This is a genomic window from Saccharomonospora sp. (genome assembly GCF_027317685.1).
Classification (GTDB): domain Bacteria; phylum Actinomycetota; class Actinomycetes; order Mycobacteriales; family Pseudonocardiaceae; genus Saccharomonospora.
The window spans coordinates 1-49,921 of sequence record NZ_DAHVQP010000033.1; the positions used below are offsets into that span (position 1 = coordinate 1).

A 49,921-nucleotide genomic window follows, 5' to 3' on the forward strand; every position below is an offset into this window, starting at 1 on the left:
GGAAGGAACCCCTGTGACGACGGTCTTGATCTGCGACGACCGACGCAGTGTTCGCGAAGGGCTTACCCGCGTGATGTCCGCTGTTCCCGGCGTCAGTCGCATCGACTGCGTAGCGCACGGTGACGAGTTGCTTGCCCGGTACTCCAGGCAGCCGGTCGATGTCGTGCTCGTGGGTACGCAGCGTGCCGTGCCGACCGGCGTGGAGGCCACTCGGCGTCTGGTGTCGGCCAACCCGCAGGCGAACGTGATCGTGTTCGGCGCCCCTGACGACGCGGGCAGCATCGCCGCGGCCATCGCCGGTGGAGCTCGGGGCTACTTGAGGTGGGACGCCTCTCGCCCGGAACTCGTCGCCGCGCTCGCACACACACTCGCCAGCACGTCCGTACCGGCGCCTAGGCAACCGTCCGATCCCGGAGTCCAGCTCACCGAGCGGGAACTCCAGGTGCTGCGTGGGATGAGCCAGGGCAAGAGCAACGGTCAGATCGGCCGTGAGCTGTATCTGTCCGAGGACACGGTGAAGACCCACGCCCGTCGACTGTTCCGCAAGCTCGGCGTGCGAGACCGTGCCCAGGCTGTCGCCCACGGTTTCCGACGCGGTCTCGTCGCCTGAATGAGCGGACCCGACTCGAACCCTCGCGTCCCCGGTCCCCGAACACGCCACGCCGGTTGTTCCGGTGTGGCGTGTTGCATTGTGTATCGACCGACCCGAAAGTCCGTTTCCGTTCAGCGCACTGCCGCCACGGAACCGGCGGTCACCGAGGTGATGATCATCGAAGGGGTGGCCGGTGCGGTAGGGTTTCTCGCCGCAGGCTGCGTGGCGGAAACGCCCGCAGGGCGACCAGCGACGAAATCAGGGGGTACCGGCAGGTACGGTAGGTGTCACCGGCGTGAGGGCGATCGTCTCGACAGTCGCGCGCCGTTGTTTTTGCACGCCTAGACGTAACACCGGGGCTGTTGTCTGCGATGACCAACGTGGGGGATGGGCTGGACGAGTCGGTCGCCGCCGCTGTCGAGGGTGATCCTCAGGCAGTCGAACGGCTGCTGGCCGCTATCCGTCCCCTTGTGGTGCGGTACTGCCGCGCCAGGGTTGGCAGGCAGGAACGTTCGTTCACGTCGGCGGACGACGTAGCCCAGGAGGTGTGTCTCGCGGTGCTCACGGCGTTGCCTTCGTACCGTGACCAGGGTCGCCCCTTCCTGGCTTTCGTCTACGGGATCGCCCAGCACAAGGTCGCCGACGCGCACCGGGCGGCATCCCGCAACCGCGCGGAGCCGGTCGCCGAGGTACCGGACGACATCGAAGGTGACATCGGCCCGGAGCAGCGTGCTCTGCGGGGCGAGTTGAACGAACGGATGTCGCAGTTGTTGCAGGTACTGCCGGAGAAACAACGCGAGATCGTGGTGTTGCGAGTGGTGGTCGGTCTATCCGCCGAGGAGACCGCGGAAGCTGTCGGATCGACGCCCGGGGCGGTGAGGGTCGCCCAGCATCGCGCCCTCGCGCGGCTGCGCAAGGCGCTGGCCGCTGAGGAGGTGGTCTGATGACGGAACGCGACGGTGTAAGCGGCGACAACCACGAAACCGAATTCGGCATCGACGGTCCGGGGGCCGACAAGGGGTCAGCCGAATCAGCCAAATCGGCTGAACCGACTGAATCGGCTGATTCGGCCGATACGAGCCACTGCGCTCAGTCCTCCTCCGCGGGGGAGGACGCCGAGATGATGGACCTGTCTGCGATCCAGGCGGACGACGCCCTGCTCGACGCGCTCGGTGCCGCCGACTCCAAGGTCGGCGACGAACTGGGGGATCAGGAACTCAGCGCGTTGTTGCTGGCGTGGCGTCGCGACGTGGACAGCGAGGCCATCCCCGAGCTCGTGGACACGCAGTCGGCCGTGACGACCGTGAAGACCGCGGTCATGGCACGCAACGCGAGGGGGCGTGGACGGCGTCGGCGCATGCTCGTGCCCGTCGCCGCCGCGGCCGCCGTGCTGGCCATCGGCTTCACCGGAACCGCTCTGGCCGCCCGCGGCGCCGAGCCCGGTGACACGTTGTGGGGCCTGAGCAAGGTCCTGTACTCCGACCACGCGCGGTCGGTGGAGGCAGCGGCGTCGGTGCGTACCGACCTCGACGCCGCGGACCTCGCTATAGCGCAGGAGCGCTACGGAGATGCCCGCCGCGCGCTGGAGGAAGCCGAGGCCGCGCTGGAGAAGGTGACGGGAGAGGACGAGCTGGCACGGCTGCGGGCCCGGCACATGGAGTTGCTGGCGCAGCTCGACCAGCCGGGCCAGGCGGAGCAGCCGGAGCACGCGCCGCCCGCCTCGTCGTCCGATACCTCGTCGAGCTCGCAGGAATCGCGGACGTCCACGACGACGGACACGCCGGAGGAGTCCTCGCAGGACGACGTGCCGCCGGAGCTGGACGAGACGTCGTCGATCCCCACCACGGAGCCCTCGACGCCGTCGACGGAACCAACGACGCCGACCACGACGCCCGAGGAGAGCCCGACCGAGGAGTCGGACAGCCGGTCCGACACGTCGAGCACCACGTCCGATTCGACCGGCTGAGGGATCGGTCGAGGAGAAATACGAAAACGCCCTCCTCGAGAGGAGGGCGTTTTCATGTATCGGAATGTCGGTGTGCTGGCTGGTGCTGGTTACCGAGCGTTCTCGTTCTCGGTGGCGGTGATGCCGTCCGCGAACCCTCGGCAGTACTCCCACGTGACGTAGAACGCGGGGTTGGGGTCGTAGGCCGGCTCGTGTGGACGCATTTGTCCGTCTGCCAACAGTTGTTCGAGGCTGGCGCGGAGCAGATGCCAATCGTGATAATGCGGCTGCTCACATTCCATACAGTCCACGACGATGCCTCGGATGCCACGTGGCTCCAGCAACGCCTGGTAGACGGTGAGGTCCGACAAGTCCGTGAGCAGTTCGGACCGCTCTTCCGGACTCAGCGGCTCCGCCGGGGGCTCGTCGAGGGCCGCGAACTCCTTCGCGGGGTCGTTCGGGTCGTCAGCGAACGGATCCGGGGGCAACACTTCGTGTGGCACGATCCAGCACGGTACCGGGCCATCCCCGGGGTGCGTCCAGATACCATCGCTAACAGGTCCGCATATCCGTCTGAACGGTTCAATCCCGCCGAGGAAGGTCAGCCCCACCTATGATGAGTGACACCGTGTACACAGGTCTGGCGCCCTCAGAACAGGGCGAGGCCGGCGGTGCCCCGGAAAAGTTCGCGATGCTGGGTCTGACGTTCGACGACGTGCTGCTGTTGCCCGCCGAGTCGGACGTGATCCCGAGTGGCGTGGACACGAGCACGAATCTGACGCGCAACGTCCGGTTGAACATTCCGCTGGTGTCCGCCGCGATGGACACCGTGACCGAGGCGCGTATGGCCATCGCCATGGCCCGGCAGGGTGGGCTCGGCGTGTTGCAACGGAACCTGCCGATCGAGACGCAGGCACAGGCTGTGGAGATCGTGAAGCGGTCGGAGTCGGGGATGGTGACCGATCCGGTCACGTGTTCCCCGGACGACACGCTGGCCGAGGTGGACGAGCTGTGCGCGCGGTTCCGTATCTCGGGTGTGCCGGTGACCGACGCCTCGGGAACGCTCGTGGGCATCATCACCAACCGTGACATGCGGTTCGAGGTCGACTACAGCAAGCCCGTGAGCGAGGTGATGACCAAGGCGCCGCTGGTGACGGCGCAGGTGGGCGTCACCGCCGACGCGGCGTTGGGTCTGCTGCGTCGCCACAAGGTCGAGAAGCTGCCGATCGTGGACGGTGACGGCAAGCTCCGCGGCCTCATCACGGTGAAGGACTTCGCCAAGACCGAGCAGTACCCCCTCGCGTCCAAGGACTCGGATGGCCGTCTCCTCGTCGGCGCGGCCGTGGGCGTGGGCGAGGACGGGCACCAGCGGGCGATGGCCCTGGTCGACGCGGGTGTCGACGTGCTCATGGTCGACACGGCGCACGGGCATTCGCGGGCGGTCGTGGAGACGGTCTCCAGGTTGAAGAAGGAACTCGGTGACACCGTCGACGTCGTGGGCGGCAACGTCGCCACGCGGGCGGGCGCGCAGGCGCTCGTGGACGCGGGTGCCGACGCGGTCAAGGTCGGTGTGGGGCCGGGCTCCATCTGCACCACGCGCGTGGTGGCGGGTGTCGGTGTTCCGCAGATCTCCGCCATCTACGAGGCGGACAAGGTGTGTCGCCCCGCCGGTGTGCCCGTGATCGGGGACGGCGGCATCCAGTACTCCGGTGACATCGCCAAGGCCATCGCGGCGGGTGCGTCGTCGGTGATGCTGGGCAGCCTGCTGGCCGGTACGGAAGAGGCGCCCGGTGAGCTGATCCTCGTCAACGGCAAACAGTACAAGACCTATCGCGGCATGGGTTCGCTCGGTGCGATGCAGTCGCGCGGTGGTAGGCGGTCGTACTCCAAGGACCGTTACGCCCAGGACGACGTGCTCTCCGAGGACAAGCTCGTGCCCGAGGGGATCGAGGGCCGGATCCCGTTCCGTGGCCCGTTGGCCGGGGTGGTGCACCAGCTCGTCGGCGGTCTGCGCTCGGGGATGGGGTACGCGGGTGCGTCCACCATCGCGGAGCTGCAGAAAGCCCAGCTCGTGCGGATCACCGCCGCGGGGCTGAAGGAGAGCCACCCTCACGACGTCACGATGACCGTGGAGTCCCCCAACTACACCACCAGGTAGCTCGGTGCGGACCGCTTCGCGCCGGCACGGTGTTTTGTGAGCGGTCGGTGACTCCCACCGCTTTCGTGACTCACATTTTTCGACGACCTCTTACGGCGACCTCGCTGGTCGGGAACAGAAGGGACTTCACGTGCGGGATCTGGTCGAGATCGGCATGGGCCGGACGGCACGACGGGCTTACGACTTCGACGACATCGACATCGTGCCGTCACGGCGTACGCGCTCGTCGAAGGTCGTGTCCACCTCTTGGCAGATCGATGCCTACCGGTTCGACCTGCCGCTGGTGACCCACCCGACCGATGCCGTGGTGTCGCCCGACACGGCGGTGTCGATCGGCAAGCTCGGCGGTCTCGGTGTGCTCAACGCCGAGGGCCTGTGGGCCCGGCACGCCGATGCGGAGCAGGCGCTGGCACGGGTGGTGGACCTGGCGCGTAAGGGTGCCGACTGGGCCGAGCTCGGCGCGTTGCTGCAGGAATTGCATTCGGCGCCGATTCAGCCGGAACTGTTGACCGAGGCCATCCGCACGGTGCGTGACTCGGGGGTGACGGTGGCGGCGCGGGTCAGTCCGCAGCACGCCGCCGAGTTGACGCCGACACTGTTGAGCGCGGGCGTCGAGGTGCTGATGGTGCAGGGCACGATTGTGTCCGCGGAGCACGTGGCCCGCGATGACGACCCGCTGAACCTCAAGGAGTTCATCTCCGAGCTGGACGTTCCCGTGATCGCCGGTGGGGTCAGCGACTACCGCACGGCCATGCACCTGATGCGCACCGGCGCGGCCGGGGTGATCGTCGGTCACGGACACGCGCCGGGGGTGACGAGCACGGATCGGGTGCTCGGAATCGGGGTGCCGATGGCGACCGCCGTCATCGACGCTGCCGCCGCGCGCCGTGACTACCTGGACGAGACGGGTGGGCGGTATGTGCACGTGCTCGCCGACGGTGGTGTGACGCGCAGTGGTGACATCGCCAAGGCCGTCGCGTGCGGAGCGGACGCCGTGATGTTGGGTGCCCCGCTCGCGGCGACGCGCGAGGCGCCGGGCAAGGGGCTGTACTGGACGGCGGCCGCCGCGCACCCGTCGTTGCCGCGTTCGCGCGTGGCACCGGGGCCGAACAGTGACGTGGATCTCAAGACTCTACTGCACGGTCCGTCGTCCGATCCGGAGGGCGTGGTGAACCTCTTCGGCGCTCTCCGTCGTGCGATGGCCAAGACGGGCTACTCCGATTTGAAGGAGTTCCAGCGGGTCGAGCTGACCGTGCGCGCCTGAGCACGCGACCCAGGGCAACCGGGCGATAACTTACTCTGGTCAGGAAGGTCCGCCCGGTCTACGCTCTTACCTGTGACTGGGCGTAACACCTACTCTGTGGACTACGACGTCGTAGTCGTCGGTTCGGGCTTCGGCGGCAGTGTCGCCGCTCTGCGATTGACCGAGAAGGGGTATCGCGTCGCCGTCGTCGAGGCCGGTCGCCGGTTCGCCGACGACGAATTCGCCAAGACCTCCTGGGATCTGCGCCGCTACCTGTGGGCGCCGAGTCTCGGCTGCTTCGGCATCCAGCGCGTCCACCTGCTCAAGGACGTCATGGTGCTGGCGGGAGCGGGCGTCGGCGGGGGCTCGCTCGTCTACGCGAACACGCTGTACCGGCCGCTGAAGCCGTTCTACACCGACCGGCAGTGGGCGCACATCACCGACTGGGAGGACGAGCTCGCCCCGCACTACGACCAGGCCTCCCGCATGCTCGGCGTGGTCACCAACCCCACGGTGACGCCGGCGGACAAGGTGATGCGCAAGGTCGCCGCCGACATGGGGGTGGAGGACAGCTACCACCCGACGCCGGTCGGTGTGTACTTCGGAAAGCCCGGTCGTACGGTGTCGGACCCCTACTTCGGGGGTGCCGGACCCGATCGGACGGGGTGCACCGAATGCGGCTCCTGCATGACCGGGTGCCGTGTCGGCGCGAAGAACACGCTGGTGAAGAACTATCTGTACCTCGCGGAGCGCAACGGTGCCAAGGTCATCCCGCTGACCACGGCGACGGCCGTGCGCCCCCGGGGAGACGGCACGTTCGAAGTGGACATCCGCAAGACCGGCACCTCCTCGCGACGGTTCCGGCACACACTCACCGCGGGGCACGTGGTGTTCGCCGCGGGCACGTGGGGCACGCAGCGACTGCTGCACGACATGCGCGACAAGGGGGCACTACCGCGTCTGTCCGCGCGGCTCGGGGAGCTGACGCGCACGAACTCCGAGGCCATCATCGGCGCGGGGCGTCCCACTGTCGACCCGGAGAACGACTACAGCCGCGGGGTGGCCATCACCTCGTCGATCCACCCCGACGAGAACACCCACATCGAGCCCGTGCGTTACGGCAAGGGCAGCAACGCCATGAGTCTGCTGCAGACGATCGCCACCGACGGCTCGTCGGAGGTGCCGCGTTGGAAGCAGGCACTGCGGTTCGTGTGCAAGCACCCGATCCAGACGCTCAAGTTACTGAACGGCTACCGCTGGAGCGAGCGCACAGTGATCCTGTTGGTGATGCAGAGTTTGGACAACTCCATCACCACCTACACCAAGCGCGGCTGGTTCGGGCGCCGCAAGTACACGTCGAAACAGGGCCACGGAAAGCCCAACCCGACTTTCATTCCCGCTGGTCACGAGGCGAACCAGCTCACGGCCGAACACATCGACGGGGTCGCGGGCGGAACCTGGGGCGAGATCTTCAACATTCCGCTGACGGCGCATTTCATCGGAGGGGCGCCCATCGGCACCGACCCCGACAACGGGGTCATCGACCCGTACCACCGGGTGTTCAACTACCCGAACCTGCACGTCGTGGACGGTGCCGCCATCACGGCCAACCTCGGGGTGAACCCGTCGTTGACCATCACGGCGCAGGCCGAGCGCGCGTTCTCGTTCTGGCCGAACAAGGGCGAGGCCGACCCGCGGCCCGAGCAGCACGAGGGCTATAAGCGGATCGCTCCCGTCGCCCCGAAGAATCCGGTGGTGCCCGCGGATGCGCCGGGCGCGCTGCGGTTACCGATCACGCCTACTTGGTGATGTCCTCACCCGGCCGCTGTCCGTAACCGGCGACCTGCGAACAACGCCGAGAAGCTCGCCTGCGACGATGAAGGGGCCAGTTTCTTACTGCCAGGAGGTCCGACAGTGGCAGACGGTCCCGTGCTCGTGGTGGACTACGGCGCACAGTACGCGCAGCTCATCGCCCGCAGGGTGCGTGAGGCGCAGGTGTACTCGGAGGTCGTGCCCCACACGACGCCCGTGAACGAGATCCTCGAGCGCGACCCGGCCGCCATCATCCTGTCGGGCGGTCCGGCGAGTGTGTACGCCGACGGCGCGCCCGGGGTGGACCCGGCGCTGTTCGAAGCCGGAGTACCGGTGTTCGGCATCTGCTACGGCTTCCAGGCGATGGCGAAGGCACTCGGCGGCACGGTGGAACACACGGGCACCCGTGAGTTCGGACGTACCGAGCTCGGCGTCACGGGAGGAGCTCTGCACGAGGGGCTGCCCGCGCGGCACCCGGTGTGGATGAGCCACGGCGACTGCGTGACGGAGGCACCCGAGGGGTTCGAGGTCACGGCGAGGAGTGACAGCGCGCCGGTGGCCGGGTTCGAGAACGTCGAACGCCGACTCGCCGGAGTGCAGTACCACCCGGAGGTGGCGCACTCGCCCCACGGGCAGGAGGTGCTGCGGCGGTTCCTGCACGACATCGCGGGTGTGCGGCCGAACTGGACCACGGCGTCGATCGTGGACGACCAGGTGGAGCGGATCCGCGCTCGGATCGGTGACGGGCACGCCATCTGCGGCCTGTCCGGTGGCGTGGACTCAGCGGTGGCCGCGGCGCTTGTGCAGCGCGCCATCGGCGATCGCCTCACCTGTGTGTTCGTGGATCACGGCCTGTTGCGGGCCGGGGAACGCGAGCAGGTGGAACGTGACTTCGTGGCCGCCACCGGGGTGAAGCTGGTCACGGTGGACGCGAGCCAACGGTTCCTTTCGGCGCTGTCCGGTGTCACCGACCCCGAACAGAAACGCAAGATCATCGGCCGGGAGTTCATCCGCGTCTTCGAACAGGCCGCACGTGATGTCAAGGCCAAGGGCGACGTCGAGTTCCTCGTGCAGGGCACGTTGTATCCCGACGTGGTGGAGTCCGGCGGCGGCGCGGGCACGTCCAACATCAAAAGCCACCACAACGTGGGCGGCCTGCCCGACGACCTCCAGTTCACGCTGGTGGAACCGCTGCGGAAGCTGTTCAAGGACCAGGTGCGCCGGGTGGGACTGGAACTCGGCCTGCCCGAGACGATCGTGCACCGGCAGCCGTTCCCCGGCCCGGGCCTGGCCATCCGTATCATCGGCGCGGTGACCGCCGAGCGGCTGGAGACCCTCCGCGCGGCGGATGCCATCGCGCGCGAGGAGATGAGCGCCGCCGAACTGGACTCGGACATCTGGCAGTGCCCCGTCGTGCTCCTCGCCGACGTTCGCAGCGTCGGCGTGCAGGGCGACAGCCGCACGTACGGGCACCCTGTGGTATTGCGCCCAGTTTCCAGCGAAGACGCCATGACCGCCGATTGGGCTCGGTTACCCTACGACGTGCTCGAACGGATCTCCACCCGGATCACCAACGAGGTGGCCGAGGTGAACCGGGTTGTGTTGGACGTGACCAGCAAGCCGCCCGGCACGATCGAGTGGGAGTGACCGTAACTCGTCCCGGGGGTGGATAGCGGTGTGGATCGTAGGCGCGGTGTTGCTTGTCGTCGCGGTGGCCGCCTTCTTCTACATGAAGCACACACGCAGCGAACTCCACGCCATGATCGGCACGGAAACGCTGTCGATTCCGCAGCTGGAGGAGTATCGGCGGGCGTCCGACGAGGTGGGCGGCAAGGGCTCCTTCCGGAAGACGGCGGAGGTCGTGGGTGCCGCGCACCCCAGCCCCCAGGGACCGTTGACGGCGGAGCTGTCCAAGACCGAGTGTGTGTGGTACCGCTACCGAATCGATAGACAGTACGAGGTCATCGAATACCGCGACGGCAAGCGTTACCGCCGCAAGCGCACCGAGCGGGTCGCCGAGCACACCTCCAGCCAGGGCTATGCGGTGATCGACGAAGCGGGCCGCACCATCGGTGTCGACCCGAACGGCACCAACCCCGACGGTGTCGAGCAGACGGTGAGTCGGTTCGAACCCCACCGCGGTAACTCCGGCGGCGTCGAGTTGTTCGGCTTCAAGCTGCCCGCGATGCTCGGCCGAGGCGACAGCACGATCGGATACGACTACAAGGAGTGGGTCATCCGGCCGGGCCAGCGCCTCTACATCCTCGGCGAGGTGCACGACCGCATCGGTCCGCTCGTGATCGGTAAACCGTCGCAGGACGGACACTTCATCATCTCCACGCGGACCGAGGAGGAACTGCGGGAAAGCCGGGTGAAGCGGCACAAGCTGCTGGCCATCACGGTGATCGCAAGCTTCGGGCTCGGACTGGTGTTCCTCGTGGCGGGCCTGTTCAGCTGACGAACCCGGATCGGCCGGTGGTTCTCGGCGGTTCTCGGTTCGAGGTCAGCTTCCGTCCTTGCGCGGTCGCATCGACACCACCAGCATCAGCAGCCCGACGGCGACCGCGGCGCCTGCCAGCACCCACCGCAGGTCGACGTGCGAAAGCCACACGTCGGCGTCGGTGAGGAGGTAGGTCGACACGAGTAGCGTGGCGATCCCGGCCAGCAGCGTGACCACGTCGGTGGTGCGCTGCGGCTTCCGGCTCTGGGGGTCGTTGTGGTCACTCACGAAGTACCTCCACGTTCCCCGCGCCCGTTTCCGCGGTCACCGTGACCTTGGGGCCACCCACACCGTCGGCACCGTTGTGGACGCCGGTGATCTCGGGAGTGTCGATGCCGGAATGCTCGTGGTCGAAGCAGGACATGCTGCCGAGCGTGGTCTCGCAGCGGTACGTGACGTCGGCGTTCTCCGGAACGAGCACGATGACGCTGCCCACGCCGGTGCGCACGGTCGTCTCCACCGGATCGGAGTCGGCGGTAAGCCCGGTCAGATCGAGGTTGATCTGACCCATCGTGCGTTCGTAGACAGGTTCCACCTGCTCCGCCGACGTCGGTTTGGCGGTCAGCTCACCGATTCCACCGCCGACGTACTCGACCGGGACGGCGCCCGCCGCGAGACCCGCCAGCGACAGCGGAACGGCCAGCCACAGCAGCCCCCGTCCTCCCCCGAGGAACGAGCCGACCACCATTCCGGCGGCGAGCACCGCGAGCACCAGACCGATCACGTGCACCGGAGTGAACCAGGGCACGTCCGCGACGGCGAGCGCCGTTCCCGCCCCGCCGACGGCCAGCGCCACCCCGACCGTCGCAAGACCGACCTTGGAATTGCGGCGAGGCGATGTGGGTGACGTGGACGGCTGCGACGGCGGAGCGGGTGTCACGGGGGCGGGCAACCGCCAACCCAGTGGGTCCGCCCCGAGCGCGTCCCACGTGGGCGGTGCCTGCGACACGGGTGGTCCCCACGCGCCCGTATCGCCGCTGGTTCCTGCGGTCGCGCTGTACGCGGTCGAGGGCCCGGTGGGAACCGGGCGGCGGAACTGCCCCCTGTTGCGGTGCAGCAGGTACAGGCCCGCCACGACGAGTGCCCCCCCGACGAAGGCACCCCCGTCGATCCAACTTCCCGCGAACGCCCACCCTGACAGTGGAACCAGAGCCACGCACAGAACCAGCGCGAGCCCCTTGGACATCGAGCTGTGGCCCTTCCCGAAAAGGCTTTCCACCCCCGACACTTCGTCGCCCTCCTCGGCGAAGACCAGCCAGCCCAGCAGGTAGAGCGGAAGCCCGATGCCGCTGAACACCGTCAAAACGACGAACAACACCCGGATGACGGCCGGGTCGATGCCGTACCGGTTGCCGACACCGGCTGCCACGCCCGCCAGTTTGCGGCCGTGACCAGGGCGTCTGGGACGTGAGGCCCAGAAGTCCTTCACCGTGTCCTCGAAGCCCTCCAGCTGCCTCGAGGCGCTCGTTGTGGTGTTCATGCCGAACAGCATGCGTCACGACCAGCAGACCACACATCGGGGAGGAACCCTGAACCTCGATGTCGGCGGAGAACCGCGGTGTCCGGGTCGGCTCAGGGGTTTCCCCGATGAAGTGACGACCGAGGTCATGTGACGATGGCGGATGTGGAGGAGCGGATGACGGGCGAGCACGAGCCTCGGACGAAGACCGTGTCACCCGAGTCCGCCGACGCGTTCCCCGACTCGGACTCCCGGGAAGCGGGGGCCGGGGTCGGCTCGGGGGCGGACCTTGCCTCGGAGTCGTCGCGGCCCTCGGATTCCGAGGTGGGGGAGGCCGACGGCCCACCGAAGATGTACCGCCGTCGCACGGGCCGCGCGCTCGCGGGTGTGGCCGGAGGGCTCGCCGACCACCTCGGCGTCAACGTGTTGTGGGTGCGGGCGACGTTCGCGGTGCTCGCGGCTTTCGGCGGGATGGGACTGGTCGCCTACGGGATGCTGTGGGTGTTCGTGCCCCAGCAGTCGGAGGACGAGGCGGCCGTTCCCGAGTCGGCGAAGGAACGGCAGCAGGCATACGGCCTGATCGCGCTCGGTATCGGGCTGACGTTCGCCGGGGGCGCGCTCACCGGTGTGCTCGGTGGTTGGGTGGGGATTCCGCTCGCCGCCGCGCTCGTCGGTGCGGCCGTCGTGTGGCGCGAGGCCGATGAGTCGCAGCGCAGCCGCTGGCGGGACGGCGCCCGGTCGGGCGTCGCGGGGCTCTTCGACGGCGGTGGGGTACGTGCCGTCGTGCGGGTGGTCGCCGGGGCGGCGCTCGTGATCACCGGCATCGGCGTGGTCGTGTTCCGGGGCGGCAGCTTCGACCAGGTCCAGTTCGCGCTGATAGCGGTGTTGGCCACGCTGATCGGGGTGGCCGTGCTGACCGTGCCGTTCTGGGTGCGGATGGTGCGGGACCTCGGCGAGGAGCGGCGCGCGAGGATCCGCACCGAGGAACGCGCCGAGATCGCCGCGCATCTGCACGACTCCGTGCTCCAGACGCTCGCGTTGATCCAGAAGCAGGCCGATATGCCACGTGAGGTGGCGAGACTGGCACGCAGTCAGGAGCGGCAGCTGCGACAGTGGCTGTACGGACCTTCGGGTTACGGAGCGCCGAGGGCCGGGTCGGGGGCCCCGGGGAAGCCGGGATCGTCGAGGGCGCAGAACCGGGGGAGCACCCTGTCCGAGGCGTTGGCCGAGGCGTGCGGCGAGGTGGAGGACACGTTCGCCATCTCGGTGCAGCACGTGGTCGTCGGCGGTGAGGTAGAGGTCGACGACCGATTGACGGCGTTGGTCCAGGCGGCGCGGGAAGCGATCGTGAACGCGGCCAAACACGCGGAAGTCGACGAGGTCAGCGTATACGCCGAGGTGGAACCGGAGTCGGTGACGGTGTTCGTGCGGGACCGGGGCAAAGGCTTCGACCCGGACGCCGTTCCCGCCGACCGGCATGGTCTCGCGGACTCGATCAGAGGCAGGATGGAGCGTAACGGCGGTCGGTGCCGGTTACGCACCGCCCCGGGAGAAGGCACCGAGGTGCAGTTGGAGGTACCGCGCAGGACCGCGGACCGGAGCGCTCAGGGGGCGACGTGACGACGGACGAACAGCAAGGTCGGAAACCGGTGACGGTCTTCCTCGTCGACGACCACGCGTTGTTCCGTGCGGGTGCGCGCACGGAACTGGAATCGGTGAGCGACGAGGTCCGCGTGGTGGGCGAAGCCGGGTCGGTCGCCGAGGCCGTGGCGGGAATCCGACGCACGCGCCCGCAGGTCGTGCTGCTCGACGTGCACATGCCGGATGGTGGCGGTGCCGAGGTGCTGCGGCGGGTACGGCCCGAGCTGCCGGACGTGGTGTTCCTGGCGCTGTCGGTGTCCGACGCCGCCGAGGACGTGATCGCGGTCATCCGGGCGGGCGCGCGAGGCTACGTCACCAAGACGATCTCCTCGCGGGAGCTGGTGCGCGCGGTCATCCGCGTGGCCGACGGTGATGCGGTGTTCTCGCCGAGACTCGCCGGGTTCGTGTTGGACGCGTTCGCCGATCGGCCGGGTTCGGAACCGATCAACGACCCGGACCTCGACCTGCTGACTCCGAGGGAACGTGATGTCCTGCGGCTGCTCGCGCGCGGCTACGCGTACAAGGAGATCGCCTCGGAGTTGTTCATCTCGGTCAAAACGGTGGAGACCCACGTGTCGAGCGTGCTCCGCAAGACCCAGCTGTCCAACCGGTACGAGTTGTCGCGGTGGGCGTCGGACCGGCGGCTCGTCTGACCCCCGCATAGGGTCTGACCCCGCATAGGGCGGCGAGACCGGCGCGTTCAGCCCGCTGAACGCACCTACAGCGCGACGACCACCACGACGATGACGACGAGCGCCACCACGAGCGCGGCGAGCACCCACGGAAGCAATCGGGTCGACGAGGACGTCTGTGAGGACGCCGCTGCGGGACCCATCGCCGCGGGGGCAGGTGCGACCCTCGGGGGCCGGGGCATGACGGGAACGGTGGGCATGGCCGGCGCCGTCGGCGGCACGAACCCCGTCTGCCTGCCTTTGCTCACGGCCCGCAGCGCGGTCACCGTGTCCGCCAACGTCGGACGCAGGTCCGGCTCGGCTCGCAGCAGCTTCTCCAGCGCCGCCGTCAACGGCCCGCTACGGGTAGGGACCACGGGATCGTCGTTGCCCTCCGGGCCGAACGGCGGAGCTCCCTCCACAGCCCTGAACAGCACTGCACCCAGCGCGTACGCGTCCGACTGTGTCGTGGGCGCGCCACCTCGCTTCACCTCCGGCGCCAGGTACGCCGAATCGGTCGCGCCACCGTGGACACCGATGTCGGTGAGCTTCACCCCACCGTCGTCGGCCAACAGGACGTTGCCGGGTTCCACGGCGCCGTGCACCACACCCGAACCGTGAGCCGAGGCGAGGGCCGCACCGAGCGCCGCTCCCAGATAACCGGCTTGCTCCGGAGTGAGAGTGCCGTACTCGTACAGGAACTCGGCCATGTTGCGGGACGGCACGTACTCCATGATCAGCCACACGTCGTCGCCCTCGCGCAACGCGTCGTACAGCGTGACCGCGCTCGGGTGCACCACCTTCATGGCGCGTTTGGCCGCGGCGAGTGCGGTTTCCCTGGCCTGCTCGGGGTCGAGATTCGGGTCGAGGTAGGCACGTTTGGCCGCGACCGTCCGATGCAGCATCGTGTCGAAGGCGAGCCACACGATACCGGCACGACCGCGGCCGATGGGTTGGTCGAGCCTGTACCGCTCACCGACGAGAGCGCCTTCGGTGTCCTTCACACGACCCCTTGTACTGCGATACCGGTCAAACGCGCATCAACGAACGGCATTCCTCACGAGGTCCCTCCGCCGGGCTCCGTGGTCGGCTTCTCGGTAGACGGTGGCGGGTCGTCCGGATCGGTCGTGTCCGTGGGTTCCTCGGTGGTGTCGGTGGTGGTGGTCGTGCTGTCCGTGGTGGTGTCCTCGGTGGTGGTCGAGTCCGAGCCCGGATCGGTGGTCAGTGGGTCGTCGACGACGGGGCCACCCGGGTTCGGGTTCGGTGGGACGAACTCGGTGGTCTCCACGACCTCCTCGGTGGTGGTCGTCGTGGGCGTCTCCGACGTGGTGGTGCTGCTCGTCTGCGACTCCGTGGTCTCCCCGGGCTGGTTGGCGGGGAACTCGGAGGTGTCGTCCTCGCCACCGGAACCGCCGAACACCCACATGACGAACGCCGCCATGCCCGCCACGACCACGGCGCCGATGATGGCGGGCACCTTCCAGTTGCTCTTCTCCTCGGGGTCCGGGGCGGCGGACACCGAGGGCGAGCGGTCGTCGCGGTTTTTGTGGTCCCGGTCCTCGTAGCCCGCCTCGTCGTACCGGTCGTCGTGGTCGTTGTAGGCGCGATCGTCGTAGCGGTCGTGCCCAGCGTCGCCCATGGGCATGGCCCGGGTGGGCGGGGGCGCGACGGTCGTCGGACCGGGACGCTGGTCGTACCGGTCGTAGGTGTCGTGCGCCCGTCCGGAAGCGGGGCCCTCGTCGTAGTACCCGTCGCCGGGGTAGCCGTCGTAGTCGTCGTAGTCGTCGTAGTCCTCGTAGTCGCCGTAGTCGCCGTAGCCGTCGTCGAGGCGGCCGGTGTGGCCTTCTGAGTCGTCGGCGACCGCCGCACCACCCAGCGCCCCGCCGGCGGCGGCACCCGCCGCGCCCAGCACGGTCGTGTCCGGTCCGTCGTCGGCGCCGTTGCTGGGGCCGCCGAGAGGTGTCTCACCACGTGCGACGGCGGCCAACAGCTCCTCGCACTGCTGTGCCGTCGGCCGGTGGTTCACGTCGGGGTGCAGCATCACCGCGAGCACGCTCGTCAGCGGGCCGGAACGGCGAGGAGGATTGATCTGTCCCGCCGCCACCGCGTGCAGCAGGCCCAGCGTGTTCTCGCTCAAACCGAACGGCGGCTGCCCCTCGGACGCGGCGTAGAGGGTGGAACCGAGCGAGAAGACGTCCGACTCGGGACCGGGATCGCCACCCACCGCCACCTCGGGAGCGAGATAGGCGGGAGTTCCCGCGATCATGCCGGTCTTGGTGACCGTGACGTCGTCCGTCGCCCGCGAGATACCGAAGTCGGTGATTTTCACGACGCCGTTGTCGGCGAGCAGGATGTTGCCGGGCTTGATGTCCCGGTGGACGATGCCGACCGCGTGCGCCTCCTTGAGCGCCGACGCGATCTGGGCGCCGATCCTGGCCACCTCGATGGGCGGAAGCGTCTTATGCTTCTGCAGCTCCTGGGCCAGGCTCGTGGACGGCAGGTACTCCATGATCAGGCACGGTTGACCGTTGTCGTCCGTCACCACGTCGAACACGGTGATCGCGTTCGGGTGGTGCAGACGAGCGGCGATCCGTCCCTCACGCATGGTCCGCTGCCGCGCGTCTTCCGCCTCATGCTCGTCGAGGCCGGGCTGGAGCAGGAGTTGCTTGATCGCGACAGTGCGATGCAACACCTCGTCGTGCGCCTGCCAGACGGCGCCCATGGCCCCGGTCCCGACCCGCCTGATGATGCGGTAACGGCCGGCGACCAGGCGACCCTCGTCGCTCACGCGACCTCCTTCGGGCTCGCACATACCGGAGTTCGTGTGCCGGCTTACCGAGACCGACCCGTGACAGACTAGGCTGATTACTCTGCGCATACACGGGTGGCACGCTCGGGGAAGTCGTACACACCCCGACCGAGGGCCACGGTAATGGGCTTACAAGGTCGGTGAGCTTACAGGGCTCGGATCGACAGCAGTGTCGCATGGTTGATGATCGGCTGCGGTCCGTCACTGAAACTCAGGATCTGCGTGATGCGCAGTGGTTTTCCGTGCACCGGCTGCAAGGTGGCGACCACGTGCACCGAACCGTCGGACACCTGGTGCACGTGTTCCACCGTGACGGTCATCGACCGCCACGCCGACAACAGGTGTTCGCGCTCGTCGGCGACGAGGTCGGCTGCCACGGATTCTAGCGCGGCCTCCGGTGACGAGCTCACCCGCGAGTAGAAGTCGCGGACCAGCTCGGCACGGTCCTCGGGGAGGGGAGTGGTCGCCTGCGACCGGGCTTCGACGACGTCCGGATTTGTCGTCGCGGACGGCGTGTCGCGATCGGTCGAGGTGCCGGGAGAGGCCGCCGAGGCCGGTTCCACCGCCGCGGCGGTGCGGCGTGTCGCGGGAGACGATTCCTCCGATGTGTCGGCTGCGTGAACTATGTCGCCCTCGGTTTCCCCTGGGCCATCCCGATCTGTCGAGGAAGACGGGGAAGGCGCGGCGAAACCACCGAGAGCCGCGACTCCCGTGATCCTGTGTTCGCGCACCGGTGGTGCGGCGTCACCGGAGTCGGTGGGTTCGTCGCTGTCACCCGCGATGGTGGCGGCCACCACGACCGACGCCACGAGCGCGGCCGTGGCCACCAACAGGGCGATCAGCTTCGCCCGCCGGGCGAACACGTTCTCGGGTTCGTCCGCGGGTGGTTCCTCGTCGAATTCGCCGGGGTCGGTCGCCTCGGGGGCGCATCCACAGGTTTCGACGTCGTTCAAAGGCACGTCGTCCGCGAGCTTCTCGATCGGAAGTCCGGCGTCGGACGGATCGTCGACGACGACGGTGGGCTCCTGGCCGGATTGGTGCCGGTCGTGCACTGTTGCCCTCGCCTGGTTCGTGTTACGGCCTGCGTCCTTACTGGTTGCAGTGCGGGAATCCACGACCAGACAACCCGCTCGATGGGGTGGCCACCAGCGCCTGTCGGTGGACAGTACGACGGACACGACGAACGGCGCACGACATCACCCAGGCAGAGTAATTTCAGGCCATTCACAGATCCGCACGTGCAAATGAATGTGCGGAAAGTCCGTGCATCCACGGGTGGACAGACCTTTCGGGCTAAGCCCGCCATCACACGATGTCGGCCTCGATCCGATCATCGCTTCCGAAGACGAGCTTGCGGGTCTGCTGCTCGGTGGTGCCGTCGGCGTAGGTCACATCGACCGTGTTGAGGGTGTGGCCCTTGCCGGCGTCGACGTACACCTCACGCACCTCGAAATAGGCGATGTCCTCGTACTTCGCGGCGATCCCCTCGGAGCCCGCGGCGGCGAGCTCACCCGTGGTCATGGCATGCGCGGCCTCGGGATCCTCGGTGACGGTGTTGAAGTAGTCCTGCGACCGTTGCGCGAGGGTCTCGGTGTCGTGCGGCGCCCACAGTGCGACGCGAGCCGCGTCCGTGGTGGCGGGTGTGACCGGTGGCTTCTCGGGCCTGGTCGACGACGGTGCGGCGGCCACGTCGTGCTCGTCCTCCGCGGTGCCGTCGATCGGCCGCCCCGCTTCGGACACCGAGACCGTTCCGGTCTCGCTCCTGGGGTGACTGGTCGCCGATCCGCTCGGTTCGGTGGTTCCGTCGCGCTCCGGTGTCCGACTGTCGACGTCACCTGTGCGCGGCGTGCCGTTGCCCCCGTCGTCATGCAGGACCGACGGCGGGGCACTGTGCTCGGGCCAGCGGTTCAACGCCTGGGCGTCTTCGTCGGAGTCGCTGACCAGCGCGGTGCCCGCCAGCAGCATCGCCACGACGGCGGCTCCCGACGCCGCACCGGAGAACCAGGCGGCTCTGCGCCAGGTACGAGGGGGTGTCACCGATGCGGGAACGGACCCCAGGTTGAACTTGCCGAGACCGCCGGGAGGCGCGACGTAGACACGGATGTCCTCCTCGGCCGGGGCGCGCGGTTCGTCCGGCGGTGCGGTCAGCGTGACCTTGGTGCGCTGGATGGCGGGTTCTTCCGGAACCTCGTCGCCCGGAACGGACAGGACACCCTGGGAGGTGGTGAACTCCACGTCGATCGAACCCGACACCTGTGACACCGGGGGTATCGGCTCGGTGCGGGCGTGGACGGCATGACCGCCACGGACGGACGGAGTCCACGTTCCCGGGGCAGGCCGGTGCTTCCTCACAGCCCGGCGGGGGACGACAGAGATGGGACGGGTATCCGATCCGGGGTCGCCGTGTTCGTCGGGTCGATGGGAAGCGTCGGATGTGCCGTTCATGCCGGGTGGGCGCCTCCTTCCGCTACAGCCGTTGCACCGGCCGGTGTCACCTGAGCGGTGTCCTCACGAAAAGAGACATGCGTACCCGTTTCCACGGGTCCGTGGACCTCGATGCTTGCGACACCCCTCACATTCATCTCAGGCAGCGTAGGAGTTTTCCGCCTCCACCGACGGTCGGAGAGCACCTACGGGCATGTGTTTCACTCTGTTGGGGGCAGCCGGGACCACCGGGGCAACCAGCGGCGACTCCGCCTCCGCCGGGTTGAGGGGCGGTACCCGGCGGAGAACCTGAGGCGGTAGCCGTCGGCTGCCGTCAGCTGCCGCTGCGGTAGCGGGCCTGGGTGGACTGCAGCGCCTTCACCCCCACCGCGCCGGATCCCGCGGCGATGAGGATCGCCAGGATGTCCATCACGGTGCCGCCCGTGGTGAACAGCAGAGCCAACACGGCGCCGGCTGTGCTGCCTCCGGCGATGGGCCATCGGCTACGCACGTAGTCCGCGATCGGACCGCCTCCGGCGCGCTTGTTCGCCGCGCTGTTCAACATGGCCAGGTAACCGACGTGCGCGAGTGTGGCGAGCAGGCCCGCTATCGCGATCACGACGGCGATGATGTTGATGATGTCCATGACACCAGTGTGCAGCCACCCTGCTGTCATCCGGTTCCGGGAGAACCCTGAAATCGGATAGCGCAGGCAGCCGCGGGGCATCGCGGTGTGGTGTGAAAGGTGTATGGTGCCGGCCGAGTGACGTCGGTGACCGACTGTCGGACCGTCGAGAGCCGGTCGAAGACCGAGGGCACCGAGGACTTCAGCGGCCCAGTCGTCCCCTACCGAGATTGAGCAGGGCCATCGCGAGCTGCCTGCCCTCGGGGCCCAGCTCCCGGTACCGCGCGAGGACGTCCATCTCGCGGTTGTAGACGATGCGGGGACCGCCCGCCGCCATCCGAGCCTGCCCGATCGTCTTCGACACCTCGGCGCGGCGTTTCACCAAACGCAGGATCTCGGCGTCGAGCCAGTCGATCTCCTTGCGGAGGTCGTCGATGCTCTTGGCCGTGGCGGGGCCGGAGGAGCCGGTGGGACCTGCGGGGTCGGTGCTGTGAGCCTGGGCGTTCATCCTGACCTCTTCTCACTCGTGGGTCCGGGTCGGCCCGAAGCGACGAAAACCCCGGGTCCGCCGGACTCCGGGGCTTTCGTGACGGTCGATGGCACTACGCGTTCACGGGAGCCGGAGTCCGGTTCCCGTAGAAAAATCGAAACGCGTCGCGCAGCACAGCATCGAGTATGCCACACGATCGGCCCGTCGGACCCCACAGGTAGCGTGGACTCATAATGAGCACCCTGTTCGATCTTCCCCCGGAATCCGCAGGCAGCAGCGCTACGCACGGGCCGCTGCTCGATGATCTGAACCCCGCTCAGCGCGCGGCGGTGGAGCACCAGGGACGCCCACTGCTCGTCGTCGCGGGCGCGGGTTCGGGCAAGACCCGCGTGCTCACCAGGCGGATCGCCTACCTGCTCGCCGCCAGAGACGTGCATCCCGGCCAGATCATGGCCATCACTTTCACCAACAAGGCCGCGGCCGAGATGCGTGACCGCGTGGCCGAGCTCGTCGGACGGCGAGCGGGTGCGATGTGGGTGTCGACGTTCCACTCGATGTGCGTTCGCCTGTTGCGGCGTGAGGCGAAGACTCTGGAGCTGTCCTCGAACTTCTCCATCTACGACGCCGACGACAGCAAGCGGTTGATGGCCCTGGTCGGCCGCGACCTGGAACTCGATCCGAAGCGGTACTCGGCGCGGGTGCTCACCAACCACGTGTCCAACCTGAAGAACGAACTCGTCGACCCCGACGCGGCGGCCGATGCCGCGGCGAGCGACTTCGAACGCAAGGCCGCCGAGGCGTATCGCGAGTACCAGAGCAAGCTGACTCAGGCCAACGCCCTGGACTTCGACGACCTCATCGCCAAGACGGTGGAACTGTTCCAGGTCTTCCCTGACGTGGCCGAGCACTACCGCCGCCGATTCCGGCACGTCCTCGTCGACGAGTACCAGGACACCAACCACGCGCAATACACCCTGGTCAGAGAGCTGGTCGGAACCGGGCCGACCGAATCCGGCCTGTCCCCGTCGGAGTTGTGTGTCGTCGGCGATGCCGACCAGTCGATCTACGCGTTCCGAGGCGCCACCATCCGCAACATCGAGGAGTTCGAGCGAGACTTCCCCGACGCGCGCACCATCCTGCTGGAGCAGAACTACCGGTCGACGCAGACAATCCTGTCGGCGGCCAACGCCGTCATCTCCCGCAACCCCGGGCGCAGGGACAAGCGTCTGTGGACCGACGCGGGCCAGGGCGAACGCATCGTCGGCTACGTGGCCGACAGCGAGCACGACGAGGCGGCGTTCGTGGCCGGGGAGATCGACGCGCTCGTCGACAGCGGCGAGGCGAAGTACTCCGACGTGGCCGTCTTCTACCGGACCAACAACCAGTCCCGGGTGTTCGAGGAGATCTTCATCCGGCTCGGCCTGCCGTACCGGGTCGTCGGCGGAGTTCGGTTCTACGAACGCAAGGAGGTCAGGGACGCGCTCGCATACCTGCGGGTGCTGGCCAATCCCGAGGACACCGTGAGTCTGCGCCGCATCCTCAACGTGCCGAAACGGGGCATCGGGGAGCGGGCCGAGGCCGTGGTGGTGACCCACGCCGAGCGGGAACGCATCTCGTTCGCGTCGGCGTTGCGGGATGCCGTCGACGGTCGGGTTCCGCTGCTGAACCCGCGTTCGCGCAAGGCCATCACCGCGTTCGTGGGGCTGATCGGCGGGCTGCGGGATCTCGTGGACGAGGGCACGGACGTCGCCGACGTCCTGGAAGCGGTGTTGGACCGCACCGGTTACCGCGCCGAGCTGGAGGGCTCGAACGACCCGCAGGACGCCTCGCGGTTGGAGAACCTGGACGAGCTCGTGACGGTGGCGCGGGAATTCACCGAGTTCGCGCAGGCGGTGAGGGCCGCGGAGGTGGGTGAGGACGGAAGCGCCGACGGCGCCGCCGATGTCGGTGATCTCGGTGGCCTCGACGGTGCCGGTGATGCCGGGGTACCCGAGCCGGGATCGCTACCGGCTTTCCTGGAACGCGTGTCGCTGGTGGCCGACGCCGACTCCGTCCCGTCACCCGACGGCGAGGGCGCCGACGAGGCCGACGAGGACGGCGTGGTCACGCTGATGACGGTGCACACGGCGAAGGGGCTCGAATACCCGGTCGTGTTCTGCACGGGCTGGGAGGACGGTGTGTTCCCGCACCTGCGGGCGCTCGGCGAGCCGAAGGAGCTCGCGGAGGAACGCAGGCTCGCCTACGTGGCGATCACGCGTGCCCGGCAGCGGCTGTACGTCTCGCGGGCGTTGGTACGCAGCGCCTGGGGGCAGCCCATGAGCAACCCGGCGTCGCGGTTCCTCGACGAGATCCCTGCCGACCTCGTCGACTGGCGTAGGCGGGCCCCGTCGGCGTCGTCGCGGGAGGCGGGGTCTCCTCGTGCGGCCACGACCTGGGGACGTGGTTCCGGTATCGGCTCGGCGGCCGGTCCGCGCACCACGTCGCCCTCGGGCCTTCGCCGCGCCCGGCCGAGCGACGGTTGGAAGAACACCGTGGCGCTCAAGCTCGACGTGGGCGATCGGGTCAGCCACGACAAGTACGGGCTGGGCACGGTGGTCGCCACGGAGGGCTCGGGGCCGAGGGCCACGGCCACCATCGACTTCGGCAGTGTGGGAACCGTGCGGCTCATGCTGATCGGCAACGTGCCGATGGTGAAACTCTAGGGCCCCGAAGTCTCCGTTTCCGCCGGTTTTTGTCGGACCCCCTCACTACTGTTCGAATCGAACGCAAGTTCGACGGGAGTGAGGTGTGGTGGGGCGAGTGGGAGCCGGAACGGCGCCGGTGCGGGAGGTGGCCGCCGGGAGGTCTGGAAACACCTTCACACGACACACCGCCCGGACGTTGTGGCACGTCCGGGCGGTGTGGGTGGTTGTCGATGTGGCGCGGCTTCGCGCGCGGCCGGAGGTATCGGGGGCGGCTACCTCAGAGGTAGACGCCGCGTGCGGACAGCCAGGCCTGCGGGTCGACCTTCTGGCCGTTCTCGTGCACTTCGAAGTGCAGGTGCGGTCCGGTGGACTGGCCCCGGTTGCCGATGACGGCGATCTGCTCGCCCGCCTTGACCTTCTGGCCGACGTACACCGAGTAGCTGTCCATGTGTCCGTAGACGTGGATGGTGCCGTCGTCGAGCTGGACGCGCACCCACAGGCCGAACCCGCTGGCCGGGCCCGCTTCGATCACCGTGCCGTCGGCGGCGGCCACGATCGGTGTGCCGATGCTGTTGGCGATGTCGATGCCGTAGTGGGTGCCGCCCCACCGGGCGCCGTAGCCGGACGTGAACACGCCGTTCGTCGGTGCCACGAACTTGGGGCGCGCGGCTTCCTCGGCGGCCTTCCGCCGCTCCTCGGCCTCGCGTTCGAGCCGCTCCTCGGTGATCTCGGCGCTTTCGGTGAGCTTCTGCGCCTCGGCGGAAGCGTCGGTGGAGTGCGAGACTTGGAGCAGCACGGGCGCGCCCGCCGGAGCGTTACCGCCGACCCCGGAGGCCCCTCCGGAGTCCAGGGACGCACTCGCGTCGCTGGCGTTGGCCAGCGGGGTGACGTCGGTGTGTCGCTGCGGCGAGGAGTTGCTGGTGTTGGTGTTCTGCAGTGTCTGACCTGCTGCGGCGGCGGCGAAAGCGCCCGCCGCGACCGCGGCCACCATCACACGGCCCCGCAGCGCCGACGAGGGCGCGGGAAGCCGGTGCGAGCCCCGGACACGAACGGTTGCACTGTTCAGTGCTTCCTCGAGTGCCGGGGAAGGATCTTGGCCGCCGGGGGAGCGGTGTCGAGCCAAGTCAGCGCCTTCCATTCCTCGGGGGAGTCAGACCGTGAACCGCCGGGCGGGGGACCCGGGTGAACGGTGTCGGGGTACCGCTCACGTGATTCGTGATCTGACCGTAATGGGGACTGCGGGACAGTAACGAAATGGTGGCGTTGCGGGCAAGGCGCCGTTCGCGATTGCTATGCCGCGAGGGGGTGTTCGGGCGGTGTGGTGACCGCATGACTCAAGGTAGAAGGGGGTCCATCGATGTAATGTGACATCAGTCACATTCAGGCAACCGAGGTTTAAAACGGCGGCCTCGGATCCGGGGTTCCACCGTCCGTCTCGCCACGCGGGCATGGCCTGAGCCCTGTCGCTACGCTCGTCGCCGGAAGCTGCGCGCACCGCGGGCCGCTCCGGCGGGTGCCTCGCGAATGCGCCGTGCGATCCACAAACCGGCTCGGGGGTGGACTATCGGACCACAACGCGCGGATGTGACCGCTGCTCCGACTCAGGCGCATCCGCCACGGACCAGGTCGGTTCTTCATCGGCGATCGGTGCTGCTTGCGATGGCCGTGGCGACCCTCGGCGCCGTGGTGAGCGCGGTGGGCGCTGTCCTGCCCTCCCTGGACGGTGCGCCGCGAGGATTTTCGAGCGCGCCGTTGTTGACGGTGCTGGCCGTGGCTCCCGTGACGTCGGCTTGGTTGCTGCTCCTACGGCCCCGGCTTGGCGCGGCCATGGGCGTGTTGATCGGAGCCGCGGTGCTCGCCCCCGCGGCCGTCGTCCTGGACCTGCAACTGGTGGTGGACCCCTCCACGGCATCCCGCCCCGAGCTGTACCTGCCGCGGGACCTCTCCCTGCCCTCGCCCTCGCTCGGGCTGTGGTTGTTGCTCGCCGGGCACGTGCTCACCCTGGCCGCCGGTGTGACGGCGCTCATGGTGGCCAGGGGGAAATCCGGCCTCGGTGCCGAGGAAGACGACGCCGACGTCGGTTTCCCCGACGTTCCCGGTGTCCCCGGTGTTTTCGGTGTTTTCGATGTTTTCGAGGACACCGGGGACTGGAGGCGACGGCAGGTGCTCGTCGTCTTCCTGGTCGCCGTGGTGGGGGCGTGCGGGCTGTTGATGGCGCCCTTCCACACGACCAGCGTCTACCTGCTGGCGCAGAACGCCTTCGAGGGGCCTGCGGTGGAGCTCGTCGGTCGCGTGTTGTCCGCCTTGGCGCTGTCCGCCGGTGCGGTGTTGCTGGTCGTGCTGCCTCGTAAGGTGTCCGTGGCCAGGGGCGGACTCGTCGGTCTCGCGCTCGCTCTGGCGGCGTTGGGGGCTCCTCCTCTGGTCGCCGCGTTGAGCATGCCGTCGCTCGACCTCGCCGCCGGGCCCTGGCTGGTCGCGGTGGCCGTGCTGGGGTTGTCGTCCTCGGCGGCACGGAAGACGGCGCGGAAGACGAGGGATCTCGCCTCGTCTTCGTCCGGCGTGGCCGAGGCGCGGTTGCCCGGCAGGCGGAAGCTGGAACTGGCGACCGGTGTGCTCGCGCTGCTGACGGGTGTTCTGGCGACCCTGGGAGCGGTGCTACCGCAGTTGGCGACGTCCGGCCCCGGGGATGCCCCCGAGAGCCCGGCGCGGTGGCTCCTACTGGCCGCCGGGGTCGTGGTCGGCGTACTCGGACTCGCGATGCTCGTAGCGCAGGTCGCGGCGGCTGTGCGTCCTGTGCTGTCCGTGGCCTGGGTCGGGGTTCCGCTCGCCGCGACCGCGGTGCTCGACACCGCGCTCACCACGGGCTACACCGGCGCGTCGTTCTCGTCGACCTCGTCGGCGCAGTACGGCATCCCGGTGGGCGGGCTCCTGGACTCCCTCGAACCCGGGTCGATCGGCTCCGGACCCGGTGTGGTGTGGGCGTGGCTGGCGATGGTGGGTGCCGTGGCCACCGCGTGCTGTTCCGTTGTGGCGGGCATGGTGGAACGCGAGGACGCCGAGGACGCCGAGGACGCTGCAGCCACGGAGGACACGGAGGACGCAGAAGTCCCCGAAGACACTGCTGGCACGGGGAGCACCGGCGGTCCCGTCGAGAGCTGGGACGTGGTCCCCCACGGCTTGACGGCGGTGGGGCTGCGGATGCTCATCCCGCTCACAGCGGCGGCGTTGTTGGCGGTCGCCGCGTTCGGGACGCCGTCGGTGACAGCGCCCGAGTACGTCGAGCCGGGACTGTGGTCCGACGTGGGTGCCCCGACGTGGGGGCTGGCGGCGGCGGTCCTCGTCGTCGTCGGTGCCTGCGTGCTGGCGGCGCGCAGCAGGCCGATACGGGCTGTGGCGTTGTTGGCGGGTGCCGCCTGTGTCGTGGGGCTACGTGCGGCCACCCTTCCGCTGGTCGGCGGTGAGATCGACGGCTCGTCGGCGGGCCCGGGGTTGTGGTTCTCCTTGGCCGCGCTGGTCGCGTTGGCCGGATCTGTCGCCATCGTGGCGGTCGGCCGTCGTCGCGCCTGATCTTCGCGTGGAGAATGTGGCGCGAGCATCACTCGTCCGTGTCGGCGCGGGCGCGATATTCGCCACATTCTCCAGCTCAGGCGGGGTTCGGTGACCGAGTTCACCTGATGTGAGCGGCCTCGCCGGCGGTCGGATCGATAGGGTCAACGGCGTCCGGCAGCACGGTTTACAAAACCACATTGGCGTGTCGTCAGGAGACAGAAGTAGTGGACCTCTACGAGTATCAGGCGAAGGAGCTTTTCGCTGCCCACGGCGTACCCGTACTTCCGGGATCCGTGGTCAGCGAGGCCGAAGAAGCCCGCCGGGCGGCTGAGGAAATCGGCGGCCAGGTGGTTGTGAAGGCTCAGGTGAAGACAGGCGGCCGGGGTAAGGCCGGTGGCGTGAAGCTCGCCGCCGACCCGGCCGAAGCGGTGGAGAAGGCCCGAGCGATCCTCGGACTGGACATCAAGGGACATGTGACGCGCCGGGTGCTGGTAACCGAGGCGTCCGAGATCGCCGAGGAGTACTACTTCTCGTTCCTGCTCGACCGTGCCAACCGCACTTTCCTGGCCATGGCTTCCGCCGAGGGTGGCATGGAGATCGAGCAGCTCGCCGTCGAGCGTCCCGAGGCGCTGGCGAAGGTCCCGGTCGATCCGCTGACCGGTGTCGACCTCGACAAGGCGCGGGACATCGTCACCCAGGCCAACTTCCCCGAGGCCGTGCGGGAGAAGGCCGCCGAGGTGATCGTCAAGCTGTGGGAGACGTTCGTCTCCGAGGACGCCACCCTGGTCGAGGTGAACCCGCTGGTGCGGGATCCGAAGGACGAGATCATTGCCCTCGACGGCAAGGTGACGCTCGACGACAATGCGGAGTTCCGGCAGCCGAAGCACGCTGACTTCGTCGACGTCGAGGCGGAGGACCCCCTGGAGGCCAAGGCCAAGGACAAGGGCCTCAACTACGTGAAGCTCGACGGCCAGGTCGGCATCATCGGCAACGGCGCGGGACTGGTCATGTCCACGCTGGACGTCGTGGCCTACGCGGGCGAGCGCCACGGTGGTGTGCGTCCGGCGAACTTCCTCGACATCGGTGGTGGCGCGTCGGCCGAGATCATGGCGGCTGGGCTGGACGTCATCCTCGGTGACCCGGACGTCAAGAGCGTGTTCGTCAACGTGTTCGGCGGTATCACCGCGTGCGACGCGGTGGCCAACGGCATCGTCGAGGCGCTGAAGATCCTCGGCGACGACGCCACCAAGCCGCTGGTCGTGCGGCTCGACGGCAACAACGTCGAGGAGGGCCGCCGCATCCTCGCCGAGGCGGCGCACCCGCTCGTGACGCTGGTGGACACGATGGACAGCGCGGCCGACAAAGCCGCCGAGTTGGCTGCGGCAGGTGCGTGAAAGACATGTCGATTTTTCTGAACAGCGAATCCAAGATCATCGTCCAGGGCCTCAGTGGTTCCGAGGGCACCAAGCACGCCACCAAGATGCTGGCGGCCGGTTCCAACATCGTCGGCGGTGTGAACGCCCGTAAGGCGGGCCAGACCGTCACCATCGGCGGCAAGGACCTGACCGTCTTCGGCACCGTCGAAGAGGCCATGAAGGAGACGGGCGCCGACGTCAGCGTGATCTTCGTGCCGCCGAAGTTCGCCAAGGACGCGGTCATCGAGGCCATCGACGCCGAGATCCCGCTCGCGGTCGTGATCACCGAGGGCATCCCGGTGCACGACTCGGCCGGTTTCTGGGCGCACGCGTGCGCGAAGGGCAACAAGACCCGGATCATCGGCCCGAACTGCCCGGGCATCATCTCGCCGGGACAGTCCAACGCGGGCATCATTCCGGCCGACATCACCGGCCCCGGCAGGATCGGCCTGGTGTCGAAGTCCGGCACGTTGACCTACCAGATGATGTATGAGCTGCGGGACATCGGTTTCTCGACCGCCATCGGTATCGGTGGTGACCCGATCATCGGCACCACGCACATCGATGCGCTGGAGGCGTTCCAGGCCGACCCGGACACCGACCTCATCGTGATGATCGGTGAGATCGGCGGGGACGCCGAGGAGCGCGCCGCCGAGTACATCAAGGCCAACGTCACCAAGCCCGTCGTCGGCTACGTCGCCGGGTTCACCGCGCCCGAGGGCAAGACGATGGGCCACGCGGGCGCGATCGTGTCGGGTTCGTCCGGGACCGCGCAGGCGAAGAAGGAGGCCCTGGAGGCCGCCGGCGTGAAGGTGGGCAAGACCCCCACCGAGACCGCCGAGCTTGCGCGCGAGCTCTACAAGGCGCTGTAACGGACCGCCGGTCAGCGACGAATTCTCACAAAACAAGGGTCGGGCTTCCTGCCCGGCCCTTGTTTTGTGCGCGAAGCGCCCTGTGTAAAAAGGCACCGAACGCCGAAACCGTGCGCGTCGGGCGTACGTCGAATACTTCGGTAGGTGCCGGACGGCGGCATGGTCGTAAGCATGCCTTCGAGCGACCACGCCATTCGAGCTCGATATGACAGGAGAACACGGATGACCTTCCCGAGCAGCACACCTGGCGGGTTTCCTGCCCAGGGCCCGCAGCAGCCGCACCAGTCGTATCCGGGAGCGCCGTCCACCGGACGGCCGTCGCTTTCGCTGCCGCAGATTCTGCTGTTGGCGACGGGTGGCCTCGGGGTGCTCAACCTGTTCCTCGGTTTCGCGACTTTCGCCGCAGATAGAAGCTTCTACGAGAGCTTTGTGGGGTGGGTGCCCGCGTTGCTGTTCATCGCGGGATTGACCGCCGTGTTCGGTTTTCTGCCCGGTGAGCAGAAGCCGGGTCCGTGGCCGGCGGCCCTTTCCGTGGGGGGCATGCTTCCGTTCTTGTTCACCGTTTTTCAGGCCAGCAACCTGAAGGTGGGCGGCATCCTCGTGCTGATCTTCGGCATCCTGCAGATGGGTGCAGCCGTGGCTGGCTACCTGTTCGACTCCGGCATCATCAAGGCGCCGACTCCGCAGGCGCAGTCACCCTACGGCCAGTCGCCCTACGGTCAGCAGCCTTACGGTCAGCAGTCCCCGTACGGTCAGCAGCAGGTCCAGCCTGGTCAGCAGTCCCCGTACGGTCAGCAGCAGGTCCAGCCCGGTCAGCAGCCCCCGTACGGTCAGCAGCAGCCTTCGTCGGAGCCCTCGGGCAGTTTCCCCTCGGCCCAGTCCCCGAACTTCTCCCAGCCGATGCAGCAGCCCACGCAGTACGCCCCGCAGCAGGGCCAGTTCTTCCACCAGCCCTCGGGGGAATCCGAGCAGTCCGAGCAGAAGTCCGACCAGCAGTCGGACCAGCAGAACAATCCCGGTCAGTCCGGCAGCTGACAGCGGAACCCGACACGGACGGACGGTGCCTCGTCCGGGTGAGGCGAATCTCACCGCGATCACCGCTCGCGGCGTGGCTCACCCGACCGGGCCTGTGCCGGTGCGAGGGTGCCCACTATGGGCAGGTTCACCGCGTCCGTGTCCGGGCTCACCATGGGGGAAGGTGATGTGATGCGCTCAGGCCGAGCGCGTGTGCTCCTCGGCGTCGCGCTCGGCCCGATCGTCACCGGTTACGCGGTGGTGGCCAGCCTGCTCGTGCTGGTGGCGGCCCTCGCGCCCAGATCGGAGTTCTCTGCCGGCGGTGTACTCGCCGCTGCCTGTCCCGCGTGGTTGGCGGCCTATCAGGTGCCGCTCGACATCGGTGGCGCCCCACTGGGGGTGCTGCCGATGTTGCCCACGCTCGGTGCCGTTCTCCTGGTGTTCCGTACCGCCGCCTCGGCGGTACGACGTCTCGACGAGGCCGCTTCCAGGCGGTCCGGTCGGCTGTCCCGTGCGGCGTCCGTGGTGGGCACGGTCGTGGTCGCGCACGCGTTGTTCGCCGTGGTGGCTGTCGGGGTGGCCGCGGGGTCGGCCGTGGAGGGGCGGCTTCCCGAGGCGATCCTCACCCCCACCGTTCTGGCCGGTGGCGCAGCAGCTTCAGGAGCGGCCTTCGTGACCTCGGCGAATTGGTCGAAGCGGCTGGACCCGGTGGCCGTGCGCGGTATGCGGGCGGGCCTGATCGGCTTCGGCGCTCTGTTCGCGGTGGGGACGTTGCTGTTTCTGGGGGCCACGCTGGCGGCGTGGTCGACGTTGGGGGAGTTGTTCTCCGCGTACTCGCCGGATGCGGGCAGCGCGGTGGGAATGCTGCTGTTGTCGCTGGGCTACGTGCCCAACGCGACCGTGCTCGCGGTGAGTGTGCTGACCGGCGGTGGTTTCGTCATCGGCGAGGTTTCGGTGAGCGCGCTCGCGATGACACCCGGTCCGGTGCCCGCGGTGCCGGTGCTGGCGGGACTGCCCGCCGAGTACGGCGCGTGGTGGCCCCTGCTGCTGGTGGTGCCTGCCGTGATCGGGGTGGGCGTGGGTTGGTCGCTGCGGGAAGTGGACAGGCGCTTGAGTGCGCGGTTGCGGGCCGTGTTCGTCGCGGGAACCGTGTGCGGCTTCTGTGCCGTGGTGGTGGCCGCGTTCGCCGGGGGTGCCCTGGGCGGCGGTGCGTACGATCCCGTGGCGGTCCGGGTCGAGTTGTTCTCGTTGGCCGCGTTCGCTTTCGTCGTCGTGCCGGGCGGAGTGGTGGCGTGGTTGACCGGGTCGGGACGAAAGCCACGTCGCACCCCTCGACGCTGAGGCGACGAGGCGGCCTTTAGGCTGGATGTCACCAGGTCAGTTGACGTGTGCGCCATCGGCGCACGGCCCGGCTAGGAGACCCCCACTGACTGTCAGTTTGCAGCTGCCCGTGCCGGTGAAGCTCGTCGTACTCGCTTCCGGTTCGGGGACCCTGTTGCAGGCCGTGCTCGACGCGGTGGGTGATGACGACTTCCCCGCCGAGGTCGTGGCGGTGGGAACCGACCGCGAGAAAGCGCAGGCCTTGAAGCGGGCCGAGCGGGCGGGTGTGCCGACGTTCACCGTCAGAACCAGTGACTATCCCGATCGGGCGGCGTGGGACAGGGCTCTCACCGAAGCCGTTGCCGTTCACCGTCCCGACCTCGTGGTGTCCGCGGGTTTCCTCAAGATCCTCGGGCCGGAGTTCCTGTCCCGTTTTCCCAACCGGGTGATCAATACCCATCCGGCGCTGCTGCCCGCGTTCCCGGGTATTCGGGCCGTGGCCGACGCGCTGGAGCTCGGGGCCAAGGTCACCGGGTCGACCGTGCATTTCGTGGACGCGGGGGTGGACACGGGGCCGATCATCGCGCAGGAAGCCGTGGTCGTGGAACCCGAGGACAACGAGGTGACGTTGCACGAGCGCATCAAGGCGGTGGAGCGCAGGCTGCTCGTGGACGTCATCGCGAAACTGGCCCGTGCGGGGTGCACGGTGGACGGACGGAAGGTGAGGTTCTCGTGAGCGAGCGGACCCCGGTGCCGGGACAGCGGCCCGTGCGACGGGCGTTGATCGGCGTGTCCGACAAGAGTGGACTGTTGGAGCTGGCGACAGGCCTGCACGCGGCCGGTGTGGAGATCGTCTCCACCGGCGGCACGGCGAAGGTGATCGCCGACGCCGGGGTGCCCGTGACAGCGGTCGAGGAGGTCACCGGATTCCCCGAGTCGTTCGACGGCAGGGTCAAGACGTTGCACCCGAGGGTGCACGCCGGTTTGCTCGCCGACACCACGCGTGAGGACCACGTCGAGCAGCTGCGGTCGCTCGACATCGCGCCGTTCGACCTGCTCGTGGTGAATCTCTACCCGTTCGCGAGCACCGTCGCGTCGGGTGCCGCGCCGGACGAGTGTGTGGAGAACATCGACATCGGCGGCCCCGCCATGGTGCGGGCGGCGGCGAAGAACCACACCAGCGTCGCGGTGGTCGTGGATCCCTCGCGTTACGACTGGGTGCTGCAACGCGTTCGGGAGGGCGGTTTCGGGCTGGCCGAGCGGAAGCGGCTGGCCGCCGAGGCGTACGCCCACACGGCCGCCTACGACGTGGCGGTGGCGTCGTGGTTCGCGACTTCGTACGCACCCGCCGACGACACCGACGACACCGACGACAGCACCGACACCGAGGCCGGTGGGGGCACGGCTGTCGATCTGCCCGACTTCCTCGGCGGCACCTGGCGGCGGCACGCGGTGCTGCGCTACGGCGAGAACCCGCACCAGCGGGCCGCGCTGTACCGCGACTCCACGTCGGGCGGGCTCGCCCACGCCGAGCAGCTGCACGGCAAGGAGATGTCGTACAACAACTATGTCGACACCGATGCGGCGCGTCGCGCGGCGTTCGACTTCTCCGAACCTGCCGTGGCGATCATCAAACACGCCAACCCGTGTGGTATCGCCGTGGGCGTGGACGCCGCCGAGGCACACCGTAAGGCACACGCGTGTGACCCGCTGTCGGCCTTCGGCGGTGTGATCGCGGTGAACCGACCGGTGACTCCGGAACTGGCCGAGCAGATCGCGGACGTGTTCACCGAGGTCGTGCTCGCCCCCGACTTCGACGCCGAGGCGTTGGAGGTGCTGCAGCAGAAGAAGAACATCCGCCTGCTGCGGCTGCCGGAACAGGGCAGTTCGGGCACCACGGAGTTGAGGCCCATCTCGGGCGGGATGTTGGTGCAGACCGCCGACCGGATCGACGCCGAGGGCGACGACCCGGCCAACTGGACACTCGCCACCGGTGAGCCCGTGGACGCAGACACCCTGGCCGACCTGGCGTTCGCCTGGCGGGCGATCCGGTCGGTGAAGTCCAACGCGATCCTGCTCGCCCACCAGCAGGCCACGGTGGGGGTCGGCATGGGACAGGTGAACCGGGTCGACGCGGCCCGGCTGGCCGTGAACAGGGCGGGAGATCGGGCCAAGGCGGCGGTGGCGGCCTCGGACGCGTTCTTCCCCTTCCCCGACGGCCTGCAGGTGCTCCTCGACGCGGGTGTGCGCGCGGTGGTGCAGCCCGGCGGGTCCGTCCGGGACGCTGAGGTGCTCGCCGCGGCCGAAGCGGCGGGAGCCACCGTCTACCACACCGGAACGCGCCACTTCACTCACTGACGTCCGCTCCGGTCGCCTCGCGGAAGTCGCGGGAGACGCGGGAGACGGAGCCTTCACCCGGTAGGCCCTCGATCGCACGAAGATCGAGGGCCTACCGGTTTTTTTCGTGTTCGTTCGAGTCACGCGTAGCGCCGTCACCCGGGCCGGTGTCCCGGCTTGACACCCCCCGCACGCTCGCCGTTTACTGAATTCATCGAACGCAAGTTCGATAGCGGTATGCGGTCTTTCCCGGGGTATGCCACGCTTACGGGCGGCGACGGTGGCGTACTCGGCTAAGGCTCCACGGACCCACCGACCGATGAGTCCGTGCACTTCTTCGTCCCGTACCCGTCGAGGTCAGTCGATGGGTGGCTCTCCCGGCTCCAGTTCGATCAGGTCGCCGTCGGCGAGCAAGTCCTCGATCGACGCGGGCAGCAGGTATGCCGCGCCACCGCCCGGCTGATTGAACCACGGGATGGCGACACCGGCGAGCACACGAATGGGGCGCTGCACCCGGTACACGTGGTACGGGCGGTTGACCCATTCCGGCACGAGCGACCGTTCCTCGAACGGGGTGCCCGCGGCGTAGGTGAGGTTGCCGTTGGGACCACCGAAGCGGTCGAGTTCGCTGCCCACGGGAAGGTCACGCATCTCCTTGCCGCGGAACAGCGTGAGTGGCGGTTCACCCGGCAGCGGCTGGATGGGCCACTGTTGGCTGCCCTTGCCGACTTGGCCGTTGCGGCCCTGCGTGGCGGGTTCGGCGGGCCGGGGCCCGTCATGGCGCGAAGACGCGGGTGGCGTGGGCGGTACCGGTGCTGCGGGCCCACCCTGGGGTGGTTGCGGCCCACGAGCCCCCGCCTCCTCCCCGGGCGGGGCGGGCATCCGCTGTTCACCCGCCGGCTCCTGCGGCGCCGGTGGCCGCATGCCCGTGGCTACGTCGGACGACACGGTGGTGGTGACCCGCTGCGGAGGTGTGGGCCTGTCCTGCTGCGGAGAGAGTTGCCTCTGCGGGAGGTCACCGCTCTGCAGCGGGGGAACCGGTGTTCCCGACATGCTCTCCTCCAGTGTGAGCAGCAGCTTGCCGAGCATGAACGCCGCCGCGTCCTCCACGTCCCCGAACACGGCGGGACTGGTCAGCTGGTTGTCGTCGTACCGGCCGACGCGCCAGCCTTCTCCGACTTCCTCCAGCGCCCAGCCCTGTTCCGCGGGCTCACCGATGCGGTAGGCCCATTCGGGCACGCCGAGTTCGTCCAGCCGGTCCTGCATGTTCTCCAACACCGGCTCGTCGTAGACGAGCGGGCCGGCGGAGTACTCGGTGGGCGGGCCGCCGTCGTCGTCGTGGGAGTGTGCGGGTTCGGGCTGGTCCTCGGGTTCGGGCCTTCGATCCGGTGCCCGGCCCCGTTCGGTGGCCTCGGGCACGGGCGGGCCCGCCGGTTGCGGCGGCGTGATCGTGGTGGGCGGTCCGTCGTCGAGCACGGCCGCGGGGGTGTAGGTCGTCGCCGCGTCGGCGGGGTGCTCAGGACGCGTGGGATCGTCCGGGTGCTCGTCCTCGTAGCCGTGTTCGTCGTAGCCGCGTTCCTCGTACGGCTCGTCCTCGTACGGCTCGTCCCGGTAGGGCCGGTTCTCGTAACCTTCCCGGCCCTGCTGTTCGTAGTGTTCGTCCTCGTAGCGCTCGTCGCGGTAATCCTCGGCGTACTCCCGTTCGTCGTAACGGGAGTCCTCGGGGCGGCCGTCGTCCTCGGCGAACTGTGGTGGCGCGGCCACCCGGGTGCGTTCCGCGTCGCTTTCCCCGAAGCGCTGGTCTTCGTAGGGTTCGTAGGGTTCGCCGTGCCGTTCGGGCTCGTAGTCCTGTGGTGCGCCCTGCACCGGAGCCGCGACCCGGGTGCGTTCGGCGTCGCTTTCGGGCGGCTCCTCGTCGTACGGCGGGCGCGGTGGCTCCTGCGTGTGTTCCACGGGAGCACGCTGGGCGGCGGGCTCGGGCTGCTCGGGTGCCCGTTCCTGCTCGGGCGCCGGAGGAACGGGACGTTGCGGCAGAGGCGGCGGCCCGCTTCGCGAAACATGGGCCGCGGCGGCCTGCCTGGCGGCATCGGGCACGTCGGGGATGACGAACCCGTTCGCGCGGATGTGCTGCACGAGATCGGGGTCGGGCGCGATCCCGTACTTGCGTAGGTAGTAGTTGACGGCCGCAGGCCAGATCCACGTGCCGTCGCTGTGGAAGGCGATGGGCACGGTGCTTTCGGGAGTGTCGGCCAGCCGGTCGAGGTCGACCCCTCGGCCGGGCACCACCACCGGGGCGCCGTCGAGGTAGTCGAGCAGCTTGTCCCGCTCTTCGGCGTCCAGCTCCGGCCTGTTCACCACCGGACGCCCACCGGAGCTCACACCGTCGAAGACACGGGCCATGCGGAAACGCGGACCGGGGCGTTCCGGCCCGAGACCCGCCATGCGGCGCATGAGCCAGTCCGGCACGTTCTCCTCGGTGCGGGGGAACATGCGCAGTTCGTCGGCGTACGCCTGGGGCGGCGGGGCGAGATCCCAGTCGGGCTCCTCCCGGTCGTATTCGAGGTTGTAGCTCGACGGGTGGTCGAGCTGGTAGCGGGCGTTGAACCACGTCCCGCGTCCCTCGCGATACATGCCCGCGCGCAACCGGCCAAACAGGCTGGCGATGTCGTGGGTAGCGCTCCACTGCTGGGTGGTTCCGTCGGCAAGGGCGACTTCACCGGTCAGTTCGTGGTATTTCCCTACAGCGCGGTACTCGACGGTCACCCGGCGCCAGTCGCGCGGGGCCGCTCGCAGCAAGGAGAGACCGATCTGCTTGACCAGAGTGTCCTGCTCGGTTGCGTTCAGCTGGGTCGGTTGAGCCACGACAACATCTTGACCAATGAACGCCGTTGATGCACGGCACATGTGCAGATCATCGCGATCCTTTGGTCAACTTACGTGCCCGCAAGGGGTAAACCGAGTGCGGAGCGCCACATTTCACCGGATCGAAGCAACCTTGGAATGGGAAAGCGACAAGCATCGGGCCGTGATGGCTACTGAACGTACTCAATCGACCCCACCTGATCCCCCGAACACCGCTTTCGGGCGGGGTGTCACGGCCAAGGAAATCGTGGGTCTTGTCATCGCCGTCGTCGCCGGGCTCGGCATGGCGGCCCAAAGCCGGGTCAACGGCGAGCTGGGCGGGCGTTTGGACGACGTCGTGCTCGCCGCCGTGATCTCGTTCGGCACCGGCCTGCTGTTGTTGCTGCTGACCCTGGTGTTCTCGGCGAGGATGCGGGCCGGGCTCGTCCGGGTGGTGCCGGCTCTTCGGGCCGGAGTCCTGCGGCCGTGGCACTGCCTCGGTGGGTTCGCGGGCGCGACGTTCGTGCTGGGGCAGGCGGGAACGGTGACGCTGATCGGGGTCGCCATGTTCACCGTCGGGGTCGTGGCGGGCCAGACGGTGAGCGGTCTGGCCGTGGACAGATTCGGACTCGGGCCCGCGGGAGCACGGGCCTTGACGTGGCCCCGCGGTCTCGGGGCGGCGCTCATGGTGGCGGCCGTGGGAGTGGCGGTGAGCGGCGACCTCGTCGACGCCGACGTCGAGCGTGTGTGGGCGCTGGTGCTTCCGGTGCTCGCGGGGACGGGCATGGCGGTGCAGCAGGCGTTCAACGGCCGGGTCGGTGAAGCGGTGGGCAGTCCGCTCACCGCCGCGCTGGTGAACTTCACGGCGGGCACCACGCTCCTGGCCGTCGCGTGGGTCGTGTCGTTGTTGTTCTTCGGCAACGCGGCACCGGACACGCTTCCCGGTGAACCGGCGCTGTACCTCGGGGGAGCCATCGGGGTCGTGTTCATCGCGGTGGCGGCGGTGCTCGTGTCGTGGACGGGTGTCCTGCTGTTCGGCCTGGCCTCGGTGGCGGGACAGCTGATCGGTTCGGTGGTCATCGATCACGTGGCGCCCGCCACCGAAGGCGGTGTACACGCAACGACGCTGCTCGGCTGTGCGGTGGCCCTGGTGGCCGTCGCGGTGGCCGCGGTGGGCGGACGGCGCGGGGGTGGCCGCGCTTTGGAAGAATCAGCGCCGTGACGGCAACGATTCTCGACGGCAGGGCCACCAAGGACGCGATCTTCGCCGAGTTGGCGCCACGGGTGTCGACTCTGGCAGAGCAGGGGTGTACGCCCGGCTTGGCGACGGTACTCGTCGGTGACGATCCTGGCTCGCACTCGTACGTGAAGATGAAGCACGCCGACTGCGCCAAAGTGGGGATCAACTCGATCCGGAGAGATCTTCCCGGCGACATCTCCCAGGACGAGTTGCACGCCGTCATCGACGAGTTGAACGCCGACCCGGCCTGTGCCGGCTACATCGTGCAGCTTCCGTTGCCGAAACACCTCGACGAGAGCGCGGTGCTCAAGCGCATCGACCCGGCCAAGGACGTCGACGGGCTCGCGCCGCTGAGCCTGGGCAACCTGGTGTTGAACGAGCCGGGTTTCCAGCCGTGCACACCGGCGGGAATCATCGAACTGCTGCGCCGGTACGAGGTGCCGCTGAACGGCGCGCAGGTGACGGTCGTGGGCCGGGGCCTCACGGTGGGCCGGACTTTAGGTCTGTTGCTGACCCGGCGGGACGTCAACGCCACCGTGACGCTGTGCCACACGGGCACCCGGGACCTCGCGGCCGAGGTGCGCAGGGCCGACGTGGTCATCGCGGCGGCCGGATCGCCGGGACTCGTGACACCGGACATGGTGCGTCCGGGCGCGGCCGTGCTCGACGTTGGTGTCTCGCGGGTGGACGGCAAACTCACCGGCGATGTCGCGCCGGGGGTGGCCGAGGTCGCGGGTTTCGTCGCCCCCAACCCGGGCGGCGTGGGGCCGATGACGAGGGCGATGTTGGTGTCCAACGTCGTCGAGGCCGCCGAGCGGGCCGCGCGGCGGTGAGCGACGTCGTGGACACGCGGGATCCGCACAAATCCCGGCGGCAGCGCGATTCGGTGCTGATGCACCTGCCGTTCGCCGCGGTGCTGGCCCTGGTCGCATTCGGCATGGTGCGCATCGCGATGTACCACTGGCGGGAGGGCGCGGTACTGATCGGCGGCGCGTTGCTGGTGGCGGCCGTGCTGCGGGCGGCGTTGTCGCACGAACGGACGGGACTGTTGGCCATCCGCACCAGAACTGTGGACGTGCTCAGTTACGCCGGGCTGGGTCTGTTGATCCTGTTCGTCGCGTTGACGATCACCGGGGGACCGCTGCGCTGACGGCGCGCCGAGGGGGACCGTGATGAGTGTGTTGGCCGCCGTCGCCGCCCGTCTGCCCGGGGTGTCGCGTGTGCTGACCGCGAGACACCAGGAACTGCTGAAATTCGCCGTGGTGGGCGCGATCACCTTCGTGATCGACAACGCCGTCTGGTACCTGCTGAAACTGACCGTTCTCGCGGACCACCCGACCACGGCGAAGGGCGTCGGCATCCTCGTGGCGACCATCGCGTCGTACGTGCTGAATCGGGAGTGGTCGTTCCGGGCTCGGGGTGGTCGGGAGCGTCCGCACGAGGCCACGTTGTTCTTCCTCGTCAGCGCGGCCGCGTTGGTCATCAACGTGACACCGCTGTATCTCTCCCGCTACGCCCTCGGTCTGCAACGGCCGCACGTGGACCTGCTCACCCAGGAGGTCGCCGACTTCCTCAGCGGCTCGGTGCTGGGAGTGGCGCTGGCGATGGTGTGGCGGTTCTGGGCGTTCCGTCGCTGGGTCTTTCCGAAAGACGCACAGGACACACCCGAAACGCCGAAAGGGGCGTCTCGGCCATGACGGGGGGATGGCCGAGACGCCCCTTGCCGGGCGGTTCGCGACGATGTCACGCCGCGACGGGTTCGGGTCGGGACTCCAGCCGCGGCTCGGTGCCGGGCTCGGACGGGGTGTCGTCCTCGACAGGGGCGGCGGGGGACCGCTTGCGGTCGAAGACGGCGGACGCCACGGTCAGCGTGAGGCCGACCACGGCCAACATGGCACCCACCACGTTGGGGGACACGAGGCCGAAGCCACCGGCGATGGCGAGGCCTCCGAGGTAGGCGCCGATGGAGTTGGCGATGTTGAACGCCGACTGCACGGCGGCGGACACCATCGACTGCGCGCCACCGGCCTTCTCCATGATTCGGGCCTGCATCATCGGGCCGACCATGAACGAGGTCATGCCCACGAGGAACAGCGTGACGGCGGCGCCGATCTTGCTGTTCGCGGTGACGGTGAACGTCAGGAGCACGACCGACAGGGCGGTCAGCGCGCCGTACAGGCCGGGCAGCGGGTAACGGTCGGCGAGCCGGCCGCCGAGCACGTTTCCGAGGGTCATGCCTAGCCCCGCCAGCGACAGCAGGAGCGTGACGCTGGTGCCGTCGAAACCGGAGACCTCGGTCAGCACCGGCGAGACGTAGCTGAGGCTGGCGAACCCACCGCCGAGGCCGAGCGTGACGATGGCCAGCGCGAACCACACCTCGGGCTTGCGGAACGCGCCGAGTTCGCCGCGCAGCGAGATGTTTGAGGTCTGCCGCTGGTGGGGTATGAGTTTGGCGATGGCGACAAGAGCGACGACGCCGATCAGCGCGACCACACCGAAGGTGGCCCTCCAGCCGACTTGTTGGCTGAGGAAGGTGCCCGCGGGAACGCCGATGACGTTCGCCAGGGTCAGGCCGAGGAACATCATGGACACGGCCTTGGCTTTGCGCTGTGGCCCCACCAGGTTGGCGGCCACCACTGCCCCGGCTCCGAAGAACGCGCCGTGGGGGAGTCCGGCGAGGAACCGGAACAGCATGCCGACCTGGTGGGTGGGAGCGAAGGCGAACAGGGCGTTACTGGTGATGAACACGCCCATCATGGACAACAACATGGTCTTGCGGGACAGGCGCACTGCCACGGCGGTCAGCAACGGGGCTCCCACCACGACGCCGAGGGCGTAGGCGGTGATGAAGTTGCCGGCCGCGGAGATGGAGATACCGAGGTCACGGGCGATCTCCGGCAGCACACCCATCATGACGAATTCGGTCGTGCCGATGCCGAAGGCACCGATCGCGAGCGCAAGCAGCGCGATGGGCACAAGGCTCCCTTCGGGACGAGGACGGAGATTGATCGTGCGAATGCCTCGAAGTTGAGACTGGATCGATCAAGAAACGGGCGAAAAGGAAGAACGATAGTCCCAGCCGGATCGGCATCGACGTCCGTGACTTCGTCGTCGCTGGGATCTATCTGTCGTCTAGTTCAACCGAAAAAAGCCCGGCTGTCATCCTGATTCGACGTGGCGCTGGTCACAATCAGGTTTAGTCGGGCGGGTCGCTGTTTCTGCAGCTCGTGTGCATAAGAAAGGGCCCCGGCGTGAGCGGTGCGCCGGGGCCCGTAGGAGCGTGGTCGGGCAGGTGCCGGACTTCGATCGGACCGCGGTCAGGCTGTCGTCGGATCCTGCCGGACCCTGCCGAACCACTGTCACGTCATTTGGCTTGTTCTTCGGGTGTCAGGATCTCGGCGTCGGATCCCGGGAACATGAGCGTTTCGCGTCCGTCGGAGAACCGCACCAGGTATGGCGGCTCGCCGTGTTCTCCGCGAACTTCGATGATCTTGCCCTCTTGGCCGTCCACGCCCACGGTGTGTCCGTGTACGCGGATGATGTCTCCCACGGCTGCTCGCATCGCATACCACCTCCGCATAGTCGAGTGTAGAAGCGCGCAAGGGGGCCGGCGACTCGCAGAACGGTGGTGGTAATTCGTGGGCGGGCTAGTCTGAGGGCGACCCGTGGTCCGGATATTACCGCTGGGTAACCCTGGTGTGCGCCTGTGACCTACGGTCTACCAGTACGCTTGTACCGTTAACTGCCGAGGAACCGCGAAGACCCGCGAGAGGAGCGTCCCTGCTCATGGCCAAGATCAAGGTCGAGGGCACCGTCGTCGAACTCGACGGCGATGAGATGACCCGCATCATCTGGAAGTTCATCAAGGACAAGCTCATCCACCCCTACCTCGACATCAACCTGGAGTACTACGACCTGGGCATCGAGGAGCGGGACCGCACCGACGACCAGATCACGGTCGACGCGGCGAACGCCATCGCCAAGCACGGCGTGGGTGTCAAGTGCGCCACCATCACGCCCGACGAGGCCCGTGTCGAGGAGTTCGGCCTCAAGAAGATGTGGCGCAGCCCCAACGGCACCATCCGTAACATCCTGGGCGGCGTCGTCTTCCGCGAGCCGATCATCATCTCCAACATCCCCCGGCTCGTACCCGGCTGGACGAAGCCGATCATCATCGGCCGTCACGCCCACGGTGACCAGTACAAGGCTTCCGACTTCAAGGTCCCCGGCCCCGGCACCGTGACCATCACCTACACGCCGGACGACGGCTCCGAGCCCGTCGAGATGGAGGTCGCCAAGTTCCCCGAGGGCGGCGGCGTCACCATGGGCATGTACAACTACCGCAAGTCGATCGAGGACTTCGCGCGCGCGTCGCTGCAGTACGGCCTCGACCGCGGCATGCCGGTGTACATGTCGACGAAGAACACCATCCTCAAGGCCTACGACGGCATGTTCAAGGATGTGTTCGCCGAGATCTACGAGAACGAGTTCAAGGCCGACTTCGAGGCCAAGGGCCTGACCTACGAGCACCGGCTCATCGACGACATGGTGGCGGCCTCCCTCAAGTGGGAGGGCGGCTACGTGTGGGCCTGCAAGAACTACGACGGCGACGTGCAGTCCGACACCGTGGCCCAGGGCTTCGGCTCGCTGGGTCTCATGACCTCGGTGCTGCGCACGCCGGACGGCCGCACCGTGGAGGCGGAGGCCGCGCACGGCACCGTCACCCGCCACTACCGCCAGCACCAGCAGGGCAAGCCGACCTCGACCAACCCGATCGCGTCGATCTTCGCGTGGACTCGCGGGCTGGAGCACCGGGGCAAGCTCGATAACAACGCCGAGCTGATCGGTTTCGCCAACAAGCTGGAGCAGGTCGTCATCGAGACCGTCGAGAGCGGCAAGATGACCAAGGACCTCGCGCTGTTGGTGGGCGGTGACACGCCGTACCAGACCACCGAGGAATTCCTCGCGACGCTGGACCGCAACTTGGCCGCCAAGATCGCCCAGAGCTGACGGGTTTTCGTCAACCCGTAAGGCCCCGATCGGTAGCCGCCGGTCGGGGCCTTGCTGTATCAACGCTGTATCCGACATCAGCGCTGTGGCGACGTCGGTGGTCGTCGTCCGATCCGGGGGGGACGTTGCATTACGACACCACGGTCTTTCTGCCCCGGTGGCTCGACCGGTCGATGTTCGCCGTGTTCGTCCTCTGCCTGGTGGTCACGGTGTTCGTGTGGCTGGAGGAGGGGCCGCTGTGGGGCAAGCTCGCCGTCACGGCCATGTGTCTGGCGCTGTTGCCGTTGCTTTCCGTGCGTGGCCGGATCGCCGTGGACGACCACGAGTTGGTGCTGGCCGTCGGTTCGTTGTTCCGTAAGCGGCTTCCGCTGCCCGACATCACCTCGGTGGAGCTCACCCGGGTCGCGCCGATGGACTTCGGTGGCTACGGGTACCGGCCGCTCGGGGGCGGCGATGCGGCTTTCGTGTTCCAGGCCGGTCCGGCGGCGAAGGTGACGTTGCGGGACGGACGATCGTTCGTCGTGGCGGCCCCGGACGCTGACCGGCTCGTGGACATCCTGCGGGAGCGCGCACACCTCGGCGGTGGTGAGACCGCCGACGACGTGCTGTAGCGGAACGTGGCCCTTCTTCTCGTCGGTCGGACAGGGCCTCGCTCCTTCCAGGAAAAGACAGGAAGGGGCGTTACCGGCGGATGGCGTCACCGCCTTGTCGGCATCTTCGGAAACCGTCGGTGGTCGTCGTCCGATCCGGCCCAACGGTAAGAGTATCCATTTAGGACTAAGCTACTATGTGATCACCGAACCGGCCGTCGACCTGTTGGTGAAGATATCGTGCGAGCCGGTATCGCTCTGGGCGCTTCGCTTCTGTTTCGCTCGGTCGGCCAAGCGGTGGAGGGCAGGTGGGAAACAACGTGTACCACTACCGGCGCGTCTTACGCCCTCCGAAAGCGATGAAGGTGCTGTTGTGGGTGCTCTTCGCCGAGTCGTTCGTCGTCGCCGGGATCATGTGGCTGCTCGCGACCGGGTCGATGTGGGTTCCCGCCGTGGTCACGGTGCTCATACTGGGGTTCTCCAGTGCGATGTTGACCAGCCGGGGTGTCATCACGGTGGACGACACGACGCTACGGCTGGCGATGACGCCGGTGTTCCGCAAGACGATCCCCCTCGCCGACGTGGCGTCCGTCGAGCCGGGCACGGTCGATCCGTGGGCGGATTTCTCCGGCTGGGGCTACAAGAGCCGAGGTAAGGACCTCGTCGGCTTCCTGTTCGACTCGGGTCCGGCCGCCAGGGTCACCACCCGCGCCGGCCGTACGTATGTCATCGCGACACCGGATGCCGACCGGCTCGTGGAAGTGCTACGGCAGCAGGCGAGTCTCCGTGTGTGAGGCTCCGTGTGAGATTTCGGCGAGGTGCCGACGCGCTATCGAGCGGTGACCGCGACGGCGAACACGCATGGTGACCCTCTGTGCTTGAAATGGTGAGGGCAGGTTCGTCCGCATGGGGCTGTCGCTGGAGGGGAAAACTCCCTACCCTGCACGCAGGTCGGGTTGCGGTGGGCAAGGAGCGTTGGCGTGCTGGGTGGTGCGAAGCGAGTGTTCATCGTCGTCGGCGTCGTCCTGGGGCTGGCGATGATCTACACGACCGGCTCCGAACAACGTGCCTCGGAAGCCCAGGACGGTGGCGGTGGGTCGGAGAAGAAGGAGACCGTCTGCGCGATGACCGTGACCGCCGACCTGCTCAACGTGCGTTCCGGCCCGGGCACGGGCCACGAGATCCTCGGAAAGTTCCGCCAGGGTGCCGAGATCGACGCCACCACCCAGGTGCGCGACGGTTTCCGCAAGATCGACGACCACCACTGGGCGGCCGACGAGTATCTCGAACCGGTCGACGGCGACCGTTGCGAATGACCCGCGCCACGGGATGTCGTGTGGCTCGATCATCGGGACCGGTCGGCCGGGGGCATTCCCGCGACGAGTGAAGGTAGCCTGCCAGACGTGCTCACCGTCTCGACCGTCAACGTCAATGGCCTAAGGGCCGCCGCCAGGAAGGGTTTCAGCGAGTGGTTCGAGGCCACGTCGGCTGACGTCGTCGCCTGCCAGGAGGTGCGGGCCGATCCCGGTGTTCTGTCCGACGCGCTGCGGGAACCGCCGGGTTGGCACACCGTCCACGCCGCGTGCGCCACCAAGGGCCGCAACGGCGTGTGCATCTACAGCCGCATCGAACCCGAGTCCGTGCGTGTCGGTTTCGGCGAGGCCGAGTTCGAGGACAGCGGTCGTTACGTCGAGATGTGGCTGCCCGGTGTGGTCGTGGGCAGTCTCTACCTGCCCAGCGGCGAGGTCGACACACCGCGGCAGGAGGAGAAGGAACGGTTCATGGACACCTTCTTGCCGTACCTGGCGACGCTGCGGGACAAGGCGTCCTCGGAAGGCAAGGAAGTGTTGGTCGTCGGTGACTGGAACATCGCCCACGCCGAGATCGACCTGAAGAACTGGAAGGGCAACCGCAAGAACGCCGGGTTCCTGCCCGAGGAGCGTGCCTGGCTTTCCCGCGTGTTCGATGAACTCGGTTACGTTGACGTGCAGCGGCACCTGGATCCCGAGGGTCCCGGCCCGTACACGTGGTGGTCGTACCGGGGTAAGGCGTTCGACAACGACGCGGGCTGGCGCATCGATTACCACGTCGCTACGCCCGGCCTGGCCCGCCGGTGCACGTCGATGGTGGTGGAACGGGCCGAAAGCTATGACAAACGCTGGAGCGATCACGCGCCGGTGACGGCGACGTACGAGCTGGGGTGAGGTCGGCGAACCGGGCGAGGGTTGCCTCGTCGAGTCGGGGTGGCGTTGTCAGTCGTCCGAGCGGATCGCACATTCGTCGCGTAGGCGCTTGAGTCAGGGATCGCCGGTAACGGATCCGAACCACCTGTGGCGGCGCTAAGATCGGGATCCGTCGCGCTGTGACTTAGGTCAAAGGAAGGTGGCGGAATGACTCAGGGCCGGAGACCGACACCGAAGCCCGCGCCGCCTCCCGCTCGGAAACGGTGGTTTCAGGAGCGGACGTCTCCGTATCCGTGGGAGCAGGACGGTCTGGACCACATCAAGCGGTTGATGCCGCAGGCGGAGCCGTATCGTGCTTGGGCCACGTTCTCGTTCACCGCGGCGTCCGGCCGAATCAATGAGTGCGATCTGCTGATCGCGGTTCCCGGTGGGCTTTACTTGGTGGAGCTCAAAGGACACACCGGGCGTGTGGTGAACAACGGCGAGACGTGGAGCTTCTTCAGGCAAGGAGTGAAACGGCCACGCACGTTGCGCAACCCTTTGCATCTCACCGACCTGAAGTGCAAGGAACTCAAGCAACGTTTGGAGTGGGCCGCCAAGCAGACCGGGTACAGCGGGCGGATACCGTGGATCGAGCCGGCGATTTTCCTTTCCGCACCCGGGTTGGTGTCGGAGCTCGACGAGGTGCAGCGCACCCGCGTGTATGGCCGGGACGAACAGGTCGAGGGGCTGGATTGGATTTGGCGTGATCTGTTGTCGCGTCCGCCGCAGCGGGAGCAGCAGCGGGTCAGTCCGGAGTTCTCGCAGCGGTTGCCGGAGCTGCTGAAGAAGATCGGCATTCGGGCTTCGACGGCGCACCTGCATTTCGGTGATGACTGGGTGCTTTCCGGCGAGGTGTTGGACGCGGGGCCGACGTGGGAGGACCGTCTCGCCAAGCACACGGGCCTTGTGCGCGATGAGGGTCGGGTCCGCATCTACCTCACCGAGCAGCAGGCCGTCGAGGAGCGGCGGCAGTCGGTGGAGCGGGCCGCGCGGCGTGAGTACCAGGTGTTGCAGGGCATCACTCACCGCGGCATCGCGCAGGCTGTGCAGTTCCGGGAACATCAGAGCGGTCCCGCGATCCTCTTCCGGCACAATTCGTCGGATCTGCGGCTGGATTCCTATCTCGAGATCCACGGTGAACGGCTCAGCATCGACACTCGGCTTGATTTGGTGCGGCAGCTCGCTGAGGCTGTGCAGTACGCCCACCATCGTTCGCTTTACCACCGCGCCCTGTCGGCGCGTTCGGTGTGGGTAGAGGCCAAGGACGACGGTTCCGACCCGGTGTTGCGGATCACCGATTGGCAGGCCGCCGCCCGTGATTTCGACACGACGTCGTTGTCGACGGTGGGCAAGACGTCGTTGACCGGCGAGCATCTGGACGGTTCGGCGGAGGTGTATCTGGCGCCGGAGTTCGCCCCGCACGCCGACCCGGTGGACCTCGACGTCTTCGGCTTGGGTGCGGTGTCGTTTCTGATCCTGACGGGGCAGCCACCTGCCGCCCAGCGCAGCGGCCTCATCGAGCGGCTGGCCGAAAGCCACGGTCTGCATCCGTACGCGGTGTCGGATGGTATCTCCGATGCGCTCGACGCGCTGGTGTTCGACGCGACCCGCACGGACCTGTCGCAGCGGTTGGAGTCGGCGGACGCTTTCCTCAAGCGGTTGGATGCGGCGGAGTGGGAGTCGCTGCCCGAGTCGTCCGTGCCCGTGGTCGACCCATTGACGGTGTCGGCAGGGCAGATGGTGGATGAGCAGTGGCGTGTTGAGCGGGTGCTCGGTACCGGTGCCACGGCGCGGGCATTGCTTGTCCGGAGTGTGGACACCGACGACGAGCAGCCCGAGCGTCGGGTCCTCAAGGTCGCGCTCGACGAGGACAAGGCGCAGCACCTGCACGCGGAGGCCCGGGCCCTGACGCTGGTCGGTGGCGGTGTGGTGGTGAAGCTGCTCGACGGTCCCCGCGAGATCGGTGGCCGTACCGTGCTCGACTTGGAGTACGCGGGTGGTCAGGATCCGCAGGGCTACACGTTGGGGGAGTTGCTGCGGGCCGAGGGCAAGCTCAGCTACCACAACCTGGAGCGTTACGGCCGCGACTTGTTCACCGCGTTGGATCAGCTCGCGGGTAAGGGTGTGCGGCACCGGGATCTGAAGCCGGACAACTTCGGCGTCTACCGCAGGGCCGACCGGTCGACACAGTTGATGTTGTTCGACTTCTCGCTGGCCGAGGCCTCGGAGCGCGATGTCACGGCAGGCACACGCGGGTATCTGGATCCGTTTCTGGGTACCAACCGTCGTCCCGCTTACGACGATCATGCCGAGCGCTATGCGGCGGCGGTGACTCTGCACGAGATGGCGTCCGGCCAGCGGCCGGTGTGGGGTGACGGGGTCAGTGACCCGCGCACGAGCAGCGATGAGACTCCCGTGCTCGCGGCGGAGTTGTTCGAGCCGGCGTTGCGCGACGGGCTGACGGAGTTCTTCCAGCGGGCGTTGCATCGGGATGTCAATCGCCGGTTCGACACGTTGCGGCAGATGGAGGACGCCTGGCGGGAGGTGTTCACCGCGGCGGATACCGCCCAGCCGCTGACCACTCCGGAGACGGTGGGCATCGAAGGTAAGACGCTGGACGAAGCCCGCGACTTCTACGCCGAGAAGGCGACCTTGGACACGCAGCTCGATGTGGCCGGGTTGAGCCCGCGCGCGGTGTCGTTGGCGCAGTCGCTGGGTGCCACGACGGTGCGGGAACTGCTGGAGCAGGTGCGGCCGTATGAGATCAGTCGAGCGCGCGGTGCGGGCAAGGTGGTGCGCAACGAGCTGAACCGCCGGTACAAGCAGTGGGCGCGGGCGCTGTCGCTGCAGGACGAGCCTGACCGGCCGGCCCCGGAGGCCACGCCCGGTTTGTCCACTGTGGATGATTTTGTTGCGTGGTTGGTGCCGCAGAAGGCGCGGAGGGGTTCGCGCAAGGCCGATGTCGTGCGGTTGACGCTCGGCTTGCCGGAGGGCGAGGACGATGAGCTACTGCGGTGGCCGACGCAGACCGAGGTCGCCCGGCGGCTGGAGATCACGCAGGGCACGGTGTCGCAGCATTACCGCGCGGCAGTGAAGGCGTGGGCGGCCGAGCCGTGGCTGTCGAGGGTGCGCGACGAGTTGGTGGAGCTGGTCGCCGAGGCGGGCCGGGTGATGACGGCGCACGAGCTGGCGGCCGCGGTGAGAGCCAAGTACGGAGTCGCGGAGCCGGAGGCTCGAGAACGTGCCTTGGCGAGGTCGTTGGCGGTGGTGCGTGCGGCGGTGGACACCGAGGCGTGGGAGCGGCAACAGGATGAGGACGAGGACGAGGAAGGCCCACGGTTCTCGGCGTTGCGGCGTGGCGATCACGTGTTGATTGCGTTGGAGTCTTTGCCGGGCACCGACGCACCGAGCGCTCCGGAGTTGGCTGACTACGCCGTGGCGTTGGGGGCGCGGGCCGACGAGTTGGTGGCGATGGACCCGCTTCCCGGCCGGGGCATGGTGGTGCGGGAGTTGCGGGCGGTGCCGGCTCCGGAGGGGCTGTCCTCGCAGGCGGATACGCGTCTTGTGGAGTTGGCCGCGGTGATGTCGCGGCGGGCGGCGGCGTCGGCGCGGTCGGAGCTGTATCCCCGGGAGTTGGATGTGGTGCGGGCGTTGCGCATGTCGCAAGCCGCGGTGGGGGTGCGCCGTGAAACGGGGATCACGCGTGAGGACTTGTTGTCGAAGGTGCGCGTGCGGTTCCCGACTGTCGTGGTGGACGACCGAATCTCGTATGTGCAGTTGGAGGAGGCGCTTCACGCGGCGGGCACTCCGCTGGAATGGGATACCGAGGCGAAGCGGTTCCGGCCGCCGGAGCCGAAGTTCTCCCGTTCGGCCGTGTCGTCGAGTACGAGCCGAAGTGGTCACGGTCCGCTGTTCTCCGGTGGTTTGGACCCACGGGAGGTGTTGGGTGACAAACTCGCCAGGGCGGGGGAGTACGGCGGGTTCTTGGCGTTGACGCTGCGGGGGGTGTATCTGCCGGGAGCTGCCGAGGCGTTGGCGTCGCGGTATCCGGTGCACCCGGTGCACGTGGACAGCGAGTTTGTGGCGACATTCCGTGAGTTGATCGCCGAGCGCGGCCAGGACTGGGAGCTGGTGCGCAGGTTGGACGCCGGCTTCGGGCGGACGGGGCTACCGAGTCGGGGTTTCCGTTGGTACGTGCAGCAGGTGTGGCAGCGGCTGCGTGAGCGACTGGTGGCCGCGGTTGCGGGTGAGCGCACGGTGTTGTTGTTGCACCATGCGGGTTTGGTGGGCCGCTATGCCGACCTGGGTGGGCGTGAGTTCTTGACAAGTTTGCAGCAGGCGGCCCGTTCAGCGAGCGCGAAGCCGCATGGCCTGTGGGTGTTGTGTCCGGGCGAGTCGGCACGGGAAGCACCTCAGCTCGACGGTCTGCGTGTCGAAGCGTTGACGGAGTCGGAG

Annotated in this window: 41 protein-coding genes; 28 read left to right on the forward strand and 13 right to left on the reverse strand. The window is 68.1% G+C overall.

The annotated features are described in order from the left end of the window. Positions 1–13: 13 nt before the first annotated feature. From M7H19_RS03730 to M7H19_RS03740, 3 genes are all read left to right on the forward strand, one after another. Entirely contained in the window at positions 14–610 is a 597-nt protein-coding gene (locus M7H19_RS03730; RefSeq protein ID WP_012795974.1) for a response regulator transcription factor, read from the forward strand. A 353-nt stretch (positions 611–963) separates the two neighbouring features. After that, positions 964–1,536, forward strand: a complete 573-nt coding sequence (locus M7H19_RS03735; protein WP_298177116.1) for a sigma-70 family RNA polymerase sigma factor — start codon at positions 964–966, stop codon at positions 1,534–1,536. Next, complete coding sequence (locus M7H19_RS03740) at positions 1,536–2,558, forward strand: anti-sigma-D factor RsdA (RefSeq protein ID WP_298177118.1); 1,023 nt, start codon at positions 1,536–1,538, stop codon at positions 2,556–2,558. Before M7H19_RS03735 ends, M7H19_RS03740 begins: the two co-directional genes overlap by 1 nt. A gap of 89 nt (positions 2,559–2,647) precedes the next feature. Here M7H19_RS03740 and M7H19_RS03745 read toward each other — a convergent pair whose 3' ends face one another. Continuing rightward, complete coding sequence (locus M7H19_RS03745; RefSeq protein WP_298177120.1) at positions 2,648–3,040, reverse strand: DUF5319 domain-containing protein; 393 nt, start codon at positions 3,038–3,040, stop codon at positions 2,648–2,650. Between the two features lie 110 nt (positions 3,041–3,150). Here M7H19_RS03745 and guaB point away from each other — a divergent pair, with 110 nt between their 5' ends. From guaB to M7H19_RS03770, 5 genes are all read left to right on the forward strand, one after another. Beyond that, entirely contained in the window at positions 3,151–4,695 is a 1,545-nt protein-coding gene (gene guaB / locus M7H19_RS03750; RefSeq protein ID WP_298177122.1) for an IMP dehydrogenase, read from the forward strand. 130 nt (positions 4,696–4,825) lie between these two features. Next, complete coding sequence (locus tag M7H19_RS03755; RefSeq protein ID WP_298177124.1) at positions 4,826–5,959, forward strand: GuaB3 family IMP dehydrogenase-related protein; 1,134 nt, start codon at positions 4,826–4,828, stop codon at positions 5,957–5,959. Between the two features lie 72 nt (positions 5,960–6,031). Further along, complete coding sequence (locus tag M7H19_RS03760) at positions 6,032–7,747, forward strand: GMC family oxidoreductase (RefSeq protein WP_298177126.1); 1,716 nt, start codon at positions 6,032–6,034, stop codon at positions 7,745–7,747. Between the two features lie 105 nt (positions 7,748–7,852). Beyond that, positions 7,853–9,397, forward strand: a complete 1,545-nt coding sequence (guaA, locus tag M7H19_RS03765; RefSeq protein ID WP_298177129.1) for a glutamine-hydrolyzing GMP synthase — start codon at positions 7,853–7,855, stop codon at positions 9,395–9,397. A 28-nt stretch (positions 9,398–9,425) separates the two neighbouring features. Then, entirely contained in the window at positions 9,426–10,208 is a 783-nt protein-coding gene (locus M7H19_RS03770) for an E3 ubiquitin ligase family protein (protein WP_298177131.1), read from the forward strand. A gap of 45 nt (positions 10,209–10,253) precedes the next feature. Here the strand turns inward: M7H19_RS03770 and M7H19_RS03775 are convergent, their stop codons facing one another. Both M7H19_RS03775 and M7H19_RS03780 read right to left on the reverse strand, forming a co-directional pair. Continuing rightward, positions 10,254–10,478 carry a hypothetical protein gene (locus tag M7H19_RS03775; RefSeq protein WP_298177132.1) on the reverse strand — a complete coding sequence of 75 codons (225 nt, stop codon included), beginning with the start codon at positions 10,476–10,478 and terminating at the stop codon, positions 10,254–10,256. Next, entirely contained in the window at positions 10,471–11,730 is a 1,260-nt protein-coding gene (locus M7H19_RS03780; RefSeq protein ID WP_298177134.1) for a PspC domain-containing protein, read from the reverse strand. The genes M7H19_RS03775 and M7H19_RS03780 overlap by 8 nt, the downstream gene beginning before the upstream one ends. Before the next feature lie 144 nt (positions 11,731–11,874). Between M7H19_RS03780 and M7H19_RS03785 the strand changes: the two genes are divergently transcribed. Together M7H19_RS03785 and M7H19_RS03790 are read left to right on the forward strand one after the other, a co-directional pair. After that, entirely contained in the window at positions 11,875–13,329 is a 1,455-nt protein-coding gene (locus M7H19_RS03785; RefSeq protein WP_298177196.1) for an ATP-binding protein, read from the forward strand. Continuing rightward, the gene (locus tag M7H19_RS03790; RefSeq protein ID WP_298177136.1) at positions 13,326–14,003 is read left to right on the forward strand and encodes a response regulator transcription factor; all 678 of its coding nucleotides are present in this window, start codon (positions 13,326–13,328) and stop codon (positions 14,001–14,003) included. The genes M7H19_RS03785 and M7H19_RS03790 overlap by 4 nt, the downstream gene beginning before the upstream one ends. A 65-nt stretch (positions 14,004–14,068) precedes the next feature. Here M7H19_RS03790 and M7H19_RS03795 read toward each other — a convergent pair whose 3' ends face one another. The 6 genes from M7H19_RS03795 to M7H19_RS03820 all read right to left on the reverse strand — a co-directional run bounded on the left by M7H19_RS03795 (position 14,069) and on the right by M7H19_RS03820 (position 20,387). After that, the gene (locus M7H19_RS03795; protein ID WP_298177138.1) at positions 14,069–15,025 is read right to left on the reverse strand and encodes a serine/threonine-protein kinase; all 957 of its coding nucleotides are present in this window, start codon (positions 15,023–15,025) and stop codon (positions 14,069–14,071) included. Between the two features lie 53 nt (positions 15,026–15,078). After that, on the reverse strand, positions 15,079–16,809 hold the full coding sequence (locus tag M7H19_RS03800; protein ID WP_298177140.1) for a serine/threonine-protein kinase: 1,731 nt from the start codon (positions 16,807–16,809) through the stop codon (positions 15,079–15,081). Between the two features lie 167 nt (positions 16,810–16,976). Beyond that, on the reverse strand, positions 16,977–17,945 hold the full coding sequence (locus tag M7H19_RS03805; protein WP_298177142.1) for a hypothetical protein: 969 nt from the start codon (positions 17,943–17,945) through the stop codon (positions 16,977–16,979). Positions 17,946–18,135: 190 nt separating this feature from the next. Beyond that, the gene (locus tag M7H19_RS03810) at positions 18,136–19,083 is read right to left on the reverse strand and encodes a hypothetical protein (protein WP_298177145.1); all 948 of its coding nucleotides are present in this window, start codon (positions 19,081–19,083) and stop codon (positions 18,136–18,138) included. Between the two features lie 505 nt (positions 19,084–19,588). Next, positions 19,589–19,900: a hypothetical protein gene (locus M7H19_RS03815; RefSeq protein ID WP_298177147.1), complete on the reverse strand. Its 312-nt coding sequence runs from the start codon at positions 19,898–19,900 to the stop codon at positions 19,589–19,591. Between the two features lie 181 nt (positions 19,901–20,081). Next, the gene (locus M7H19_RS03820; RefSeq protein WP_298177148.1) at positions 20,082–20,387 is read right to left on the reverse strand and encodes a chorismate mutase; all 306 of its coding nucleotides are present in this window, start codon (positions 20,385–20,387) and stop codon (positions 20,082–20,084) included. A 215-nt stretch (positions 20,388–20,602) separates the two neighbouring features. On the opposite strand from M7H19_RS03820, the gene M7H19_RS03825 reads away from it, so the two are divergent. Continuing rightward, positions 20,603–23,071, forward strand: coding sequence for a UvrD-helicase domain-containing protein (locus M7H19_RS03825; protein ID WP_298177150.1), 2,469 nt, complete (start codon positions 20,603–20,605; stop codon positions 23,069–23,071). A gap of 259 nt (positions 23,072–23,330) precedes the next feature. On the opposite strand, the gene M7H19_RS03830 is transcribed toward M7H19_RS03825, so the two are convergent. Then, entirely contained in the window at positions 23,331–24,044 is a 714-nt protein-coding gene (locus M7H19_RS03830; protein WP_298177152.1) for a M23 family metallopeptidase, read from the reverse strand. A 668-nt stretch (positions 24,045–24,712) separates the two neighbouring features. On the opposite strand from M7H19_RS03830, the gene M7H19_RS03835 reads away from it, so the two are divergent. The 7 genes from M7H19_RS03835 (at position 24,713) to purH (ending at position 33,581) form a co-directional block, all read left to right on the forward strand. Continuing rightward, positions 24,713–26,620 (forward strand): hypothetical protein, encoded by a 1,908-nt coding sequence (locus tag M7H19_RS03835; protein WP_298177154.1) that lies wholly within the window; start codon positions 24,713–24,715, stop codon positions 26,618–26,620. Positions 26,621–26,826: 206 nt separating this feature from the next. After that, positions 26,827–27,996, forward strand: coding sequence for an ADP-forming succinate--CoA ligase subunit beta (gene sucC / locus M7H19_RS03840; protein ID WP_298177156.1), 1,170 nt, complete (start codon positions 26,827–26,829; stop codon positions 27,994–27,996). Positions 27,997–28,001: 5 nt separating this feature from the next. Then, positions 28,002–28,889: a succinate--CoA ligase subunit alpha gene (sucD, locus tag M7H19_RS03845; RefSeq protein WP_298177159.1), complete on the forward strand. Its 888-nt coding sequence runs from the start codon at positions 28,002–28,004 to the stop codon at positions 28,887–28,889. A gap of 222 nt (positions 28,890–29,111) precedes the next feature. After that, positions 29,112–29,924: a DUF5336 domain-containing protein gene (locus M7H19_RS03850; protein WP_298177160.1), complete on the forward strand. Its 813-nt coding sequence runs from the start codon at positions 29,112–29,114 to the stop codon at positions 29,922–29,924. Positions 29,925–30,041: 117 nt separating this feature from the next. Continuing rightward, positions 30,042–31,244 carry a DUF6350 family protein gene (locus M7H19_RS03855; RefSeq protein ID WP_298177162.1) on the forward strand — a complete coding sequence of 401 codons (1,203 nt, stop codon included), beginning with the start codon at positions 30,042–30,044 and terminating at the stop codon, positions 31,242–31,244. 97 nt (positions 31,245–31,341) lie between these two features. Then, on the forward strand, positions 31,342–31,959 hold the full coding sequence (gene purN, locus M7H19_RS03860) for a phosphoribosylglycinamide formyltransferase (protein ID WP_298177164.1): 618 nt from the start codon (positions 31,342–31,344) through the stop codon (positions 31,957–31,959). Continuing rightward, positions 31,956–33,581 (forward strand): bifunctional phosphoribosylaminoimidazolecarboxamide formyltransferase/IMP cyclohydrolase, encoded by a 1,626-nt coding sequence (gene purH, locus M7H19_RS03865; RefSeq protein WP_298177166.1) that lies wholly within the window; start codon positions 31,956–31,958, stop codon positions 33,579–33,581. The genes purN and purH overlap by 4 nt, the downstream gene beginning before the upstream one ends. Before the next feature lie 336 nt (positions 33,582–33,917). Here the strand turns inward: purH and M7H19_RS03870 are convergent, their stop codons facing one another. After that, positions 33,918–36,422 (reverse strand): glycohydrolase toxin TNT-related protein, encoded by a 2,505-nt coding sequence (locus tag M7H19_RS03870; protein ID WP_298177168.1) that lies wholly within the window; start codon positions 36,420–36,422, stop codon positions 33,918–33,920. Positions 36,423–36,666: 244 nt separating this feature from the next. Between M7H19_RS03870 and M7H19_RS03875 the strand changes: the two genes are divergently transcribed. The 4 genes from M7H19_RS03875 to M7H19_RS03890 are packed head-to-tail and all read left to right on the forward strand — an operon-like array spanning position 36,667 to position 39,338. Further along, entirely contained in the window at positions 36,667–37,623 is a 957-nt protein-coding gene (locus M7H19_RS03875) for a DMT family transporter (RefSeq protein ID WP_298177199.1), read from the forward strand. Next, positions 37,620–38,474 (forward strand): bifunctional methylenetetrahydrofolate dehydrogenase/methenyltetrahydrofolate cyclohydrolase, encoded by an 855-nt coding sequence (locus M7H19_RS03880; protein WP_298177170.1) that lies wholly within the window; start codon positions 37,620–37,622, stop codon positions 38,472–38,474. Before M7H19_RS03875 ends, M7H19_RS03880 begins: the two co-directional genes overlap by 4 nt. After that, positions 38,471–38,791 (forward strand): DUF3017 domain-containing protein, encoded by a 321-nt coding sequence (locus M7H19_RS03885; protein ID WP_298177172.1) that lies wholly within the window; start codon positions 38,471–38,473, stop codon positions 38,789–38,791. Before M7H19_RS03880 ends, M7H19_RS03885 begins: the two co-directional genes overlap by 4 nt. 22 nt (positions 38,792–38,813) lie before the next feature. Further along, positions 38,814–39,338 carry a GtrA family protein gene (locus M7H19_RS03890; protein WP_298177174.1) on the forward strand — a complete coding sequence of 175 codons (525 nt, stop codon included), beginning with the start codon at positions 38,814–38,816 and terminating at the stop codon, positions 39,336–39,338. Positions 39,339–39,384: 46 nt separating this feature from the next. Here M7H19_RS03890 and M7H19_RS03895 read toward each other — a convergent pair whose 3' ends face one another. Both M7H19_RS03895 and M7H19_RS03900 read right to left on the reverse strand, forming a co-directional pair. Beyond that, positions 39,385–40,617 (reverse strand): MFS transporter, encoded by a 1,233-nt coding sequence (locus M7H19_RS03895; RefSeq protein ID WP_298177176.1) that lies wholly within the window; start codon positions 40,615–40,617, stop codon positions 39,385–39,387. A 388-nt stretch (positions 40,618–41,005) separates the two neighbouring features. Next, positions 41,006–41,203, reverse strand: a complete 198-nt coding sequence (locus M7H19_RS03900) for a DUF1918 domain-containing protein (protein ID WP_298177178.1) — start codon at positions 41,201–41,203, stop codon at positions 41,006–41,008. Between the two features lie 224 nt (positions 41,204–41,427). On the opposite strand from M7H19_RS03900, the gene M7H19_RS03905 reads away from it, so the two are divergent. The 6 genes from M7H19_RS03905 to pglW form a co-directional block, all read left to right on the forward strand. Beyond that, on the forward strand, positions 41,428–42,651 hold the full coding sequence (locus tag M7H19_RS03905) for an NADP-dependent isocitrate dehydrogenase (protein ID WP_298177181.1): 1,224 nt from the start codon (positions 41,428–41,430) through the stop codon (positions 42,649–42,651). A 125-nt stretch (positions 42,652–42,776) separates the two neighbouring features. After that, entirely contained in the window at positions 42,777–43,262 is a 486-nt protein-coding gene (locus tag M7H19_RS03910; RefSeq protein WP_298177183.1) for a hypothetical protein, read from the forward strand. A gap of 287 nt (positions 43,263–43,549) precedes the next feature. Continuing rightward, positions 43,550–44,035, forward strand: a complete 486-nt coding sequence (locus tag M7H19_RS03915; protein ID WP_298177185.1) for a hypothetical protein — start codon at positions 43,550–43,552, stop codon at positions 44,033–44,035. Between the two features lie 186 nt (positions 44,036–44,221). Continuing rightward, positions 44,222–44,557 (forward strand): SH3 domain-containing protein, encoded by a 336-nt coding sequence (locus M7H19_RS03920; RefSeq protein ID WP_298177187.1) that lies wholly within the window; start codon positions 44,222–44,224, stop codon positions 44,555–44,557. 87 nt (positions 44,558–44,644) lie between these two features. Then, positions 44,645–45,445 carry an exodeoxyribonuclease III gene (locus M7H19_RS03925; protein WP_298177189.1) on the forward strand — a complete coding sequence of 267 codons (801 nt, stop codon included), beginning with the start codon at positions 44,645–44,647 and terminating at the stop codon, positions 45,443–45,445. A gap of 186 nt (positions 45,446–45,631) precedes the next feature. Continuing rightward, on the forward strand, positions 45,632–49,921 hold a 4,290-nt coding region (gene pglW, locus M7H19_RS03930), incomplete at its 3' end, for a BREX system serine/threonine kinase PglW (protein WP_298177191.1).

What these genes read in the sequence shown, in the direction of transcription:
- M7H19_RS03735 (WP_298177116.1), top strand. Translation starts at nt 964, where the DNA reads ATGACCAACGTGGGGGATGGGCTGGACGAGTCGGTCGCCGCCGCTGTC.
- M7H19_RS03740 (WP_298177118.1), top strand. Translation starts at nt 1,536, where the DNA reads ATGACGGAACGCGACGGTGTAAGCGGCGACAACCACGAAACCGAATTC.
- guaB (WP_298177122.1), top strand. Translation starts at nt 3,151, where the DNA reads ATGATGAGTGACACCGTGTACACAGGTCTGGCGCCCTCAGAACAGGGC.
- M7H19_RS03780 (WP_298177134.1), bottom strand. Translation starts at nt 11,730, where the DNA reads ATGAACACCACAACGAGCGCCTCGAGGCAGCTGGAGGGCTTCGAGGAC.
- M7H19_RS03815 (WP_298177147.1), bottom strand. Translation starts at nt 19,900, where the DNA reads ATGGACATCATCAACATCATCGCCGTCGTGATCGCGATAGCGGGCCTG.
- M7H19_RS03820 (WP_298177148.1), bottom strand. Translation starts at nt 20,387, where the DNA reads ATGAACGCCCAGGCTCACAGCACCGACCCCGCAGGTCCCACCGGCTCC.
- M7H19_RS03825 (WP_298177150.1), top strand. Translation starts at nt 20,603, where the DNA reads ATGAGCACCCTGTTCGATCTTCCCCCGGAATCCGCAGGCAGCAGCGCT.
- M7H19_RS03830 (WP_298177152.1), bottom strand. Translation starts at nt 24,044, where the DNA reads ATGGTGGCCGCGGTCGCGGCGGGCGCTTTCGCCGCCGCCGCAGCAGGT.
- M7H19_RS03835 (WP_298177154.1), top strand. Translation starts at nt 24,713, where the DNA reads ATGGCCGTGGCGACCCTCGGCGCCGTGGTGAGCGCGGTGGGCGCTGTC.
- sucD (WP_298177159.1), top strand. Translation starts at nt 28,002, where the DNA reads ATGTCGATTTTTCTGAACAGCGAATCCAAGATCATCGTCCAGGGCCTC.
- M7H19_RS03850 (WP_298177160.1), top strand. Translation starts at nt 29,112, where the DNA reads ATGACCTTCCCGAGCAGCACACCTGGCGGGTTTCCTGCCCAGGGCCCG.
- M7H19_RS03855 (WP_298177162.1), top strand. Translation starts at nt 30,042, where the DNA reads ATGGGCAGGTTCACCGCGTCCGTGTCCGGGCTCACCATGGGGGAAGGT.
- M7H19_RS03890 (WP_298177174.1), top strand. Translation starts at nt 38,814, where the DNA reads ATGAGTGTGTTGGCCGCCGTCGCCGCCCGTCTGCCCGGGGTGTCGCGT.
- M7H19_RS03900 (WP_298177178.1), bottom strand. Translation starts at nt 41,203, where the DNA reads ATGCGAGCAGCCGTGGGAGACATCATCCGCGTACACGGACACACCGTG.
- M7H19_RS03905 (WP_298177181.1), top strand. Translation starts at nt 41,428, where the DNA reads ATGGCCAAGATCAAGGTCGAGGGCACCGTCGTCGAACTCGACGGCGAT.